Origin of the sequence: Acinetobacter sp. A47 (assembly GCF_000805455.1) — a bacterium.
GTDB lineage: Bacteria > Pseudomonadota > Gammaproteobacteria > Pseudomonadales > Moraxellaceae > Acinetobacter.
On sequence record NZ_JSUS01000044.1, the window covers coordinates 57,672 to 115,342 of the forward strand.

The 57,671-nt window shown below is 48.1% G+C and carries 43 protein-coding genes, 3 tRNA genes and 1 pseudogene (2 of these 47 cut by a window edge); 22 read left to right on the forward strand and 25 right to left on the reverse strand.

Going from position 1 to position 57,671, the window contains the following annotated elements; genetic code table 11:
• The 9 genes from tpiA to OC23_RS10680 all read left to right on the forward strand — a co-directional run.
• Window positions 1-318: the final stretch of a triose-phosphate isomerase gene (tpiA, locus tag OC23_RS10640; RefSeq protein ID WP_038344741.1), read on the forward strand. 474 nt of this gene lie to the left of the window's left edge; the window shows 318 of its 792 coding nt (coding positions 475-792); its start codon lies off the left edge, out of view; its stop codon occupies window positions 316-318.
• A 12-nt stretch (window positions 319-330) separates the two neighbouring features.
• Window positions 331-660 (forward strand): preprotein translocase subunit SecG, encoded by a 330-nt coding sequence (gene secG, locus OC23_RS10645; RefSeq protein ID WP_038344743.1) that lies wholly within the window; start codon window positions 331-333, stop codon window positions 658-660.
• 56 nt (window positions 661-716) lie between these two features.
• Window positions 717-801 (forward strand) — tRNA-Leu (locus OC23_RS10650).
• 44 nt (window positions 802-845) lie between these two features.
• A tRNA-Met gene (locus OC23_RS10655) sits at window positions 846-922 on the forward strand.
• A 90-nt stretch (window positions 923-1,012) separates the two neighbouring features.
• Window positions 1,013-1,089, forward strand: a tRNA-Met gene (locus OC23_RS10660).
• Between the two features lie 199 nt (window positions 1,090-1,288).
• The gene (gene rimP / locus OC23_RS10665; protein WP_038344746.1) at window positions 1,289-1,813 is read left to right on the forward strand and encodes a ribosome maturation factor RimP; all 525 of its coding nucleotides are present in this window, start codon (window positions 1,289-1,291) and stop codon (window positions 1,811-1,813) included.
• Between the two features lie 37 nt (window positions 1,814-1,850).
• Complete coding sequence (nusA, locus tag OC23_RS10670; protein ID WP_038344748.1) at window positions 1,851-3,335, forward strand: transcription termination factor NusA; 1,485 nt, start codon at window positions 1,851-1,853, stop codon at window positions 3,333-3,335.
• A gap of 10 nt (window positions 3,336-3,345) precedes the next feature.
• Window positions 3,346-6,060 carry a translation initiation factor IF-2 gene (gene infB / locus OC23_RS10675; protein ID WP_038344750.1) on the forward strand — a complete coding sequence of 905 codons (2,715 nt, stop codon included), beginning with the start codon at window positions 3,346-3,348 and terminating at the stop codon, window positions 6,058-6,060.
• Window positions 6,060-6,461 (forward strand): ribosome-binding factor A, encoded by a 402-nt coding sequence (locus OC23_RS10680; RefSeq protein WP_038344752.1) that lies wholly within the window; start codon window positions 6,060-6,062, stop codon window positions 6,459-6,461. Before infB ends, OC23_RS10680 begins: the two co-directional genes overlap by 1 nt.
• 55 nt (window positions 6,462-6,516) lie before the next feature.
• Here OC23_RS10680 and OC23_RS10685 read toward each other — a convergent pair whose 3' ends face one another.
• The 13 genes from OC23_RS10685 to OC23_RS10745 all read right to left on the reverse strand — a co-directional run bounded on the left by OC23_RS10685 (window position 6,517) and on the right by OC23_RS10745 (window position 21,331).
• Window positions 6,517-6,891, reverse strand: coding sequence for a Na+/H+ antiporter subunit G (locus tag OC23_RS10685; protein ID WP_038344754.1), 375 nt, complete (start codon window positions 6,889-6,891; stop codon window positions 6,517-6,519).
• Window positions 6,892-6,902: 11 nt separating this feature from the next.
• Window positions 6,903-7,178 carry a monovalent cation/H+ antiporter subunit F gene (locus OC23_RS10690; RefSeq protein ID WP_038344756.1) on the reverse strand — a complete coding sequence of 92 codons (276 nt, stop codon included), beginning with the start codon at window positions 7,176-7,178 and terminating at the stop codon, window positions 6,903-6,905.
• Window positions 7,175-7,702 carry a Na+/H+ antiporter subunit E gene (locus tag OC23_RS10695; RefSeq protein ID WP_038344758.1) on the reverse strand — a complete coding sequence of 176 codons (528 nt, stop codon included), beginning with the start codon at window positions 7,700-7,702 and terminating at the stop codon, window positions 7,175-7,177. The genes OC23_RS10690 and OC23_RS10695 overlap by 4 nt, the downstream gene beginning before the upstream one ends.
• Window positions 7,702-9,513, reverse strand: a complete 1,812-nt coding sequence (locus OC23_RS10700; protein WP_038344760.1) for a monovalent cation/H+ antiporter subunit D — start codon at window positions 9,511-9,513, stop codon at window positions 7,702-7,704. The genes OC23_RS10695 and OC23_RS10700 overlap by 1 nt, the downstream gene beginning before the upstream one ends.
• Window positions 9,513-9,881, reverse strand: coding sequence for a Na+/H+ antiporter subunit C (locus tag OC23_RS10705; protein ID WP_004774108.1), 369 nt, complete (start codon window positions 9,879-9,881; stop codon window positions 9,513-9,515). Before OC23_RS10705 ends, OC23_RS10700 begins: the two co-directional genes overlap by 1 nt.
• Window positions 9,874-12,726, reverse strand: a complete 2,853-nt coding sequence (locus OC23_RS10710; protein WP_038344763.1) for a monovalent cation/H+ antiporter subunit A — start codon at window positions 12,724-12,726, stop codon at window positions 9,874-9,876. Before OC23_RS10710 ends, OC23_RS10705 begins: the two co-directional genes overlap by 8 nt.
• 249 nt (window positions 12,727-12,975) lie before the next feature.
• On the reverse strand, window positions 12,976-14,358 hold the full coding sequence (locus tag OC23_RS10715) for an AAA family ATPase (RefSeq protein ID WP_038344765.1): 1,383 nt from the start codon (window positions 14,356-14,358) through the stop codon (window positions 12,976-12,978).
• Window positions 14,359-14,383: 25 nt separating this feature from the next.
• On the reverse strand, window positions 14,384-15,886 hold the full coding sequence (locus tag OC23_RS10720; protein WP_038344766.1) for a UvrD-helicase domain-containing protein: 1,503 nt from the start codon (window positions 15,884-15,886) through the stop codon (window positions 14,384-14,386).
• A gap of 9 nt (window positions 15,887-15,895) precedes the next feature.
• Window positions 15,896-16,663: a bifunctional phosphoribosyl-AMP cyclohydrolase/phosphoribosyl-ATP diphosphatase HisIE gene (hisIE, locus tag OC23_RS10725; RefSeq protein WP_038344768.1), complete on the reverse strand. Its 768-nt coding sequence runs from the start codon at window positions 16,661-16,663 to the stop codon at window positions 15,896-15,898.
• A 482-nt stretch (window positions 16,664-17,145) separates the two neighbouring features.
• Window positions 17,146-18,765, reverse strand: a complete 1,620-nt coding sequence (locus tag OC23_RS10730; RefSeq protein WP_038344770.1) for an ABC1 kinase family protein — start codon at window positions 18,763-18,765, stop codon at window positions 17,146-17,148.
• Window positions 18,766-18,783: 18 nt separating this feature from the next.
• Window positions 18,784-19,458: an SCP2 domain-containing protein gene (locus OC23_RS10735; RefSeq protein ID WP_038344771.1), complete on the reverse strand. Its 675-nt coding sequence runs from the start codon at window positions 19,456-19,458 to the stop codon at window positions 18,784-18,786.
• Window positions 19,459-19,468: 10 nt separating this feature from the next.
• The gene (ubiE, locus tag OC23_RS10740) at window positions 19,469-20,413 is read right to left on the reverse strand and encodes a bifunctional demethylmenaquinone methyltransferase/2-methoxy-6-polyprenyl-1,4-benzoquinol methylase UbiE (RefSeq protein ID WP_038344773.1); all 945 of its coding nucleotides are present in this window, start codon (window positions 20,411-20,413) and stop codon (window positions 19,469-19,471) included.
• 210 nt (window positions 20,414-20,623) lie between these two features.
• Entirely contained in the window at window positions 20,624-21,331 is a 708-nt protein-coding gene (locus OC23_RS10745) for an FFLEELY motif protein (RefSeq protein ID WP_038344775.1), read from the reverse strand.
• 205 nt (window positions 21,332-21,536) lie between these two features.
• Between OC23_RS10745 and OC23_RS10750 the strand changes: the two genes are divergently transcribed.
• On the forward strand, window positions 21,537-22,955 hold the full coding sequence (locus OC23_RS10750) for a phosphate--AMP phosphotransferase (RefSeq protein WP_038344777.1): 1,419 nt from the start codon (window positions 21,537-21,539) through the stop codon (window positions 22,953-22,955).
• Window positions 22,956-22,977: 22 nt separating this feature from the next.
• Here OC23_RS10750 and OC23_RS10755 read toward each other — a convergent pair whose 3' ends face one another.
• A complete protein-coding gene (locus tag OC23_RS10755) occupies window positions 22,978-24,270 on the reverse strand; it encodes an MFS transporter (RefSeq protein ID WP_038344779.1) in 1,293 nt (430 codons plus the stop codon).
• Between the two features lie 253 nt (window positions 24,271-24,523).
• Window positions 24,524-25,030, reverse strand: a complete 507-nt coding sequence (locus OC23_RS10760) for a hypothetical protein (RefSeq protein ID WP_038344780.1) — start codon at window positions 25,028-25,030, stop codon at window positions 24,524-24,526.
• A gap of 190 nt (window positions 25,031-25,220) precedes the next feature.
• Between OC23_RS10760 and OC23_RS10765 the strand changes: the two genes are divergently transcribed.
• The 3 genes from OC23_RS10765 to recD all read left to right on the forward strand — a co-directional run bounded on the left by OC23_RS10765 (window position 25,221) and on the right by recD (window position 34,433).
• Window positions 25,221-28,868 carry an exodeoxyribonuclease V subunit gamma gene (locus OC23_RS10765; protein WP_038344781.1) on the forward strand — a complete coding sequence of 1,216 codons (3,648 nt, stop codon included), beginning with the start codon at window positions 25,221-25,223 and terminating at the stop codon, window positions 28,866-28,868.
• 3 nt (window positions 28,869-28,871) lie between these two features.
• The gene (locus OC23_RS10770; protein ID WP_038344783.1) at window positions 28,872-32,585 is read left to right on the forward strand and encodes a UvrD-helicase domain-containing protein; all 3,714 of its coding nucleotides are present in this window, start codon (window positions 28,872-28,874) and stop codon (window positions 32,583-32,585) included.
• Window positions 32,586-32,732: 147 nt separating this feature from the next.
• Window positions 32,733-34,433, forward strand: coding sequence for an exodeoxyribonuclease V subunit alpha (gene recD, locus OC23_RS10775; protein WP_413772404.1), 1,701 nt, complete (start codon window positions 32,733-32,735; stop codon window positions 34,431-34,433).
• A gap of 698 nt (window positions 34,434-35,131) precedes the next feature.
• Here recD and OC23_RS10780 read toward each other — a convergent pair.
• Window positions 35,132-36,430, reverse strand: coding sequence for an EstA family serine hydrolase (locus OC23_RS10780; RefSeq protein ID WP_038344785.1), 1,299 nt, complete (start codon window positions 36,428-36,430; stop codon window positions 35,132-35,134).
• A 239-nt stretch (window positions 36,431-36,669) separates the two neighbouring features.
• On the opposite strand from OC23_RS10780, the gene rpsO reads away from it, so the two are divergent.
• The 4 genes and pseudogenes from rpsO to OC23_RS10800 all read left to right on the forward strand — a co-directional run bounded on the left by rpsO (window position 36,670) and on the right by OC23_RS10800 (window position 42,217).
• Window positions 36,670-36,939 carry a 30S ribosomal protein S15 gene (rpsO, locus tag OC23_RS10785; RefSeq protein WP_004637724.1) on the forward strand — a complete coding sequence of 90 codons (270 nt, stop codon included), beginning with the start codon at window positions 36,670-36,672 and terminating at the stop codon, window positions 36,937-36,939.
• 256 nt (window positions 36,940-37,195) lie between these two features.
• Window positions 37,196-39,283 (forward strand): polyribonucleotide nucleotidyltransferase, encoded by a 2,088-nt coding sequence (pnp, locus tag OC23_RS10790; RefSeq protein ID WP_171194784.1) that lies wholly within the window; start codon window positions 37,196-37,198, stop codon window positions 39,281-39,283.
• A 258-nt stretch (window positions 39,284-39,541) separates the two neighbouring features.
• Window positions 39,542-40,861 (forward strand): dicarboxylate/amino acid:cation symporter, encoded by a 1,320-nt coding sequence (locus OC23_RS10795; RefSeq protein WP_038344788.1) that lies wholly within the window; start codon window positions 39,542-39,544, stop codon window positions 40,859-40,861.
• Window positions 40,862-40,994: 133 nt separating this feature from the next.
• Window positions 40,995-42,217: pseudogene (locus OC23_RS10800) on the forward strand (magnesium transporter CorA family protein).
• Window positions 42,218-42,588: 371 nt separating this feature from the next.
• Here OC23_RS10800 and OC23_RS10805 read toward each other — a convergent pair.
• The 6 genes from OC23_RS10805 to OC23_RS10830 form a co-directional block, all read right to left on the reverse strand.
• Window positions 42,589-42,915: a chaperone modulator CbpM gene (locus OC23_RS10805; protein ID WP_038344790.1), complete on the reverse strand. Its 327-nt coding sequence runs from the start codon at window positions 42,913-42,915 to the stop codon at window positions 42,589-42,591.
• Entirely contained in the window at window positions 42,912-43,871 is a 960-nt protein-coding gene (locus tag OC23_RS10810) for a DnaJ C-terminal domain-containing protein (RefSeq protein ID WP_038344791.1), read from the reverse strand. The genes OC23_RS10805 and OC23_RS10810 overlap by 4 nt, the downstream gene beginning before the upstream one ends.
• 143 nt (window positions 43,872-44,014) lie before the next feature.
• Window positions 44,015-44,626, reverse strand: a complete 612-nt coding sequence (locus OC23_RS10815) for a LysE family translocator (RefSeq protein ID WP_038344793.1) — start codon at window positions 44,624-44,626, stop codon at window positions 44,015-44,017.
• A gap of 118 nt (window positions 44,627-44,744) precedes the next feature.
• The gene (hslO, locus tag OC23_RS10820; RefSeq protein WP_038344795.1) at window positions 44,745-45,620 is read right to left on the reverse strand and encodes an Hsp33 family molecular chaperone HslO; all 876 of its coding nucleotides are present in this window, start codon (window positions 45,618-45,620) and stop codon (window positions 44,745-44,747) included.
• A gap of 117 nt (window positions 45,621-45,737) precedes the next feature.
• Window positions 45,738-47,555: a cation:proton antiporter gene (locus OC23_RS10825; protein WP_038344797.1), complete on the reverse strand. Its 1,818-nt coding sequence runs from the start codon at window positions 47,553-47,555 to the stop codon at window positions 45,738-45,740.
• Between the two features lie 187 nt (window positions 47,556-47,742).
• The gene (locus OC23_RS10830; protein ID WP_038344799.1) at window positions 47,743-49,968 is read right to left on the reverse strand and encodes a primosomal protein N'; all 2,226 of its coding nucleotides are present in this window, start codon (window positions 49,966-49,968) and stop codon (window positions 47,743-47,745) included.
• A 211-nt stretch (window positions 49,969-50,179) separates the two neighbouring features.
• Here OC23_RS10830 and gspF point away from each other — a divergent pair, with 211 nt between their 5' ends.
• The 3 genes from gspF (at window position 50,180) to OC23_RS10845 (ending at window position 52,558) form a co-directional block, all read left to right on the forward strand.
• Window positions 50,180-51,385 carry a type II secretion system inner membrane protein GspF gene (gene gspF / locus OC23_RS10835; RefSeq protein ID WP_038344801.1) on the forward strand — a complete coding sequence of 402 codons (1,206 nt, stop codon included), beginning with the start codon at window positions 50,180-50,182 and terminating at the stop codon, window positions 51,383-51,385.
• Window positions 51,385-51,954 (forward strand): type II secretion system major pseudopilin GspG, encoded by a 570-nt coding sequence (gene gspG / locus OC23_RS10840; protein ID WP_038344803.1) that lies wholly within the window; start codon window positions 51,385-51,387, stop codon window positions 51,952-51,954. Before gspF ends, gspG begins: the two co-directional genes overlap by 1 nt.
• Window positions 51,955-52,213: 259 nt before the next feature.
• Complete coding sequence (locus OC23_RS10845) at window positions 52,214-52,558, forward strand: hypothetical protein (RefSeq protein WP_038344804.1); 345 nt, start codon at window positions 52,214-52,216, stop codon at window positions 52,556-52,558.
• Between the two features lie 222 nt (window positions 52,559-52,780).
• Here the strand turns inward: OC23_RS10845 and lnt are convergent, their stop codons facing one another.
• Both lnt and OC23_RS10855 read right to left on the reverse strand, forming a co-directional pair.
• The gene (gene lnt / locus OC23_RS10850; RefSeq protein ID WP_038344806.1) at window positions 52,781-54,340 is read right to left on the reverse strand and encodes an apolipoprotein N-acyltransferase; all 1,560 of its coding nucleotides are present in this window, start codon (window positions 54,338-54,340) and stop codon (window positions 52,781-52,783) included.
• The gene (locus tag OC23_RS10855; protein ID WP_038344808.1) at window positions 54,337-55,176 is read right to left on the reverse strand and encodes an HlyC/CorC family transporter; all 840 of its coding nucleotides are present in this window, start codon (window positions 55,174-55,176) and stop codon (window positions 54,337-54,339) included. Before OC23_RS10855 ends, lnt begins: the two co-directional genes overlap by 4 nt.
• A gap of 175 nt (window positions 55,177-55,351) precedes the next feature.
• Between OC23_RS10855 and tusA the strand changes: the two genes are divergently transcribed.
• Window positions 55,352-55,609, forward strand: a complete 258-nt coding sequence (gene tusA / locus OC23_RS10860) for a sulfurtransferase TusA (RefSeq protein ID WP_038344810.1) — start codon at window positions 55,352-55,354, stop codon at window positions 55,607-55,609.
• A 154-nt stretch (window positions 55,610-55,763) separates the two neighbouring features.
• On the opposite strand, the gene OC23_RS10865 is transcribed toward tusA, so the two are convergent.
• Window positions 55,764-57,476: an electron transfer flavoprotein-ubiquinone oxidoreductase gene (locus OC23_RS10865; protein WP_038344812.1), complete on the reverse strand. Its 1,713-nt coding sequence runs from the start codon at window positions 57,474-57,476 to the stop codon at window positions 55,764-55,766.
• A 187-nt stretch (window positions 57,477-57,663) separates the two neighbouring features.
• Between OC23_RS10865 and OC23_RS10870 the strand changes: the two genes are divergently transcribed.
• Window positions 57,664-57,671: the start of a DUF1285 domain-containing protein gene (locus tag OC23_RS10870; protein WP_038344814.1), read on the forward strand. The gene runs 616 nt beyond the window's last position; the window shows 8 of its 624 coding nt (coding positions 1-8); the start codon lies at window positions 57,664-57,666; its stop codon lies beyond the right edge, outside the window.

The window sequence follows — 57,671 nt, forward strand, 5'->3', positions numbered from 1 at the left end:
TGTGATATTGCGACGGTAGTAAAAGCTGAACAATGGCAAAATATTGTGATAGCGTATGAGCCGATCTGGGCCATCGGAACAGGTAAGACTGCGTCACCTGCAGATGCCCAGGCCATGCATGCAAAAATCCGTGAAGGCTTAAAGCAGATTACAGCGTTGGGTGCAGATATGGCCATCTTGTATGGCGGTAGCGTCAAAGCCGAAAATGCAGTGGAACTGGCAGCATGCCCAGATATTAATGGCGCTCTGGTTGGTGGTGCATCTTTAAATGCACAATCTTTTTACCAGATTGCAAAAGCATTTGCGCAAAGCAAATAACGAGGAATCAAGATGTATAGTTTTATACTCGTTGTACACATCATCCTGGCAATTCTGATTATTGCACTGGTGCTCGTACAGCAAGGTAAAGGTGCAGAAGCTGGGGCATCCTTTGGTGGTGGCGGTGCTGCAACCGTATTCGGTGCTTCAGGTGCCGGCAACTTTTTAACTCGTCTGACTGCGATTTTTACTGCGCTGTTTTTTGTTACCAGCCTGACACTGGCTGTGTTTGCCAAGAAACAGACCACAGAAGCGTATAGTTTGAAATCTGTTCAAACCACGACATCTGCGCCGGCAACATCGCCTGAAACTTCATCAAATGCACCGAAAACGACTGAATAAGTCGATTTAGGACTTTCCTTTTTGCATTGAAAGGAATAGAATGCGTCCCACAAACTGCGGTGGTGGTGGAATTGGTAGACACGCTACCTTGAGGTGGTAGTGCTTTCGGGCGTGGGGGTTCAAGTCCCCCCTTCCGCACCAAACTTAATAACCAGTAAGTTCGGTGTATGCAGTGTTTGTGTTGATGCGGGATGGAGCAGTCTGGTAGCTCGTCGGGCTCATAACCCGAAGGTCGTTGGTTCAAATCCAGCTCCCGCTACCATTTGATTAAGGTGCAACTTAATCAGGCAAATATGAAAAAAAAACTTAAATTGACTTTTTTTTATATTTGTATATAATTTTTGCACGTTGATGCGGGATGGAGCAGTCTGGTAGCTCGTCGGGCTCATAACCCGAAGGTCGTTGGTTCAAATCCAGCTCCCGCTACCAAGTTTCTAAAAAGAGGCTCACAATAAGGTGGGCCTTTTTGCACAGTGGGCTATGCTTTTCTGTGTAACATAGGGGCGATTTACGCCCTTTTTTATTGGTTGTTTAGCTATCGTGTAGTTGTTCGACATCAATTGGTCAAATAGTCGTGCTTCACTATACGGTTAAGATTGATTGGCTCGTATAAGAGCGACGAGAGTACATGAAATTATCAAATAAATCTCAAGCATTGCATGATCTGATCGCACCAGCTGTCGCTGCGTGTGGTGTAGATTTGTGGGGGATTGAATTCCTGCCACAAGGGAAGCGTTCTTTACTTCGCATTTACATTGATAAGGCGGTAGACGAGAATGCTGAACCTGTCCTCAATGAAGATGGTGAAGTAGAACTCGGGCGTGGTATTGGCGTTCAGGATTGTGTTCTGGTGACACAACAGGTGGGTGCGATGCTTGATGTCCATGATCCAATTTCAGGTGAATATGCCCTGGAAGTGTCATCACCGGGATGGGATCGTCCATTTTTCCAGCTGAACCAATTACCTGCCTATATCGGGCAACAGGTGGCTTTACGATTAATTGCTGCTGTCGAGAACCGTCGCAAGTTTCAGGCGAAACTCCTTTCGGTAGACTTGGAAAACGAACTGATCCAGGTTGAAGTTGAAGGTAAACATGTGCTTGAAATTGATAGTAATAATATTGATAAAGCAAATTTAATCTATCAAGACTAATATTAACTTAATTTTATAAGAAATCGGTAGGTGACTTATGGGCCGCGAAATTCTTACCGTTGCAGAAACGGTTAGTAATGAAAAAGGTGTTAGTCGTGAAGCGATCTTCCAAGCATTAGAGCAAGCACTTGTTGCGGCAACGAAGAAAAAGTTTTACGAAGGCACACATTCTGAAGAAGCTCAACTCCGTGTTGAGATTGATCGTAAAACCGGTGATTACCGCACTTTCCGTCAGTGGACTGTGGTTGCGGATGAAGATCACGAAATGCCGGCATGCCAGGACGCAATTTCTGATGTAGATCCATCGAAATGGTCAATTGGTGATGTACGTGAACTTGAAGTTGAATCTATCGAGTTCGGCCGTATTGCTGCGCAAATTGCGAAGCAGGTGATCGTGCAAAAGATTCGTGAAGCAGAGCGCGCACTTGTTGCAGATGCTTATGAATCTAAAGTGGGCGAGTTGATTTACGGTGAAGTGAAAAAGCAAACCAAAGACGGCTTTATCATTGATCTGGGTGACAACGCTGAAGCTTACCTGGCACGTGAAGAAACCATTCACAAAGAAATCTTACGCCCTAAACAGCGTATCAATGCAATTTTGTACAGTGTCAACCGTGAAGGCCGTGGTGCACAGCTGTTGTTGTCTCGTGCACGTCCTGAAATGCTGATTGCATTGATGAAAAAGGAAATTCCTGAAATTTCTGAAGAAATCATTGAAATCAAGGCAGCAGCGCGCCAACCGGGCGTTCGTGCTAAAATTGCAGTGAAAACCAATGACCATCGTATTGACCCGGTAGGTGCTTGTATTGGTATGCGTGGTACGCGTATCCAGGCAGTACAGCAAGAGTTGAACGGTGAGCGTATTGATGTTGTGGTGTGGTCTGACGATCCGGCACAATATATCGCAAGTGCCTTAGAGCCGGCTGATGTATCGGGTATTGTACTGGATGAAGACGCGCGTAGTGCGGACATCATCTTTGCAACCAATGACCAGTTGGCGCGTGCGATTGGTTCGCAGGGGCAAAATGTACGTCTGGCATCGGAATTGACGGGTTATAAACTCGACATGATGTTAGAAGAAGAGTATCGTGCTCGTCAGCAAAATGAAGCACAGCAATATCTGGACATGTTTATTACACGTCTTGATATTGAAGAAGACCTGGCGATGGCACTGGTTGAAATGGGCTTCACTTCATTAGAAGAGATTGCTTATGTTCCGGCTGAAACATTTGACGAAATCGAGCTTGAGGCTGATTTGGTTGAATTGCTTCAAAGCCGTGCAAAAGAAGCTGCTTTGACGGATGCATTGAAACAGCAAGAAAATATTCAAGAGCCAAGTGCAGAACTTCTCGGTATGGAAGGTATGACGACCGAGATTGCATATGCATTGGCGGCGCGTGGTGTGGTTACTGTTGATGATTTGGCAGACCAGGCAACTGACGATATTTCTGATATCGAAGGTTTAGGTCATGACAAAGCGGGTCAGTTAATCATGAAAGCACGTGAATCATGGTTTAACTAGGAGATAATAGATGACGGACAAGTCGATTCAAGAGTTAGCACTCAGTGTAGAACGTCCTGTAGAGAAACTCCTGGAGCAGGTTCGCGAAGCAGGTTTGCCACAGCGTAAAGCAGATGACATTATTACCACTGAACAGCAAGATACTTTGGTCAATTACTTGAAAAAAGTACACGGTCAGGAAAGTGGTAACACAGGAAAGATTGCGTTGAAACGTAAAACAACGAGTACTGCTAAAGTAACAAGTACTTCAGGTAAGGCAAAAAGCATTAATGTTGAAGTTCGCAAGAAACAGGTTTTTGCAAAGCCAAACCCTGAACTGCTTGCTGCTGAAGCAAAAGCACGTGTAGAAGCTGATGCAAAAGTACGTGCCGAGCAAAAGGCACGTGATGAAGCAGAGCAGAAAGCACGTCATAGCGCTGAACAGAAAGCCAATGCAACTTTAGAGGCAATGCGTGCTGCGCATACATCTGAAAGTGCAAATCAGGCACCGGCCAAAACAGCGGTTGTGGTGAAAAAGCGTAATAGCGACAAGGTGATTAAAGCGCCTGTTGTGAAGCCGACAGAAACACCAGAGCAGAAAAAAGCACGCGAAGAGCAAGCGGCTCAGTTAAAAGCGACTGAAGAAGCTGTGCGTCGTAAGGCCGCTGAAGAAGCGCAACAGCGCACGCTTGAGCAAATGCGTAAAATGGCATCGAAATATTCAAATGATGATGCGACTGCCACGATTCGTGTAATTGATGATTCACCTTTGGCAGCCGGCCTTGTTGGTCAGGCTTATGAAGATTCCTTTAACAAGGAAGACCGTGAAATCAAGCGTGGTGGATCAACCGCGAACCAGCGTTCTGGCAAGAAAGGTGGTCGTGGTGGTGATGCACAGGCAGAGCAAAGCTTTAGCAAGACTCACCACAAACGTGGCCTGAAAACCAGCCAGGCGAACAAGCACGGTTTTGAAAAGCCTGTGAAGAAACAGGTTTATGATGTCGAGATCGGCGAGAAAATCATTGTTACCGATCTTGCTCAGAAAATGGCAGTCAAGGTTCGTGAAGTCATCAAGACCCTGATGAAAATGGGTGAGCTTGTGACCCAGAACCAGGCCATTGACCAGGATACCGCGGTACTTGTAGTGGAAGAATTGGGCCACAACCCAGTCTTGGTTTCTGATACACAGGCCGAAGACAACTTGCTGGTTGCAGCTGAAGAAGCACGTGGTGAGCAAACGACTCGTCCACCGGTTGTGACGATCATGGGTCACGTTGACCATGGTAAAACCTCATTGCTGGACCGTATCCGTCGCTCTAAAGTGGCAGCAGGTGAAGCGGGTGGTATTACCCAGCATATCGGTGCTTACCATGTTGAAACCGACAAAGGCATTATTACTTTCCTGGATACACCGGGACACGCAGCGTTTACCTCTATGCGTGCACGTGGTGCAAAAGCAACAGATATCGTGGTTCTTGTAGTTGCGGCCGATGATGGTGTCATGCCACAAACCGCGGAAGCCATTGACCATGCGCGTGCTGCTGGTACGCCAATCATTGTTGCCATCAACAAAATGGATAAAGAGTCTGCCGATCCGGATCGCGTATTGAATGAACTGACCACCAAAGGTATCGTGCCTGAAGAGTGGGGCGGTGACGTGCCAATCGCGAAAGTATCTGCACATTCTGGTCAAGGCATTGACGGTTTACTTGACCTGATCCTGATCCAGTCTGAATTGATGGAGCTTAAAGCTTCTGCTGAAGGTGCAGCACAAGGTGTGGTAATTGAAGCACGTGTTGATAAAGGCCGTGGTGCAGTTACCTCGATTCTTGTACAAAACGGTACATTGAACATTGGTGACCTGGTATTGGCTGGTTCATCGTATGGTCGTGTCCGTGCAATGTCTGATGAAAACGGTCAGCGTATCACCTCTGCAGGTCCATCAATTCCTGTGGAAATCCTGGGTTTACCAGAAGCGCCAATGGCGGGTGACGAAGTACTTGTGGTCAACGACGAGAAGAAGGCACGTGAAGTTGCTGATGCGCGTGCAGACCGTGAACGTCAAAAACGTCTTGAGCGTGCAAGTTCAATGCGTCTTGAAAACATCATGGCGTCAATGGGCAAGAAAGATGTTCCAACCGTTAACGTGGTACTCAAAACTGACGTACGTGGTACTTTAGAAGCACTACATGTTGCACTTGACGAGCTTTCAACTGATGAAGTTAAAGTCCGTGTGATTGGTTCTGGCGTCGGTGCGATCACCGAGTCTGACGTGACCCTGGCTGAATCTTCAGAAGCGGTACTGTTAGGCTTTAACGTACGTGCCGACAATACTGCACGTCAGAAAGCAGATCAGGATGGTATCGACATCCGTTACTACAGCATCATCTACCAGCTGATTGATGATGTGAAAGCTGCGATGAGCGGTAAGCTTGCGCCTGAACACCGTGAGACTATTCTGGGTGTTGCAGAAGTACGTGAAGTGTTCCACTCAAGCAAGTTTGGTGCAGCAGCGGGTTGTATGGTACTCGAAGGTACATTACACCGTAACAAGCCGATTCGCGTATTGCGTGATGACGTCGTGATCTTCCAGGGCGAGCTTGAGTCTCTGCGTCGTTATAAAGATGTGGTTGAGGAAGTGCGTGCCGGTATGGAATGTGGTCTTGCAGTCAAAGGTTATAAAGACATCAAGCCACAAGACAAGATCGAAGTGTACGATGTTCAATTGATTAAACGGAGTCTTTAATGGCGGGTAGCCAACGCTTAAAGCGCATGGCGGATTCGGTACAGCGTGAGTTGTCCGAGCTGATCCGTCAGGAGCTTAAAGATCCACGTCTGGGTGGTCTAGTGACCATCTCGGCCGTGAAAGTCAGTGCAGATATGGGTTATGCCGAAGTTTATGTGACCGTGATGGGGCGTGAACTGGGCGATGACCAGAGTGAAGCTGCAAACAAGGAAACTCTGGATGTCTTGAATAAGGCCTCTGGTTTCTTGCGTCACGAATTGAGCCGTCGCATTAAGACACGTGTGACGCCTCGCTTACGTTTTCACTATGACAAAACCAATGCCTACGGCAACTATATGTTTGGTCTGATTGAAAAAGCGGTGCAGGATTTGCCTGAACGTGAGCAAGACGAACAAAAGTAAACAGATATAAAAAAGCCACCTTCGGGTGGCTTTTTTTGTGTCCGGAATAAAAGCGTTAATCTTTCTTCTGGGGATGGCGGCGATAACGCTGCCATGGAAGTGGGCGATTTAACGCTTCAGGCACATCACCACTGGTGGAGCGTAATCGTAGATGAATTGCGGCCTGTGCCATCAGATTGGCCGATACCGGTGCAGTAATAAAGGCAAACAGGGTAATAAGCAATTCGGCAAAACCAAAACGGCCCTGTGTGGCTGAAAAGATCATTGCCGCGATCAGGAAGCTCCCAAGCCCCAAGGTACTGGATTTGGTTGGGGCATGTAGGCGCATGAACAGGTCGGGCAGGCGGATCATGCCGATCGAACCCACCAGCATAAAGAATGCGCCCACCACTACAAAAAATGAAATGATAATCTCAAAAATCAGTTGCATGCAGGAGCTCCTTAATCAATCACATGACCGGTTGTGAAGTAACGGGCAAGTGCGGCGGTCGATACAAAGCCAAGCATGGCCACCAGTAGTGCCCCCTCGAACAGGTTAGTGCTGACCCAGTAGATTCCTAAAACCACGATCAGGCAGGTGGCATTCAGAAACAGGGTGTCCAGTGCCAGCAAACGGTCAATCACAGAGGGCCCCACGATCAGGCGAATCAGGCACATAAACATCGAGATGGTAATCGCAATTAAACCCACCCCTAGTGCATAAGGCAAAATAGTCATTTGGTGACTCCTTCTGCAATCTTTACGTCAAAGATTTCGATTAAAGGCATTTCATAGCGCTGTTTGATATCCTGAATATCAAGCTCGGTATTATCGGTACTGAGCGCATGCACCAGAATATCGCCACGTTCCTGATCAATCCCGGCAGAAACCGTTCCCGGTGTCGTGGTAATGATCATGGCCAGCAGGGTGTTGACCTGTTCGTGTTCGGTTTCCAGCGGAACCCGGTACCATTTCGGATGCAGTTGATCCATGGGACCCAGCACCATCCGGGCCACACGAAAGTTAGACACAATAATATCCCACAACACCACAAAAAACAGTCGAATGGCCGGTATCCAGTGAATATGCGGAGTTCTTGCGATAAACGGGCTGACCAGACGTGCAATCCCGATTGCAAGAATCACGGCAATCAAGAGATCGGTTGCATCCAGACTGTGAGCCAGCATCAGCCAGCTCAGGAAAATCAGCACCGACACAAAGGGATGCGGGAACCAACGGTCAAGCAAAGACGGTTTTTGCATTATTGATCCTCCATTGGCTTTAACTGTGTAGCATTTGGAATGGTCGGCGCTTCTAAAATCTGTCCTGCAATTTGACGTTGCTTGTATTCAGAAATATGTTCGCCTTGTAAGGTAGGAGTAGAGATCACATCCGGAATCAGCAAGGCATTATGATCTTCGACTTCACCCCCGTATTTGGTTTCAGGCAAATAGCCGGGATCATAAGGCTGGACACTGACCGGACGACCTTGTGCATCATTTTTCAGGATCATCTCGTTATACAAGGCATGATTCTGGATCTGCTGTGCCGTTGCCATGGTGTAGTTCTGGATCGGCGCGGCAAAGACGACATAAGCCATCAGGCTGGCCAGCAGGATATAGATCGCCTTGTCATTGCGCTTGGGTGCCACTTCTGGCAAGGCCCGATAGTCAGCATAGGCTGCTTCTTTCTGGTCTTCTTCCGGCGGGGTGGCACGCCAGAACAGGATAAATCCAACACGTGTCAGTGCAATGATGCTCAACAGGCTGACCAGCAGGATGACCGCAATAATCCAGCCTTGATAAGGCGTTTCGGCAGTTGCCTGCAAGATAAACACCTTTCCGAAGAAACCGCTGAATGGCGGCAGACCTGCCAGCATCAGGGCAATAAAGAAATAGGTAAATGCTGCTGCTTTTTCCTGCTTGATCTTGGGAGCAACTTTCAGGTGGTCCTTGAATGCGCCACGTTGTGAGGTCATCCAGCCACAGAACAGATAGAAGGCCGCTGCAATCAGGGTACTATGCACCAGATAATAAAGTGCTGCTGCCCAGGCTGCCGTATTGAACATGGCAATGGCAATCAGCAAGGTACCGACTGATGACAGCACCATGAAACCAACAAAACGGCGCAGGCGTTCAGCACCGATCGCACCAAACACCCCGTATAGTGAGGTAATCAGGCCAATAATCAGTAAGCAGTTTTTAAAAATGCTTTGTGCCATGGCATCATCGAACACCGTCCCATTGACCCGTAAAATGGCATAAATGCCGACCTTGGTCATGATGGTAAACAGCGCTGCAACAGGTGTACTGGCAACGGCATAGGTTTTTGGTAGCCAGAAGCCGACAGGCAGCATGGCAGCCTTAATGCCGAACACGACAAACAGTAGCAATCCACCGGCAATCGCAAGCTTGTGCTGATCACCATCCAGGGTCGGGACGAGACGGCCTACATCGGCCATATTCAGGCTGCCCACGCTGCCATAGATCATGCCCAAACCAATCAGGAACAGGGCAGAAGCCAGCAGGTTAATGGTGACGTAATGGATGCCCAGCTGGAAACGGGGCTGGCCCTGTCCGTGCAACAGCAACACATAAGATGCCATCAGCAGGATTTCAAAGAACACGAACAGGTTAAACAAGTCACCGGTCAGGAAGGCCCCCGAGATTCCCATCAGCAGGAAATGAACCATGGTGTGGAAATAACGGCCACGGGTATCCCAGTTATCACTGGCAAACCAGATCACCGGTATTGCAAGCAGGTAGGTAAGTACCAGCATAAATGCAGATAGACGATCCAGAACCAGCACAATACCAAAAGGTGCAGACCATTCGCTGAGCTGGTACACGGTAATCTGTCCCGTACTGGCAATTGCCAGATAGCTCACCGCTGTGAGGAGTCCCAGGATGGCAGAGCCAAGACTGATGCCGCGACGCCAGGGCTGGCGCCAATCCTGCTTTAAAGAACCTGAACCCGGGTTGCCGAGCAAGATCAGTATAAAGCTGGTAAAGGCCGGAATCAGGATACTGATAATCGGAGCATGAGCGTGCCAGAAACTGTAAAAATCAAACATTATGGCTCATCCTCGCGTGGGTCATAAGTCAAGGTGGGTTCTTCTTTGGAATCGACATGATCGGTACCGGATTCATAGCGGCTGCGTAAGGCAAGTTGCACAATAAATGCGGTGGTTGCAAAGCCGATGACAATCGCGGTCAGAACCAGCGCTTGCGGTAACGGATCGGTGACTTTGGTGGCCTGGGTCAAGACTGCCGGGGCATTGATTTGCAAGCGGCCCATTGCGAAGAGGAACAGGTTGACCGCATAGCCGATCATGGCCAGGCCAAGTACCACCGGGAAGGTTCTGGCACGTAGAATCAAATAAATCCCTGTGGCGGTAAGCAGGCCAATCCCTGAAGCAAGTAAAAATTCAATACTAACCATTTTCTTTATCTCCACTTGGGATCGGGCCTGACATGCTGGAGTGACGTGAGTCACCCAAGACCGAGATCAATAACATGGTGGCACCTACCACGGTAATGTACACGCCTGTATCAAAGGCCACTGCCGAGGCAAGGTGCATTTTGCCGAATAAAGGCGCTTCCACATAAATATGTGCACTGGTCAGGAATGGGCGTGCCCAGAACCAGGCTGCAATCCCGGTCAGGCCGGCGATGGTTAAACCGCAACCAATCCAGAGTTCATACAGACGGCCAGATTTGGCTCTGATCATCTGCTCGGCCTGATCTTGTCCCAGCACGATGTACTGGATCACCAGTGCCATTGAGGTAATCAACCCGGCAATAAAGCCGCCACCCGGCAGGTTATGGCCGCGCATGAAAATATACACGCTGACCACGAGGGCGAGTGGCAAGATCCATGACGCCGTGATACGTAACATCAGCGGAGATGGGTTGAAACGGTAGGTGAGGCCCTGGGTCATGGTGGTGCCATGTGCACGCATACCGTCCATCAGGCATAAGGCACCGATGGCCGCGATCCCCAGTACGGTAATTTCCCCGAAGGTATCGAAACCACGGAAGTCGACCAGAATCACGTTGACGACATTGGAACCGCCGCCCAGCGGAATCGCCTGCTGCATGAAGAACCACGAGATGGAGTTGTGGTCACGGGTCAGCAATAGCCAGGTGATCCAGCCAATTCCCAGACCGCCCGCAATGGCAAGGCTGGCATCTCTCCAGCGACGGGAACGGCTGGACTCGTATGGAGTCAGTTGTGGCAGTAGCGACAGGCTCATTAACAGCAGAACCGTGGTGACCACATCTACGGTAATTTGTGTCAGGGCAAGGTCAGGCGCTGACATGGTCACAAATACCATGGTCACGACCAGTCCCACGGCACCACTGATCAGTACGGCCTTGATACGTTCGTGGTGGAACCAGAGCATCATCCAGCAAGCCGAGAATAAGGTCAGCCATAAGACAATTGCGACCCAGGGTGCATGCGTGAGCTCACGGGTTCCCGTGCTCAGTCCCTGATTGAACAGTGGCAGGGCCACCATGACCAGACTAAAGAGCACAATCCAGAGCAGATAACTTTGCAGGGAGCCATTTTCAGTGGTCTGCTTCAGGCGACGGCTACTGAGCAGCAAATGCTTCAGGAACAGATCAAACAGCACTCTGCCCTGAAATTTACCCAGATGCGGGTCGAGGTCAATCTTGCGGATACGACCGTCTTTGGCCAGGGCAAAATAGAACAGTGCACCACCAATCAGGGCGATAATACTCATCAGCAACGACGCATTGATCCCGTGCCAGATCGCCAGATGTACACCTTCAAATTCAGGTTGTGCCAGACTGGCACGTGTGACGCTATTGACCAGCGTCCCTGCAAGCAGGGCAGGGAGGATACCCACCAGAATACATAGCGTTGCAAGGATAATTGCAGGTAAACGCATGCCTAACGGTGGTTCATGCGCTTCTTTATTGGGAACCTGCTTGCCGAGCGGGCCGTCAAAGAACACCCCGTGAACTAAACGGATCGAATAACTCACTGCAAAAATACCGGCCAGCGTCGCAACAATCGCCGAGATCACCATGACTGGGCCAGATAGATTTGCCAGTAACTCGGTAAAGAACATCTCTTTCGAGATAAAGCCGTTGGTCAGTGGCACGCCTGCCATAGACGCAGCCGTGATCATGGTCAGGGTTGCCGTGAAAGGAAGCAGTTGCCAGACGCCGCTGAGCTTACGCAAGTCACGTGTACCGGTTTCATGGTCGATAATCCCTGCAATCATGAACAGTGCCGCTTTAAAGGTGGCATGGTTGATGATATGGAATATGGCAGCAGCCACAGCGAGTGGCGACCCGATACCGAGCAGACACACAATCAGGCCTAAATGGCTGATGGTCGAATAAGCCAACAGTCCTTTCAGGTCTTCTTTGAAAATTGCAAAACCTGCAGCCATACACAAGGTGAACAGGCCGACAAAGGTGACAATGTTATGGTACAGCGCAGCGCCGATAAAAACAGGTGCCAAACGGGCCAGCAGGAAAATCCCGGCCTTGACCATCGTGGCCGAATGCAGGTAAGCCGAAACCGGAGTTGGTGCGGCCATGGCATTGGGGAGCCAGAAATGAAACGGGAACTGGGCGCTTTTGGTAAATGCCCCGAGCAAGATCAACAGCAAGGCCGGTACAAAAAGCGCATGTTGCTGAATGGTATCTTTCATCAGTACCAGCTGGTCAATCTGATAGGTACCGGTGATCTGACCCAGCAAGACAAAGCCCCCCAGCATTGCCAGGCCGCCCATGCCGGTAATCGTGAGTGCCATGCGGGCACCACGCTGGGCCGCATCATACTGACTCCAGTAACCGACCAGCAGGAAGGAAGAAATACTGGTTAACTCCCAAAACACCAATAACAGGATCAGGTTGTTAGAGAGTGAAATCCCGAGCATGGCTGCCATAAACAGCATTAATAATTGATAGAGTTTACTGAGGGAGTTTTTCGGGCTGAGATAATAATAGGCATAAATATAAATCAGGGTACCGATACCGCTAATCAGCAGACCAAACAATAAACCTAATGCATCCAGACGAAAGCTCAGATTGATTCCAAGCTGTGGAAGCCAGTCCCAGCTTTGTTGCAGGACATTGCCCTGAAGAACCGTTTCTGCCTGGGTAAGAAGTAAAATAAAACAGCTAAGGCTGATGCCAATCGCTCCAAGTGCCGTCACGCCCCGTGAAATACGTTGCAATTGTGAGACAAGGGTGGTGCCGAGTATGAGCGGTAATAGGATAATAATCGGTAGCACACTGGTATCCATGTCGATGATTTAGGCCGAGACCTAAGGGTGAATTTTTTTCAAGATTTACAGGCACTCAAAGAGAATACCAAAACTCTAAATCTTGAAGCCCAATCAAGTTAACGGAGGCAGCAAGTTGTATTGCACAACTTGAAAATAAAAAATGCGATTTATTTTACTACAAAATACCAATAAAAATCTGATGTTATTACATGAAAATAACAACACTTCTGCTTTTAAATCACGCTGTTTGCCACTACGGGAAGCGGTTTAGAGCGGGCTTTCCTGAGGCGTATCATCGATCTTGAGCAAATGGAGCAAATCGCTCTTTTCCTGCTCGTTCAGGCCCTGAATCTGGTGAAATAAGTCATCCACCTTGTTCGATAAAGGATCGGCTTGCAGCATATTCTGCTGTTCACTACAGCTCGTTTTTTCTGTTTGTGTTAACTCCTGATACAGCGCTGACAATTGTTGCTGTGAGGTTTCCAGATCGACTTCATAAATTCCTTTCTGGTCCAGTTTCAGGCATTGATACTGCGCTGCATGCTCAAGCAAGGCATCACGGTTACCGGTAACAATCATCTGCAGGCGCGGGAAGGCATCATGCAGACGCTCAAGGATTTCGGCACACATATGCTGGTCCAGCTGATGATCAATCTGGTCAATCAGTAAAATCCCTTCACCTTCCAGACACGGGTTAAAGCAGTGCGGATTCAACAGGCACAGGCGCCGGCTCACATCGCCAACCAGTGCGATCCAGGCTTTCATCGAGGCCGAAAGCAGCTGAAAAGGAATGGTCTGTTCCTGATAGCGAACCATCAGCTGGAGTTTGGGAACATATTGAATATAAATATCATTCAACTCGGGAAAAACCGTCTGCAAGCTCTTTTTCAAGGCATACAGATTAGGGGCAGACAACTGTTTCGGGTGATTGACCAGTTCCTGTTGTAGCTCTTGCAAAATCTCGGACTGGTTTTGCTGATTGAAGTCATTACCCATCAGGCGTCTGACGATATGGGCAGAATGTGCATTCTCGACATCACTAATTTCACGTAACCATTCAAAAAAACGGGCAAAGGTGGTGTAGGGAACGGCGGTTAGATCGTAGGCTGCAATTTCCTGTAAGGTGCCGGGTGTATTTTTACTCTGTAAATTAATGTCCTGTACAAAGCGTTCGGCCGGATAATAGGCAATCAGTGGCAAACCGAGTAACGGGTCCTGTTGTCGGGTTTTCTGGTACAGGGTCACCATCTGGTCCAGTTGCTGTGTTTCCACCTGGCTAATGCCAACCCCTTGAGCATTAAAGGTTTTATAGAGCTTCCACATGCAGGTTTGCGTATCTTCGGGCTGCGCCGTACTGCTTTCGGCCAGGCTTCCGTTCAGTTCACTGCTGATACGGACATGCATCTGGATTTTGGCCTGCAGCCGGTTTAACAGGATATCCTGATCGGCAATGACCACACCCGCAGTACGAATATCTTTATAACGTGCAGAAAACCAGGTCAGGCTCTGGTAGATATTTTTTAAAATGGTACTTTTACCTGAGGCCTGATCACCCAGAATCAGGGTCACGGGATGATGTTCCGGATAGAAATCGAGTTTTAAGTCCCGAAACATGCCGATGTGTTTAAATAGAACCGATTCAAGTTGCATACGCTGACCTCAATGGTGAGCGCTTTTAACCTGTGGACTGACGAAGACTGGAGGGCGCTCGCTGTTTTAATTGTTGTAATAAGTCATATAAATGATGAATATTTAGACTTACTTTAGCACGCGTACAGGCCACGTAAAGTAGTCTCAGCTCCTCATCTGTAATTTTATGTTCCATGCCGTTGATCTTGAACTGGTAATCATCTTCGATATGGACACGGTTCCATTCCAGCCCCTTGGCTTTATGGGCCGTCGAAATAACGTAATCGGCCTGTTCAATCGGGGTGATTTTAGCCAGTGCCTTTTTCAGCGGCTCGGTACCGTGATCATCGACCAGCTTGACCAGCGGCTTGATATCGCTGCCATCATTGGTTTCACAATATTCATGGACATCATGCCAGGAGTTAAACCAGGCCAGTTCAGGCACGTCGGTAATCCGTTTGCCTTGCTTGAGTAAACTGGCGGCATCGACAAAGCGGCTGAGTTTCTGGTGATCGGCCTGCAGGCTGACTTTATCACCATGTACCAGACCAGATAGCAGCAGCTCCATGGCGCGGGCATTGGTCCGGCACAGGATGGCATCCCGCATCTTGGTGTGCGGCTTGTTCACCACACTGGATTTCTGGTGCGGATTGCCGAGCAGGGGAACAGTTTCGTTCAATGCGCCGAGTAAGCTGTTGGCCACATCAGCGATCGCGTCACCAAAACGGAACGAGGTAGTGAGCCGGCTTTCAGGCAAGGGCATCTGTTGCATGGCATTGATTGCGCCACGCCAGGCATAGATTTGCTGATGCGCATCACCGACATAAATCACCTGGGTACTTTTCTGGCGCAGCAAAATCCCGAGCATGAGCGGATCTGCATCTTGGGCCTCGTCAAACAGCACATAATCTGCCGGAATATTGGGCTCGGATAAGGCCCATAATTTCAGGTAAATATCATGCCCGATTCCTGCCTGATGGTTGGGATCAATCGACTCTAGCCAACGCCGTTCCACCGCAGGGTACAGGTGTTGCTGCAGGGCCTCGATGTCATCCAGATGTAACCAGCTGGGTGCCTGAATATGACGTGGGGCCGGATATTGGGAACTGGTGGAACAGAAGTAGCTAACGGCATTGGCCACCAGACTGGCCAGACGGCTGGGCATCAGGACATATTTTTCATAACGCCCGCCCATCAGGCGACGTAATGTAATCGGCTCAAGACGGTATTCTTTGGCAATAAAACTGGGACTGAGGCGCGGAAGACGTAACTTGTCGGTGACTCCACGTGGAACACTGCGAAATGCCAGCGAGTGGAAGGTACGACAGTTTACATTGCTGTGGAATTTATTCTGGGCTTCCGAGGCAATTGCCTTGTTAAAGGCCAGATACATGCCACGCCGCTCAGGCATGGCATCACTGATCATCTGCAAGGTCGTGGTTTTCCCTGTGCCAGCATAGGCAATCACTTTAAAGGACTGGCCCAGACGGGCATTGTCTATGGCAAGGGCTTGCTCATAGGTGGCTTTGGGTTTTTCTATATTTGACACAGGCTCTATTTACGCTTCTTTACCACGGTTGGCTTTTTCAACTAAACCGGACAGACCTTGGCGACGTGCCAGTTCATCCAGTACCACTTGCGGATCAAGGTCGAAATAACCCAGCATCACAATACTGTGGAACCACAGATCAGCAACTTCATAAACCAGATCGTGTTTATTTTCCAGTGAGGCATGCATTGCATAATCTTTGGCAGCGATAATGCTTTCGACACTTTCCTCACCGACTTTTTCTAAAATCTTATTGATGCCTTTTTTGTACAGGCTGGCTACATAAGAGTGATCTGCTTCGGCATTTTTGCGTTCTTGCATCAAACGCCCGAGATAAGCAAGAACATCCACCTGTTCATTTTGCACCTGATCATGTGTTTCAACTTTTGCCGATGCGCCATAAATCGCCGTCGGGTCTTTGAGTTGGGCGTCGACAATTTCCCAGCCTTGCGGGGTAAGTTTGCGATAGAAACAAGATTCACGGCCGGTGTGACAGGCAATGCCACCATGCTGTTCAATTTGTAGAATGATGACATCGGCATCGCAATCGAGACGAATTTCATGCACGGTTTGAAAGTGCCCTGATTCTTCGCCTTTGTGCCAGAGTTTTTGACGTGAGCGTGAGTAATACACCGCCTGTTTTTTTTCCGCAGTCAGTTGTAAAGCCTCACGATTCATCCACGCCACCATTAACACCCGTCCGGTTTGATGATGTTGTGCAATGGCAGGAACAAGACCATTGGAATCAAATTTAACTTCATCTAACCAGTTTGACATGAGTGAAAATCCATTGGGTGGAAAGCAGCTAGTGTAGCGTTTGTGGCTGGGGTTGGCTATGCTTGTTGGCTAAAAAATCGTAGAGATGGGGTTCTGGATTTTAACCGGAGCCTTGATCTGGATTATATCAGCACTCTGATAAACTCTGCCTGCGAGCAGCAGTTCTTCTAAATCGGTCCATAAGGATGACAGGCTACTGTATAGACTGATAGCTCGTGTCTGCATGCAGTGAAGTCTGGGGAGTAAAACCGGTACCGATGCTTTAGTGTTAAGCTCTTTATCTGCTGAATGCCGGTTGATTTTTCGATGGTCTGGTTACAGGAGCTTGCAGTGTCCAGCACAAGCCCTCACTTGAAACTCAGTACGGGTTGATCATGCTGGCAAGTCGTCTGGAAATTATAACAGGACCAGATGTGGTGCCATTGTTGCCAGAAGACTTGGTGAGTTATAAAAATCCCTTGCCGGGGCAAGGGATCAATGTGTTATTTGGCAATACGCCACAATGCAATCAGGCTGCTCAGCACGATCAGGATAACGGAGATAAACCATGGCGTGATAATGGCAATGCTCAGCAAGATCAGCAGGGTACTCCCAAAGATCCAGCTACGGCGTTGCTGCTGTTGCATCTGTAAACGCATTTGCTGGATTTCACGCAGCTGTTTGTCATGCCACGCCGACTGGTTTTTTAAACCGTTCAGACTGTCGATCAACAGGCTTGGAATATCTTGTGCACCCAGTAACAGGTCTGGAATTTGCTGACCCAGTTCTTTCATGTTTTTCACCGGGTTCATATTGGCCTTGACCCATTCGGTCAGAATCGGTTTGGCCAGTTTCCAGATGTCTAGTTGCGGATAAAGGTCTGTGCCCAAGCCTTCAACATGTACCAGTGTTTTCAGTAACAGCATGAGTTGCGGCGGAATTTCCAGATGGAAACGACGGGCAATATCCATGACCTGAATCAGGATTCCTGCAAAATCCAGCTGATCCATCGGTTTTGAGACCATTGGGCCAACGGTGCGGCGCATTTCGCGGGCTAGGGCATCCTGGTCTGTCCCCGGTGGAATCCAGCCGGCCTGATGTACGATCTGGATCAATTGCATAAAGTTGCTGTTCATGACAGCAAGCAACATACGTGCAACCGTCATCTGGTCATGCTTGGACAGTTCACCCATGATGGCACAGTCCAGTGCAATAAAACGTGGATTGCTCGGGTTAATGGTTTCGACAAAGACATTGCCCGGATGCATGTCGGCATGGAAGAAATTGTCGCGGAATACCTGGGTGAAGAAAATGGTCAGACCTTTTTCTGCCAGATCGGCACGATCCATACCTAAACGGTCAAAGGTCGCGATATCAGAGATCGGCACACCGGTAATCCGTTCTGCCACCATCACGTCCTTGCTGTCCATATAGACTTCAGGCACGTACATCATGCTTGAACCGGTAAAGTAGTGACGCATCCGGCGGGTGTTGTCGGCTTCCAGACTCAGGTCAAGCTCGTTCAAAATGATCTGGCGATAATCCTGAATGATCTCGGATAAATGCAAGGCCCGGGCGGCTTCCAAGCGGTTCTCCAGCCAGTCGCCAAGCCACGTCAGAATTTCAAAGTCCTGTAAAATCTGACTGCGAATATCCGGACGGGTCACTTTCACCACCACTTCGCGACCATCATGCAACGCCGCGGTATGCACCTGGGCAATTGAGGCGGCAGCAAGTGGCTGTTCATCAAAGCGGGAGAACAGGGTGGTCACATCGGCTTTGAGTGATTCCTGGATACGCTGTTTTGCCAGCTGGGTGTCATAAGGTTTGACCCGGTCTTGCAACAGCACCAGTTGCGATAATACTTCTGGTGGAATCAGGTCACGCCGTGTAGACAGCAATTGTCCCAGCTTAATCGCCAGCGGCCCCATTTCTTCAAGTGCTTCTTTCAGCTTGAGCGGATTTTTCTTCTCGCGGCTGGACCAGGCTGCCGGATGCATTCTAATGATGTTGAGTGCATGTCGTGCCTTGACCGGTAATTCTTCCGCAGGGAACAGGGTATCAAGGCGGTAGTGTGCTGCGATACGCCAGAGTTCGAATAACCGTGTAACATGCGGAATCATATAAAGTCTTACCTAGTCTTATGTGGATTGCTTTGATGGGGTGCATTGAGCAATAAGTTGCTGAAGCTTTGCCTCCAGGCGGTCAATTTCCTGATTGAGCTGACGGGTCTCCCGGTTCAGGTCATCTATTTGCCAGCGTGGGGCAAATAAGCCGCTGTCTTCTTTTAAGGCATCTTCAACAAAAAATAAATGGCTTTGCAGTGAGCGTTTTAACTGTTTCGGTGCAAGTTGTACTTTACCGAGCTCATGTGCCAGTTGTGGACCGATCCAGGGCGATAAATGTGCCGCCAGATCAGGCTCGGCCTGCTGCATGATTTTTTGAATGTCCTGCAAAAGATGATAATCCCCTTGCAGTGGAATATTGCCAATCTGGTCTGCGTCACTGAGCAGTAATTTTACCAGCTCAACTGTATTTGCAACATGTAAGGTTGCTGTTGCATCCGTGATGTTATGTTGAGGGTCAAAAGGACGCTGCTCGAATATGGATGGGGTTTGACTTTGCCCCGTCACGGTCGGTTCGAGACGAACTCTATTTTCATCAAAAAAAACGTCAACCGAGAGTTGCGGACTATCAATCACAACACGTAATAATTGACCTTGTAACCGATTGAGCTGAATACGGGTAATCGCATCCAGATCAATCACGTGATGAATGATACGTTCGACTGCACCGAGTGCTAAAATCGACCACATATCTTAAGCCTTACAGTTTGAATCCGCGATGAACCGCCACAATGCCACCAGTCAGGTTATGGTAGTCACAGCTCTGGAAGCCGGCATTTTCCATCATCCCTTTCAGGGTACGCTGGTCTGGATGCATACGAATCGATTCAGCCAGATATTTATAGCTTTCCGAGTCATTGGCCACCAGTTTGCCCATGATTGGCAAGGCGGTAAATGAATACAGGTCATACAGTTTTGAGAATGGCTCAAAGACCGGTTTGGAAAATTCAAGAATCAACAGGCGGCCGCCCGGCTTAAGCACGCGGTACATGGCCTGTAATGCAGCATCTTTGTCGGTCACGTTACGCAGGCCGAAACTGATGGTGACCAAATCAAAGCTGTTATCGGCAAACGGTTCTAAGGTTTCTGCATTGGCCAGCACGAAATCTACATTGGTGCAGCCAGCATCAATCAGGCGGTCACGACCGACATTGAGCATCGATTCGTTGATGTCCGATAACACCACATGACCCTGCGGCCCGACTTCACGGCTGAATACCTTGGCCAGATCCCCTGTACCACCGGCAATATCCAGCACATGTTGACCACGGCGTACACCTGACATGTTAATTGCAAAGCGTTTCCAGAGACGGTGGATACCAAAGGACATCAGGTCATTCATGATGTCATATTTGCTGGCAACCGAATGGAAAACCTCGGCAACCTTCTGTGCTTTTTCTTCACTGTTTACCGTTTGATAACCAAAGTGTGTGGTTGCACCGACATTGCCGGTATTGGCGCCACGCGGCAAGTTATATTTGGGAATTGAACCGGTCGGTGATGCAGACGCCGAATTTTGCTGTAAAGACTGCTGCTGACCTTGAGGCGCACCTTGAGGCAGTGGCGTGTTTAAGAAAGGGCTGACTTTGTCTGAACTCGGGTTTTGCTCAACTTCTGGGGTAGGCTGTTGGTTTTCGTTAGACATTGTTTTCTCCTAAACTTTCGCTCTAGCGGCACGAATCAGCAAGCATGATGACAGATTTTGTATCTTTTTACAGGGTTTCGCATGTAATTGATATGAATAATATACAGAAAGTCACTTTCTCAAAAGGGTTTTGGTTTTTCTTAAGATTTGAAAAGCCTCATTTTTCTATTTCAGCCTTGGCTGGCAGGCTGAAATAGAATCAGCCAGACCCTAGCTCCGGAACGGATCTGGATGCCCGCTGTGCACTTTTTCAATAATTTCACGTTCTGTGGCGGTAAAGCTCTTGATGAATGCTGCCGCAGATTTCATCGGTTTCATGGCGGCAAAGCCTTCCTGAATAAACTCGTACATGCCGTCAAACTGGTATTTATGCGCCAGCCCCTTACACATTTTAAAGGTCGCATACATCATGGTTGAGCGCATGTATTTATCTAGCGTAACGCCTAGCTCGTCAAGCAGACGTAACTGTTCATAACGTGCTTCTCCCTGATTGAGCTTGATCAGGGTCTGCCGCATGATTTCATCAGTAATGGGGGTATTGGCCGGATAGTCAGCCAACAGCTGTTTTGCCACCTGCTCGTCTAGCTGGGTTGCCAGTACCGCCAGATTGACGGATTTTGTTCCTGTTTTAATGCCGTTTTCAGGCACAAAATTCTCAACCTTATGGGCAAACTTGAGTAAACGCTCAATTTGCTGGGCCAAGGCATCAAAGTCAGGCCCACCGTAGAGCCGTTTCAAAAAATATTGAGCCATCAGGCGGTTTTCTGGACGCGCAAAAAACTCGGCATGCGTTTGGGCAATGCGCTCTTTCATCCATGTCTGCACTTCATGCAAACGTTGTTCTAGTTCAGGATGATCATGATATTCAAAGGCTTTATATTGCAGGAGTAAATCATCAAATGCGGCGAGTTTTGACATATGTAATCTTAATTAAAATAAAATCGTAAAATCATAGGCTGCATCATAACCAAGAACCATGACAGCATAAACTCTAAATGCTTAACAATTGGTCACTATAACAGGATCGCTAACGGACTCTACAGAAACTGTACACGGGTTTTTCTTTGCATAAATATGGTTTTGACTATACTGATTTTTAAGAATAAGCCGTTTAGAGCAGTATATGGGTAAGCAGCAACCGACATTTGAATTACGTGATGAAGATGAACTGTCTTTAGAACTGATCGAGGCGCAATATGCATTAAAACAAAGCCGAGACAAAAAAAATGCCAAAAGCGTTCTGGTGCTGGTCAGTGGCATTGAGCTGGCCGGCAAAGGGGAGGCGGTGAAGCAGCTACGTGAATGGCTCGATCCCCGCTACTTACGGGTAAAAGCGGACGCTCCACAGCTATTGAGCAATAGCCAGCCTTTCTGGCAGGCCTATACCCGCTTTATCCCGGCAGAAGGACAGATCGTGGTGATGTTTGGTAACTGGTACAGCGATTTGCTCACCACTGCGATGCATGTTTCCAGACCTTTGAATGAACATCTGTTTGATGCCTATATTGAACAAATGCGGGCCTTTGAACATGATTTGCAAAATAATCATGTCCATATCATCAAGGTCTGGTTTGATTTGTCCTGGAAATCCCTGCAAAAACGGCTGGACCAGATTGATGCGTCCGAGCAACGCTGGCATAAATTGCATGGTCTGGATTGGCGTAATAAAAAACAATACGATACCTTGCAGGGCCTGAGCCAGCGCTTTACCGATGACTGGTTTGTGATTGATGGTGAAGATCAAAAGTTGCGTGACCAAAGTTTTGCCCAGTATCTGTTGCAAACCTTGCAACAATTGCCAGAGCACCAGACCAAAGTGACCCAGAAATGGCAGCAGGCCGAGATTCCTGCGGCTTTGCTGGAGCCTGAGCAAGCCTGTCTGGAAAAAGATGACTATAAGGAAGAGTTGCGTAAACTGACCCGAAAAGTGGCAGACAAGCTGCGTTTTGATGAACGTAAGGTGGTGATCTGCTTTGAAGGCATGGATGCGGCCGGGAAGGGAGGCGCCATTAAGCGCATCGTCAAAAAACTCGATCCAAGAGAATATGAAATCCATACCATTGCCGCACCTGAACGTTATGAGTTACGCCGTCCTTATTTATGGCGTTTCTGGAACAGGCTCAATGATAGCGGCAAGATCACCATCTTTGACCGGACCTGGTATGGGCGGGTGCTGGTGGAACGGATTGAGGGGTTTGCTTCTACTGTGGAGTGGCAACGTGCCTATAGTGAAATAAACCGTTTTGAAGAAAATCTGGTCGATAGCCAGACCGTGATTGTCAAGATCTGGCTGGCAATCAGTAAAGACGAGCAGGCCCGCCGTTTCAAGGCACGTGAACAGACACCGCACAAACGCTTCAAGATTACTGAAGAAGACTGGCGTAACCGTGACAAATGGGACGATTACCTCACAGCGGCGGCAGATATGTTGGAACGGACCGATACCGATTATGCTCCGTGGTATGTGATCGCCACAGATGATAAATATTCGGCACGGATTCAGGTTTTAAAGGCGATCTTGCAACAGCTGAAGGCGGAATAAGCCGCCTTTCAGCTAACTTTAATTAATTGTTACTCGCCAATTGGGCGCTATAGCTACGATGCTGGCGGAATACGATCAGTGTCGCGATTAAACTGGTGATGGCGGCAAACATCAGCCAGAATGCTGGCATGCTTTTATTGCCTGAAGTCTCGACCAGATAGGTGGCGATCATGGGCGTAAGCCCACCAAAAATCGAGGTGGCAAAGCTATAAGCCACCGAGAAACCAGCAATGCGGACTGAGCTTGGCATCATCTCGGCCAGTGAAACCACCAGCGCACCATTGTAGAAGCTATATAACAGGGAGAACCACAATAACACCATGAGCATATGGGTCAGGCTAATGGTCTGGGTGAGCCAGCTGAGTAAAGGGTAGGCACTGATAAAAATAAGACAGGTGGTCATGATTAACAGTGGCTTACGGCCAAACTTATCGGAGAGATGACCGCCAACTGGTAACAGGATGAAGTTGCTAAGCCCGACCATGATGGTGGCAATCAGGCTTTCCGCCCGGGTCAAATGCAGCACTTCTTTGCCGTAGGTCGGGGTATAGACGGTAATGAAGTAGAACATGGTGGTCGTGGTCGCAACCATGCAGACACCTGCCAGTACAATTTTCCAGTTGGCGGCCAGGGTACTGAGAATTTGTCGGGTACTTGGATGTTCTTTACGAGAGGCAAAAGCTTCGGTTTCGGCCAGTGACTTACGCAGCCAGAAAATAAAGGGAATAATGGCACAGCCGACAAAGAAGGGAATGCGCCATGCCCATGCATCGACCTGGGCCTTGGTGAAAATCACACTGACGATATAGCCCAGCACGGCGGCAAAAATCACAGCGACTTGCTGACTGGCAGATTGCCAGCTGGTGATAAAACCACGGTTATGAGGCTCGGCAATTTCAGCCAGATAAACTGAAACCCCGCCAAGTTCTACCCCGGCCGAAAATCCCTGGGCAAGACGGCCTGCAAAAATCAGCACCGTGGCTGCGAAGCCAATACTGGCGTAGCTCGGAGTAAATGCAATAATCAAAGAACCAAAGGCCATAATGCTCAAGGTGACCATCAGACCTTTGCGGCGACCGATCCGGTCGACATAGGGGCCAAGTACCAGCGCACCGATGGGACGCATCAGAAAACTGACTGCAAACACCAGAAAGGTCTTCATCAGTGCGGCATAACTGCTATCGGAATGGAAGAAAGTCTCGCCGATGGCCTGTGCATAAAGACCGAACAGAAAGAAGTCGTATTGTTCAAGAAAATTCCCGCTGGTCACGTTGAAAATGGCACGGACACGAGATGGTGATTGGCTAGTTTGCACAACGACGCTCCATCATCTATTTATCGTCAAGATGTGGAGATTAAAAATACAATCTTTATGAAAGCTTAAAAAATTAAGTGAATATTAACGTAATTGTGGTGTTTTTTTATTGAACTGTTACTGGCGTGTAAGCACGGCGTGGGTCAGTTTGGGCACAATCCCGGCCATTGAAAGGCAGGGCACCACCCGCGAGTGCCAGTAGTCTTAGTTGTTCAAAAAAGCAGGTATATAGCCATACCTGCTTGAATCTGATTTAGGCAACAATGGTATTGCGGCTTTTTTGCTGAATCCGTTTGGCAAGATTATAGCAATCCTGTACATGGGCCTCGGTGATTTTACGCATCATGAAATAGCCCAGACTGGCAGCGACCAGTTGCCCACCCAGCGGAATAAACTTGGTCACCTGTTTGGTGGCAATCTTGGTAAAAAAGCCGTTAAAAGACTTTTTCATGGCGGTACGTGCCACCACAAACCCGGAAAATTCAAACCCGCGTTTACGCAGCTCATCCCAGTGAATTTTTTTGGTTGCCGGATCATAGACACTGATATGTTCCGGGGCCAGCCCAAAGCGGGCATTAATATGCGGAATAATCTGGGTCAGCATGCCCAGATCGACCACCACATCAAAGAACGGAATCGGTACAATGGCAGCTCCTGCTGACCAGTAAGCACGTTTTTTAGTGAGTTCCAAACATTCATCACGAATTTGTTCCAAGTTCAGGCTTGGGTCAATCGAATCAGGAATTTTTTCAATTTTCATAAAGTTATACCTAAAGTCTATCCCTTGATAGTACATTCAACCGTATTGAATGGTGAATTTCAAAACAATTTTTTTGTTGGATTGTGTATTTAACGTGACTTCATGAGATGAAGCTGAATGCTGTATAGTGAGCATTATGGACGGTTTCGTGCAACAAAATGATCATTTTTTGATGAGGTTATATTAATACATGGGTATTCATGTTATTCAAAGTCAACGCCTTGACGTGTTACTGCAAGGTGTGATGGCATCAATGACCCAGCCTGCCACCTCACCGTTTCAGGTCTTTAAAACCCAGCATTTTATTGTGCCAGGTCCAGCGCAACAACAGTGGCTTACCCAGAAAATTGCCGAACAGCAGGGCATGACTGCCAATTACCAGTTTCATCAGCGTATTCGCGGTTTTCAATGGTATGCCTACCAGCAGGTGCTTGAAAATAAGGAACAGGTACGCAAGGCCAATATTCCCCGGCTGATCATGAAATGGCGTATTCATCAGGCCTTGCAGCCCTTTATCCGGACAGATCAGATTAGCCTGTCGCCTGATCATCCCCTCTACTCGATTGTACAGCGTATTTATGACAGTGCCGACCAGTTAGCGCAGGGCACAGAAAAACAGTTAAAAAAACAAAGCATGCTGTATTGGGTCGCAGAACAGGTATCGCAACTTTTCAATAACTACATGATTTACCGGGGGCATTGTCAAAAAGGTTGCCAGCAGCAATGTCATTGTCCGAGTAACTGGCTTTCGGTCTGGGGACAGAACAAGGCACTGGATATCGAACAGCTGATGTCGAGAACCGATCAGCAGACGACTGCCTTCAGTCTGAACCAGACCCGGCAACTCGAAGCATGGCAGCGCTGGCTATGGCAAAACTATTTCCATGATGACTTTATCGAAATGCAACGTATTGATACTGACTTCTGGAACCTGCTGGACAATGTGCAGACCCGGGAAAAGGCGTTGGCACAGTTGCCGGATCAGGTGACGGTTTTTACCATACTTGACCTGCCGCCCAGCCAGCTGCAGTTTTTACGCCGTTTGGGCCAGTATCTGGATGTCGTGATTCTGCACTATAACCCGTCGCAGGAATACTGGGCAGATAGCGTCGATCCCTTATGGAAACAACGCTATGATCTCGGGGTGAAGGAACGTTTTATTGCCAGACATCCCAAGGCCACCGATGCAGAGATTGCCGCTTTTTTTGAAAGTTTCAGTCTGGGTTTTAATGCCTTGAACCGTGAATCGCGTCATCCCTTGCTGACGCGTTTAGGCAAGCAGGCACGCGATCACTTCTCGTTGTTGTCGCAACTTGCCACCGGTGAGGAAGGGAAATGGGTCGATGCCTTTGAAGATTATTTTCCGGAAACCTTGTTAGGCAAAATCCAGTCGGATATTTTTTATCTGGCTGAACCGCTGCCTGAACAATATGAACTGGCATCCGAAGATCAGTCGGTGCAGTTTCATGTCTGCCATTCCAGCTTGAGACAGCTCGAAGTATTAAAAGAGCAACTGTTACATTGGTTGTCACAAGCAGATCCAGTACCGCGCCGTCCCAGTGATATCCTGATCCTGACCCCGGATCTGGCCGAGCTTGAACCGCTCATCCGTAGCGTATTTCCTGCCGTAGCCAATGATCATGATGTGTTTTTACCGGTTAAAATTGCGGGTGTGGCGCAACTTGACGCACTGAATGCCTGGCGGGCAGTTCTGGGCCGCCTGCAACTGACGCAAACCCGCCTGACCCAGGACGACTTTGCCGACTGGCTGAACCTGTCGGCAACCCAGCAACGTTATGGACTGGATTATACGCAGGCACAACGTATCCTGACCCTATTAAATGAAGCCGGTTTTAAACGTGGTCTGGATGAAGAACATCTCAAGCAGAGCTTAAGTCGTGATGATCAGGATTACCGTTATAGTTTAAAGTTTGCCTTGGACCGTCTGGCCCTGGGCATTGCCGTGCCTGCACATGTGATGGTGCAGCAAACCCTGAGCTATGCCGGGGTGCAGCCTGATGATTTTGAACTGATCGGCATCCTGATCCAGATCTATCAGGATTTGTCGCTGCGACGGCACTGGTTGGCAGCGCATGAACAGGGGCAGCGTTTACCGGTAGAAACCTGGCTGAAACGCCTCAAAGCCGATGTTCAGGAGTTTGAGCAGGCCGGTATTGTGGCATTGAAAGCCGTGCGCGAGATTATCCAGAAGCAGGAGCGTATGCTGACGCTGGCGAGCTATTATGAAGAGATGGAAAGCCAGTTACGCCAGATTTCTTTGCCCTTGCCCTATATTATTGAAGAAATCCAGCGTACGCTGCAAAGCCAGTCTGCCCAGGTTGAACCGACCGGACAGATTACCTTTAGCCAGATTGGCCAGATCCGTCCGATACCCTATCGGCTGATTGTGATGCTGAATCTGGATACCGGAAAGTTTCCAAACCGCGATAGTCATATTCCTTTTGACTTGATGGATGCCTTACGGCAGCAACTGGGGGATCGTTCCCGTCTGGAAGATGATCAGGGCGCCTTTCTGGATGCCGTCTTGCTGGCACAGGAACAATTATGGCTGTTCTATAATGGTTTTGATATGAATGATGGGGAAGTGCGGGAACCCTCCAGTGTGTTACAGCATTTCCGTGACCATCTGGCATTGATTATAAAGCCAACCATAGCAAACGAAGACCAGAATAGCCCTGCGCTCCAGCAGCGCCTGAACGCGTTTAACGCCTTGCAACTGCCGTCCCAGCTTTATCCGCTATACCATATCCATCGCCTGCAACCTTTTGATCCACTTGGTTTTATGGCCGAGCAAGCACATGTCCGCTTTCAGGACCAGTGGTTTAAGGTGGCCACGCAAATCCAGCAGGACAAGGGCGACAGGTCAGCCTGGGTCAATACGATTTATCCACTTGAACATGATCAAATGTTATTTCTGGATGGCCAGCAATGGATTCAGGACGTCACTTTCCCGGCCCGCCTCTACCTCAAGACGCTGGGGGTTGAAAACCTGAGCGCCACAGAACTGGTGGACCAGGCCGAGCCTTTATTGCTTGATGGTCTGGGAAAATATGCTGTGCGGCATTTTCTCCAGCAGCAGGATGACCCGACCTCGGTACAATTATTACAAGATCGTTTACCGGTCGGCAAAGTCCAGCAAAGTGCCTGGCAGCAGAGCTGTCTGGAACAACAGCGGCTACTGGAACGGTTGCAGCAATATGCCGCAGCACCAACCGAAACGACCCAGCGCGTTTGGCGCGTATCCAAACATTTACAGATCGGCTGTACCACCCCGAAACACCCTGGACAGGACTGGGTCAGTCTGGATGCTTCCAGTGCGCGGGCAAAACGTCTTGCCAGAGTCTGGCTCGAATATCTGTTATGGCTGACCCTGCTCGATCATGACACCGCAGCGGAAAAACGCCGTATCGTGGTGTTTAGTGACCAGACCGTGATTTGTGAAGGCTTAAGTTCTCAGCAAGCGCAAACTTATTTGCAGGGCTGGCTGGAGCTGTGGCAGCATGCACAACAGCAACCTGTGGTATTGCCGTCAGCCCTGATCTTAAAGCCGCTGGAGAAAGGTAAACGGCATGAATGGATTGCCCAGGAGGCAAAACAGGTGTTGATGGAAGACAGCCTGAAGCAGCTATTAAAAGACTGGAATGATACGGGCGACTTTTCCGGCTTTGATATGACCCGCAATGAAGCCTGCAAATTGCATCGGGACTGGCAGTTTATTTTGCAGGAACAGGATGCCGCAGCATTATTACAATATGCTTGTGATCACTATTCCTATACCCTATATCAACCGGTTTTTGAATTTTTACGTGTGGAGTAAGACATGAACGCGCGCTATCCGGTGTCTTTTCAACCCATTCGTGACATTCAGTTTGAGGGCCTGCATCTGATTGAAGCTTCGGCCGGAACTGGCAAGACCTATACCTTGTCCAGTTTGATGGTACGGATTTTTTTAGAAAAATATCTGCCGAATCAGGTCATTGCCACCACTTTTACCCGTGCTGCCGCTGCCGAGCTGAAAAGTCGTATCCGTTTACGTCTGGTGGAGATGCAACACTATCTGGAACCGCTTCGGACGGTGCTGGAACAGGATATTCAGGCCTTGGCTGCACAAGAGTCAGACCCGCTTAAACAGCAGATTTTGCAGACGTTTGCACCGCGTATTGCCTATGCCTGCGAACGCTTGAAACTGGTGATTGACCAGCTCGATGAACTGTTTGTCGGGACGCTGGACAGCTTTAGCCAGAAGCTGCTCAGGGAGTTTGCCTTTGAAAGTGGCAAGATTGAAGCTGCGCAGATTACGGACGATGCGAAAAGCTATACCCGCCAGTTAATTCATGATGTATTGCGTGAATGGATTCAGGCACAACCGCAACAGGTGATTGATGCACTCTATACGGTAGGTGGTCTGAAAAGCGTAGACCATTTTGTGGCGATGGTGGAAAGCTCCCTGAATTTTAGCTCGGCCCAGTTCAAGCTGCCTGCCATGCCCGAGATCGAGCTGGCCCAACTACAGCAATGGCAGCAGCAGGCTCAACAGATCGAGCTGGAGAGGCTTGCAGATTACTTTCAGCTGGATGGCGTACATTATGCCCATATCAATGGCAGCTCTTTTCGTAATCATGCTTTCCACAAACTGTTCAGCATACATTGTCCGGCATTGTTAAATGCCTTGAAGCAAGCGACACCGATACAGGTATTTGATGCCTGTTTTGAGGCAGATCGTGATGCCTTGTTCAAATTTTTAGACAAGCTCGACAGCCAGAAAATTTTTAAGAAATGTCCCGCCGAAATCAGTGACGGATTTTATCAGCATCCCGTGACTGTGCAGTTACAGGCACTTGGTCAGGCGTTACAAAAAAATCAGCAACAATTTGAACAGTTACAGGTGTATTTAAAAGCCTACCTGTGTGTTGAGGTCAAAAAACGCTTGCCACAAGTGTTACAGCAAAAAGGCGAAACCACCTTTGCCCAGCAGATCAAGACCCTGTCTGAGGCCTTGAAGGGCGAGCAGGGGCAACGTTTTGCCGTTTTTGTTCAGGCACGTTATCCCTTGATTCTGGTCGATGAATTTCAGGATACCAATCAGGATCAGGATGACATGCTGGCCAGTATCTGGCGACATCCGCAGCGCTATCAGAAGGGTTGCATGATCATGGTCGGGGACCGTAAACAGGCAATTTACGGTTTCCGTGGCGGTGATATGCTGACCTTCCTCAATGCCCATCAGGATATCATGGCGAAGCAGGGCTGCATCTATAAGCTGATTCATAACCATCGCTCCGTAAAAGAACTGGTCGACGTGGTAGATAGCCTGTTCCAGCGGCAGACCGATTTTGGTGAACAGGTACTTTATGACCCGATTCAGGCGGGTACACGGCCTCATCCTGCACTGGTTGAAAATCACCAGATCAATCCTGCCCCCTTGCGCTGGTTGCAGCTCCAGGAGGGTAATGAACAGGCTACACAGGTCGCCTGGAAGGTTCAGGCGCTGCTCAATCAGGCCCATGCAGGGCAGTTATATCTGCAAGGTGAGGTGCGTAAAGCCATTTGCGAAGATGACATTGCGGTCTTGTCGCGTAGTCATCGCCAGCTGGATGAGGTGCAATATGCGCTGGAACGCATGGGAATCCGGGTCAATCGCCCCTCCAAACGCAGTGTGTTTGATTCAGCCATTGCACAAGATGTCGGGGCATTGCTGACGGCTATTCTGAATCCTTATGATGAAGCCAAATTAAAGCGTGCCTTACTGAGCCGTTTATTCGGTTTTGACTTATCCCGCCTGCTGGCGCTGGAGCAGAGCGCCGAAGGCTTGAGCCGCTATATCCAGCAACTGGATGAGATCCGGGAAATGTGGCTCAATCAGGGCTTTCTGGCGGCATGGCAACGTTGTCTCAACCAGTTTGGCATCTGGCAACAACTGGTGGCAACACAAAGCAAGGACAATGAACGGGCCGTGGTCAACCTGCGCCATCTGACCGAGCTGCTCAGTCAGCACAGCGAACATGTGCAAGGTATACACAACCTGTATCACTGGTACCTCAAACAGCTGCATTCGCCAAGTGACCGTGAATGGGAACTGGAACACAAGCTGTCCAGTGAAGCCGGGGTACAGCTGATGACCATTCACCAGTCCAAGGGGCTGGAATATAAAATCGTGTTTTTGCTCGGTGCCAATAAACCCTATTCGGAAGTGCAGAAAACCCTGAACTTTTCCACTGCCGAGACGCCGCATCCGGAAACCGGACAGATGCGTACCCAGCGTGTGGTTGCTGTCGCCGATAAAAATTTCTTGCAGCAGGCCGAACTGGATCAGCATCAGCAGCGAGCCCTGGCCGAGCAAAACCGCTTGTGGTATGTGGCCCTGACACGTGCCAGCCATCGGGTCTACGCGATATTTGAACCGGAAAAAGGCGATAAAAATAAGCTGTCCGGACTGGCTTTCTGGAAGAACCAGGGCGGAGCTTTCCAGCATCCTTGCTGTGCAGATGAGGCTTTGATGCTGGAACGGCCCTATGCCGCCTATCAGCAGCAAAGCCAGCCCAGATTTCCGGTCGCGGCTCGGCCTTTACCCGAGCAACGGTTTTACGCGCGTGGCAAGACCAGTTTCAGTTATCTGGCCCAGCATCTCAAGCACAAGGCCAGCCGTGTTGACAGGCTAGCCAATAACGAGCCGGATTTTGATCAGGCAGAAGATGAACTGGACCTTGCTGGTAGCCAGAGTGTGGTGACCTCGCAGCCGATTGCCTGGATCAAGCAGTACTTTCCTAAAGGTACGCTGGCTGGAAACTTTTTACATGAAATATTCGAGCAGATTGATTTTCAGCGTCCGGACACGTGGATTGAGGAAATTCGCCGCCGTTTTAAAAATACCTATCAAAGTTTATGGCTGGAACTGCTGGAACAATATCAACAGCAGTTTCCGGAGCAGGCCCAGCCAGAGCAGCAACTGTATCGCTGGATGGCTGAATGGTTGCAGGATGTACTGCAAACCCCGCTAAATCAGGGCTTTCAATTAAAGCAACTGGTTGCGGGGCATTATCTGTCCGAGTGTCCTTTCTATCTGGCCTTGTCAGACCGGGTACTGGCCATGCAGCGTGTGCAGCAGCTATTTGAAGAATACGGCATCCAGATGCCCGAACTGCTCGAGGCGCGGTCTGCCCGCTATCTGAATGGTTCTATCGATCTGGTTTACTTCGATGGCCAGCGCTACCATATTGCCGACTATAAAAGTAACTATCTGGGCAGTGACCAGTCCGATTACCAACATGAGCAGATTAAAGAAAGTATGTCGCTTTCCAGTTACTGGCTACAGGCTGCGTTATATCTGGTGGCATTGCATCGCTATCTCGGGGTGAAATTGCAGCATTACAGCATAGAACAGCATCTGGGCGGCGCCTCTTACTTATATGTGCGCGGCATGAACGGACAGGCCCAGCAGGGTTGTCTGTACTGGAAACCTGAAGACGAATTTATCTTGCGGTTAGATGCAATTCTTGGCTATCTGACTGAGGATAAAGCCGGAAAAATGGTGTAGATAAAATGTATGAACTTAAATTAAACAAAAGCTTAACTTGTGGATAAGACTGTTTATAACCTTGTGGACAAGCGTGTGGGTAAGTTTGAGGATAACTCTGTGGAAAAGCATGTGGATGAACAGCCAGAACAAAATAACTGGCTGACGATGTGGAGTCACTACCTGACACAGGCACCTTTTTCCCAATCTGCCCAGCCGCTCAATGCGGCACGGATATTACAGCAACTGGTCGAGGCTAGCCTGCAAGGTGACAGTTGCGTCGAGGTCAATGCACAACAGCTTGAAGCGCTTGGCGATCTGGCCGTTTCGGGTGAGCAAGCCGCTACCCGGGTGGCACCCTGTGTCCATGATCAGCAGGGCTTGGCATTATACCGATATTGGCAACTAGAGCAACGGCTGGCACATCAGATTTGCCGATTAAAACGGCAAACGATTCAAATCATTGAAGCTGGCAATGATCACGACTTGCTGAGTGACGAACACCAGCAGAACGCATTGAAAATGGTGCTGCAACAAGGCCTGAGTATTATTACCGGCGGGCCCGGCACAGGTAAAACCTATACGCTGGCACGTATTATTGCGGCCCTGAACCAGGTGATTCCCGATATTCGCATTGCCATGGCTGCACCCACCGGGAAAGCGGCCCAGCGTATGCAGGAAGCCTTGCAAAACTCGTTCAATGATCCAAAGCTGCTTGCATCCGGTCTGGTGAGTGATGAATTGCGCTCCCAAACCACCCAGACCCTGCACCGGTTATTGGGTATGGGCCATCGGCAGATTCCACGTTTTAACCAGAAGCAGCCTTTGCCCTATGATGTGATTGTGGTCGATGAAGCGTCGATGCTGGATCTCAATCTGGCGACTGCATTATTTGAAGCTGTTCCGGATGCCTGCCGGGTGATTTTATTGGGGGATGCCAATCAGCTGGCTTCGGTTGATGTGGGATCGGTTCTGGCAGATTTACAGCAGATGCCGGCACTGGCTGACAATCGGGTACAGTTGCAGACCAGCCGCCGTTTCTCGGGTGACGCCAAAATCGGGCAGCTGGCCAGATTCATTCAGGCCCAGCGGCAGGAAGATCAGGCTGCGGTATTGGACAGGCTGGAACAACAGATAGTTGCAGCGTCCGCATTGCAACCGGTGGTTTTATCTGCAGATATGCCTGACCGGATACAACTGGAATATCTGGCAGGGCAGCACGGAGAGGAGATCGAGCCGGTCTATCAAAAACTCATGTATGGTTTTCAGGCCTATGTCGAAGCCTTAAAAACCTACCTGCAGGCCGATGATGCGGCAGAACAGATCCCGCAGGTCATTCAGGCCTTTGATGATTATCGTATTCTGACAGCCATCCGGCATGGTCAGCTGGGCATTGAGCAGCTTAACCGTTATGCCGGGCAATGGCTAAATCTGCAACTCAGACAGATGGCGATAGGTGACTGGTATGTCGGGCGTCCGGTCATGATGACGTATAATGACTATCAACTGGGAATCTCCAATGGAGATATCGGGATCTGTTTCAAACATCGAACCCAGCCACAACAGTTTGAGGTGTTTTTTCCGAGCCTGAATAAATGGATTGCAGCGCGTCGCTTGCCTCGCAATATGCAGACGGCTTTTGCCTTGACGATACACAAGTCGCAGGGTTCTGAGTTTACCCATACCGCGATTGTACTGGATGCCGGGGCCGAGAAGCTGCTTAGCCAGGAATTGATCTATACCGCAGTGACGAGGGCCAAAAAAGTGGTCAGCATTCTGGCCGATCCGGGGGCGTTACAACAGGCACTTACGATACGGACAGTGCGCCGTAGCGGTTTAGTGCAAAAGGTTAATTTGGCTAGATTGTGAACTTTTTCTTCAAAATATGAACCTTTGTAAGTAAAAGCTTACAAAGATTCGAGATATTGTCGCTAGAGCAAATTCAGGCTTTTTGAGATTATATACCCACAAAGAGCCTAGCATGGAAAGCTAGGTAAATCGCATAAATATAACGATAACGTCGTGATGACAGCGAACTTACAGTGAAGTAAGTGATAAAAGAGGAAACTTACAGCCGCTAAGCCTTGTAGTTTTGGGAGAGACTACAGGGCTTTTTTATTTTTATTGCTTCCAGCCGATAGACATCCTGCCGATTTTCGATATCCTTGACTGCCTGTTAAAAACGTGAATATTCATGTTTTAATACAGCTAGGACACGTTTAAGCCGAGACATAAAAATCAGAAATGAAAATTCTGTTGTAGAACAATTTTTTGTTATTATTAAGTTAAATGTTATACAGACTTGTACGTTTTATCTTACACAGAGATAAGAAAAATGCTATTTTTCTCCACAATTGATTCTGACAGAATGGTCAGTATAGAAACAGCACATCGCAATAACGAGACCATAAAGAAAATGATGTGTATAAAAACATTCAGAGGGTATGAATGTGAAGGGAGAAGAAGAATGAATAATAAAAACAAAGCGAAATGATAATTATAAAACCTAAGCGCAAAGGCCCAAGTCGAACTTGGGCTTTTTTGTTTGTCTGGCCTGGCCGGGATTTTTAAACCAGATCTGCTTCGGTACGATCTGTGGCAAACAGGGAACGGCGCTGGTTTTTCGGAATTTTGGGACAGTTTGTGGAGATCTGGTAGAGCGTTTTTGCCAGAGCAGGCAGGTGGGTTCCTACAACCGATTTGCCGGTGGTGAGCAGTGAGACACTGATATCACGCTCGGGATCTGCCCAGCATAAAATGTTGGAAAAACCGATATGCCCGAAGGCTTGTCCTGTCATTGGCCCAAACAACCCGACCGGATTACTGCCCAGCATTGGGCCTAGGGCGTAGCGCATTGGTGCCAGCAGGGTTCGATCCAGACTAATGCCAGAGGTAGGCAGGGTTGAGCGGAATACGGTTTTTTCACTCATGATCTGCGTGCCCTGATATTCACCTCCACTGAGCAGCATTTCAAAAAAACGGCCAGCCTGCTCTGCACTGGTATAGATATTACCTGCAGGACAGATGGTATCCATAAAGCGGCTATCATTGGTGACATCCACTGCCAGTTGCAGTCCACCACCTAATACATGATTGAGATAATAGTCAGTGCCCAGACTCGGGTGAATCCCGGTGGCATAATTCAAGGCAACTTCATCACGATATTCAGGTTTTAAACCATAGTTGAAATAGTCCAGCCCCATCGGTTTTTCAATATGTTCAGCCAGAAACTCGCGCACGCTTTGACCTGTTACCCGTTGTACGATTTCACCCAGAATATAACCTGCCGTTACGGCATGATAGGCAAGGTGGGTGCCTGAGGGCGAGACAGGTTTGGCGGCATATAGCAACTTCAGGATTTCCTGCTGGTTAAACAGCAGCTCGGGAGTCACTTCATGATCAATGCGCGGGATGCCACCCCGATGTGAAAGCAAATGGAAAATGGTGGCGCGGCGTTTGCCATTGACCCCATATTCAGGAATATAGTAACTGATCGGATCGAGTAAATTCAGCTCGCCACGTTCATCCAGCATATGGATCAGCATGGCCGTGACCATTTTCGAGGCTGAAAATAAACACACCGGAGTCTCAGGGGTGGCAATTCTGGCATCCGGAGCTAAACCGTCTACCGAGTTACCCTGTGCATAGCCAATACTGCGATTGAGCATGATCTGTCCCTGACGGCGTAAACAGAGGGTAATCAGTGGATAATTGCCTGTCTTGTACAGGTTTTCCACACTGTTCCAGATGTTTTGTACCTGCCTGTCGGTCATGCCGCCCAATTCAGCCGGTACTTCATGCCGAGTACGAATCACCTGGTTTAAGTCATCGGGCACATAGCAGGTATTGGTTGATAAAATTTTCACGAATCCCTCGCAATTTTTGGTTTTCTTGCGGCCAGGTCTTAAAGACAAAGCAGAGCAGGCTTAGTGTGCCTATTTTATACAATGCTGTCAGCTGCCGAATTGCCGGCAAAGATAAAACAATTTTGCAATATAGCGACAGATCACTTAAAATAGGCGCCTTGCTGTAGTGATGCACGGCAGTCGGTTGGTTTCAACTGATCAATATCATTTTATTTTTGTAAGCATCTCGGAGAAATCGAATGGCTTTAACTAACGCAGATCGCGCAGAGATCATTGCTAAATTTGCTCGTGCTGAAAACGACACTGGTTCACCTGAAGTACAAGTTGCTTTATTGACTGCTCAAATCAATGATTTGCAAGGTCACTTTAAAGAACACAAACACGACCATCATAGCCGTCGCGGTTTGATCCGTATGGTTAACCAACGTCGTAAATTACTTGACTACTTAAATGGTAAAGATCACGGCCGTTATGTTGCTTTGATCGGCGCATTAGGTTTACGTCGTTAATTCGATTTTACTTTGTTTTCGCTATTTCGCATGTCGCAATGCCTTATCGCTGAAAAGAGAGTTTCACCTGATTTCCGTTAGGTGAGTTAAGAAGGGGCGCTTGTTCGCTCCTTCTTTGTGTTTAAATTTATTTAAAATTTTTGGTCTAGTGCGATGGCTTCTAAGCTTTGTCATTTATCCACACCTGAGTGGTGGTCTGAATGCCAAACCTTAGGGGTCTCACTAGAATAAAACTAGGAAAATATAATACATGTCAATGTTTAATATCATTCGTAAAGAATTCCAATTTGGTCAGCATCAGGTTGTTCTGGAAACGGGTCGTGTGGCACGTCAAGCCAATACCGTATTAGTAACCATGGGCGGCGTAACCGTTCTGGTGGCCGTTGTTGCCCAGCCTAAAGCCAAAGCGGGTCAAGACTTTTTCCCGTTAACTGTAAACTATCAAGAAAAACAATATGCTGCTGGTCGTATCCCGGGTGGTTACGGTAAGCGTGAAGGTCGTGCTTCTGAAGCTGAAACTTTAATTTCACGTCTGATCGACCGTCCAATCCGTCCATTGTTCCCGGAAGGCTATTTCAACGAAATCCAAGTCACGGCAACCGTTGTTTCTTCTGACAAAACCATGGAAGCAGATATTGCTGCAATGCTTGGTACCTCTGCTGCATTGTCAATTGCCGGTACACCTTTCCGTGGCCCGATCGGTGGTGCGCGCGTTGGTTTGATCAACGGTGAATATGTACTTAACCCGAACTTTGAGCAACTGGCACAGTCTGATCTTGACCTGGTTGTGGCAGGTACTGAAACTGCGGTATTGATGGTTGAATCTGAAGCGAAAGAGTTGTCAGAAGACCAAATGCTCGGCGCCGTTCTGTTCGGTCATGACGAAATGCAGATTGCCATTCAGGCGATTAAAGAATTTGCAGCAGCAGCAGGTGCGGTTGAATCGACCTGGGTTGCACCAAGCAAAAATGAAGTATTGCTTGAGCAATTAAAAGCTGCTTTTGAAGCGAAGATTTCAGAAGCCTATACCATTGCAGTAAAACAGGACCGTTATGCAGCATTAGATGCACTTCATGCTGAAGCGCTTGCCCAGTTCGTTCCTGAAAATGACGAAACAGGCCTTGCTGAAGAAGTAAACGAATTATTTGAAGACTTAAAATACCGTACAGTGCGTGACAATATCCTGTCAGGCAAACCGCGTATTGATGGTCGTGATACCAAGACTGTACGTGCCATTGATGTACAGGTCGGTGTTCTGGACCGTGCTCACGGTTCTGCGTTATTCACACGTGGTGAAACCCAGGCCCTGGTGACTACAACTTTGGGGAATACACGTGATGCCTTGATGGTTGATACCCTTGCGGGTACCAAAACTGACAACTTCATGTTGCACTATAACTTCCCTGCATACTCTGTGGGCGAAACAGGCCGTGAATCTGGTCCTAAGCGTCGTGAAATCGGTCATGGCCGTCTGGCCCGTCGTGGTGTACAGGCAGTACTTCCTGCGGCTGACCGCTTCCCGTACGTAATCCGTATCGTTTCGGATATTACGGAGTCTAACGGTTCTTCTTCAATGGCGTCTGTGTGCGGTGCTTCATTGTCATTGATGGATGCTGGTGTGCCATTAAAAGCACCTGTTGCAGGTATTGCAATGGGTCTGGTGAAAGAAGGCGAGCGCTTTGCAGTCCTTTCCGACATCTTGGGTGATGAAGACCATTTAGGTGATATGGACTTTAAAGTTGCCGGTTCTGCAAACGGTATTACTGCACTTCAAATGGATATCAAGATCGAAGGGATCACTGAAGAGATCATGGAAGTGGCATTGAATCAGGCTTATGCAGGTCGTATGCATATCCTCAATGAAATGAACAAGGTCATTTCACGTGCCCGTGCAGAAATCAGTGCCAATGCACCAACATTCGAAGTGATTAGCATCAATCCGGACAAGATTCGTGATGTCATTGGTAAAGGTGGTGCAACCATCCGTCAAATCACTGAGGAAACCAAGGCTGCGATTGATATCGAAGACAATGGGACCGTGCGTGTATTTGGTGAAACCAAAGCTGCTGCGAAAGCTGCGATTGCAAAAATCCAGGCGATTACCGCTGAAGTTGAGCCAGGCAAGATCTATGAGGGTAAAGTGATCCGTATCGTTGAATTCGGTGCTTTCGTAAACATCATGCCGGGTACAGATGGCCTGTTGCACATTTCGCAAATCTCAAATGAGCGTATTGCAAACGTGACTGACGTATTGAAAGAAGGTCAGGACGTCAAAGTACAGGTTGCGGATGTTGATAACCGTGGCCGTATCAAGTTGACAATGAAAGATATCGAGCAAGCATAATCCTGCCCGGCCTTTCAGCTAAAAAAGCGCATTGTACACACAATGCGCTTTTTTATTAACTGAATGAATGTGCTCAAGATAAGAAATTAAAACTATAAATATAAACTTCCTTTATATTAGACATTAGTCTAATGTTTCCAATGTGAGTCCTACAACTAACGTAGAATTCCCAAAATTTCCGTGCCTGCCGTATTTATGTGGTTTTAGATAGACAGTCGGAAGTCGATTTTTTCATCTCAATATGAAGGAATATTGCACATGCTTGTCGATCATGTCGCCGCAGGTCAAGATGACCCACAACCTCCCAAAAAACCAAAGTTTTACCAGATTCTCTATGTACAAGTGATCTTTGCAATTGTTGCAGGGATCTTGCTCGGTCATTTTTTCCCTGATTTTGGCGAAAGCTTGAGGCCTTTAGGTGAAGCCTTTATCAAGATGGTGAAAATGATCATCGCTCCCGTGATTTTCCTGACCGTTGTAACAGGGATCGCGGGAATGAAAAATATCGGAAGTGTCGGGCGTGTCACCGCCAAGGCGATGATTTACTTCCTAACCTTTTCTACACTGGCTTTAGTCATTGGTTTGATTGTTGGTAATTTTATTGCGCCTGGTCACGGTTTAAATATTGATCCAAGCACCTTGCACAGCACAAAAGTCGATGAATATGCAGCAAAAGCCCATGAATCTTCAATTACCGGCTTTTTGATGAATATCATTCCGGATACCTTGGTGAGCCCATTTGTATCAGGCCAGATTCTTCAGGTGCTTTTTGTTGCGGTATTATTTGGTCTGGCCCTGGCAAAATCAGGTGATCTGGGCCGGCCGATCACGGACTTTCTGCAACAGCTGACCAACCCGGTCTTTACCCTGGTGGGAATGTTGATGAAATTCGCACCAATCGGTGCATTTGGTGCAATGGCCTTTACCATCGGGGCGTATGGTATCAGTTCAATTGGCAACCTGATGTTGTTGATTGCGACCTTCTATATTACGGCTTTGCTGTTCGTGATTATTATTCTGGGTGCAGTGGCCCGTTATAACGGTTTTTCAATTATTGACCTGATTCGTTATATCAAAGATGAGCTCTGGCTGGTATTGGGTACCAGTTCATCGGAAGCGGCCCTGCCATCCCTGATGGCGAAAATGGAAAAGGCCGGCTGTGAGAAGTCTGTGGTCGGCTTGGTGATTCCAACAGGGTATTCGTTTAACCTCGATGGGACCAATATTTATATGACCCTGGCGGCATTGTTTATTGCCCAGGCATGTAATATCGAGTTGACACTTACACAGCAACTTAGCATTTTGCTGGTTGCCATGATCAGTTCCAAAGGTGCAGCCGGCATTACCGGTGCGGGTTTTATTACCCTGGCTGCCACACTTTCGGTTGTACCGGCAATTCCGGTTGCCGGTATGGCGCTGATTCTGGGAATCGACCGCTTTATGTCCGAGTGCCGTGCATTAACCAACCTGGTCGGGAATGCCTGTGCCACCATCGTGGTCGCGAAGTGGGACAAGGCTTTAGATAAAGAACAGCTTGATCTGGCCCTAAAGCATGGCATCGTGAACAAAGACGCATAATCATCTAGCTAATAAAAAAGCCTCTACGTGAGGCTTTTTTTATTGTTTCGGGGGAGGGACGGGTGAATAGCAATAGCTTTTTATGCGGCTTCATGGCAGCATTTCTGTAGCTCCCTAAACTCGTCTTGCCCCTATGCAGCTATATTATTTTTATCGTCATCACAGTGAAAATACTATTTTTATCAGCACAGAACAACAAACAGAACATACGCTGGAATTTTTGTGGATCGACAGTTTAAGGCAGGATCTGGTCAACCATAGCGAGAGCTGGCAGGCAGACATCTATCAGCATACCGGCTTGCTGCTGAATGAATTTCATATGCGTGACTTGCTCAATATTGAACACCCTTGCGCGTTTGATACAGTTGAAGAATATGACCTGCTGGTGTTCCGCAAGCTGATCAGTCCGGATGACCAGATTCTGGAAAGCGAGAATGTGCTGGAAGCACATGAAAGCGTATTTGGGCTGGCCACCACACCGATGAGTTTTATCCTGTCGCCACAGGTTCTGGTCAGTGTCCGTGAGCAGGGCAACAAGGCCATAGAAAGCTATTACAACGGTTACAGACCATTATGGAACGTGCCATTGCCGAGCAGAACAAACCGCGTAAGTTACCTGCGACCCCGGCAGATTTGTGCTTACGTTTACTCAATAGCATGATTGATGGCTATCTGAACTTACGTACCCCTTTAACCCGTCGCGTTGAATACTGGCAGCAGCAACTGCTACAGGGCAACCGCCGTTTTAAGCAATGGCATCAGTTATTCCATGAAGACATGGCATTCCAGCAAATCGAAAATTTATGTGAGGAACAGATCGAGACCTTGCAGGAATTCAGGGATGAGCTGGTTGATAATTATCATCATGTTGTGGGTGAACATAAGCACAAGGCACAGGATATCTTGCTGGTACGTCTAAATGACTTGATGAGCCATGTGGAACGTGTACAGAAACATACCTTGCGGCTGCGTAATGCGATTCAGTCTGCCATCGACCTGCACTTTTCTGCGATTGCCAACCAGACCAATGAAAATATGCGTATTCTGGCGATTATTACTGCAGTATTTGCACCACTGACCTTGCTGACCGGAATTTATGGGATGAACTTCGAGTTTATCCCCGGGCTAAAGTCACCTGTCGGGTTCTGGATCATGCTCGGGGTAATGCTGATCAGCACCGTATTGCTGCTGTATTATTTTTATCGACAGCATCTGGTTGGGCGGGGAGAGCGCAGTGTGATTGACCTGCTGGCCCAGCAGCACAAGCAACGAAGTCTAAATTTATTGTGGTTTCTGGACTATGAGCCGATCAAGCAGACCTTGAAAGAAGTCGAGAAAATCACCAAGTTGAAATAACAGATTTCGTTCAGATATTTTCTTGTTAAAAAGTAATTTTATAGCGGCGTCATGCCGAGTTTTTATCCATGCTCAGGATTAATTAGTTCGTGTTGCACTTGACCAGAGCTTTCATCGCTTGGGTTTGTTCAGGTTTGCCTTACTTTGGTTTGGCCCTGAAAAGCGTTTAAAGCTTTAGAGCAAAGGCATTGTCATCCACATGAGGAGTGACGAAAGCTCCGCAAGGCCTACTTTTGATACCATACTCACAGCATGGCTGTTAGTCTTGCGCATTCAGACAATGCTGTGCTTTGTTTATCTTCGCTCAGGTTGTGGATGACCCCCTCGAGTATCAGGTTTTATCGGGTTGTTCGTTCAACTGAGACGATTGATTAATGAAAATGTTTGAGCTGCTTACGTAGTTGCTGCACTTCATCAATTAAATCCAGCATCACGGCCACTGCAGACAGGCTGGCATCAAAGTCACGTTGCAGCCGGTAGGCACGACGGGCACGCGCGACATCTTCACCAATAAACTGGTAATGTTGAGGGTCAGCCTGAACCTGCAAAATGTCATAATCAATCAGTTTGAGCACCCAGTCGGTACTTTGACCGCAGACTTCTGCAAAGTGTTCGAGATCAAGTGCCAATTGTTCATCAATGATTTCAACCTGGCAGTGACCGTCATATTGAATTTCTTTATATTGAATCGTTGTCATGATCTTGCTCCTGATGAGGCACGTGGACTGAATGTAGCAAAGGCATCGGCAAATTGTTGATATGCCTGCTGTTCAGATTCAGTGTGGACTGGCGGTAAAACAATATTGATGATCAGGTATAAGTGTCCTGGTGTCTTGTTTGGAATACCTTTGTCTTTTAAGCGAAGTTGCTGTCCATTCTTGGCATTTTTAGGCAGATTGACTTTTAGTGTTCCGGCGGGCGTACTGACTTCAATACTTTGACCTAGCGCTGCTTCCCACGGTGTTACATCAATGCTCTGGTAAACATCGGCTCCTTCAACCCGGAGCCGGTCAGTATTGTGGTATTGAATTTCAATATACAGGTCACCATTTGCCCCGCCATTAATGCCACTCTGGCCCTGACCATTGAGACGGATTTGCTGGCCTTCTTTCATGCCCTTCGGAATTTTGACTTGCAGGGTTTTACGTTGAACTTCGGGTTCGCCATAGACGTTATAGGTCGGAATTTGCAAGGTAATTTGCTGGGTTGCCCCCTGATAGGCAATATCAAGGTCTACCTCAATACTGGCGTGCTGGTCTTCACCGCGATAGCTGCGTTGTTGACGTTGCGAACGTTGTTGTCCGCCGCCAAAGCCTGAACCAAAGCGGCCAAACAAGTCTTCAAAGCCACTAAAATCTGCCCCTTCAGCTGAACTCTGGCGATAGAACTGGGTGCCATCGAAACCGTTCCCCGTGCCTTGTCCAAAACCAGAAAGACCTTGGGGGTGATCGAGCATCTGGTCATATTCGGCTTTTTTGCTGCTATCGCTCAAGGTGTCATAGGCGACATTGATCGCCTGCATTTTTGCTTCGGCATCTGCTTCTTTGCTAATGTCAGGATGGTATTTGCGGGCCAGTTTACGATAAGCTTTCTTGATGTCATCTGCTGAGGCATCCCGGGAAACACCTAGCTCTTCATAATAGTTTTTTGCCATGATCTTTAAATATAATAATGTTGTGTTTCTTTCATTATGAAACGAATCCAAGAGATTTCAATGGATTCGATTGTATAAGAGTTGTTCTGTTTGCAGGGGGACACCGATACTGAATGGCTTGTACCGGGTATTTAAACAAGGCTCTAGCGCAAGGTATCGACCAGACCATATACTGCAATCAACACCAGCAACCCTCCGCATAAGCCTAGAATTTTAGGATAAATGCTGCTTTGCGAGAGGCGACTGAAAAACAGGTAGACCAAAGACAAGGTCAGGAAATCCAGAACAATCCAGGTCACGGTCAACAGGCTTAGGCTGAAATTGATATGGGGGGAAATGCTGATAAACTGCGGAAAAAATGCCGAGAAAAAAATGATGTCTTTGGGGTTGGAGATGCCGACCAGAAAGCCTTTGTTAAAACCGCCACTTTGTGCAGATAGGGTTTGAATGGCAGTCGGGTGAGGAGCCTGAAGGACTTCCTTGATAATGCTATACCCAAGGTAGGCAATGTACAGGCAACCCAATATACGGATGGCTTTCAGGTAATTTTCATCAACGGTGAGAAAGCCCTTGAGGATCAGTACCGAAATAAAAATCAGGATAAGTGACGCAAAGTTGGTACCAAAGATGGTCTGTAGTGCTTTTTGATAACCACCTTTGAGTCCGGCGCTGGCCACCAGGATCATGACCGGGCCTGGCATTGCAATCAGAACCACAACACTCACAATAAACAGTAAATATTTGAAGTAATTCATAGGGTAATCGTAAGGTCTAAATTATTGGACGGTTTAGATATTGTTTTATCGGGTAGACCTTAATACAAAATAAAAAAAGACGGAAGCCCGTCTTTCTTTATTATCACATGGTGCCAGATTAACTTAAATGTTCACCAAACAGGCCCAATGCTTCTTCGGCAGTAAACTCATAGCGTGTATTACAGAACTGGCAGTCCATCTGGATCGGGTTTTGTGCTTCCAGGGTTTCATGTACCGCATCTACTCCGATCTGGATCAGGGCATTGGCACAGCGTTCTTTAGAACAGGTGCAACCAAACTTTAACTGTTCCGCTTCTGGCAAACGTACTTCTTCTTCGTTATATAAACGATAAAGAATTTCATTGGCTGACAGGTCGGTCAGTTCTTCCGGCTTCAGGGTTTCGGTGAGCATGGTCAGACGTGGCCACAAATCCTCATCAACCATTTTCTGTTCATCTTCATCATTACGTGGAAGTAACTGGATCAACAGACCACCTGAACGCTTGCTGTTGGTTGCCAAAACGATCTGGGTCGGGATTTGTGCCGATAAATCGTAATACTGTTTCAGGCAGCCTGCCAGTGTTGGCTGATCAAGCGGTACAATCCCCTGATAGCGTTCGCCGTGCTCAGGTTCAATGTTGATGAACAGAACCGGATTGGTTAAAGCGGCAAGAACGGTACGGCTATCTTTACCTTCTGCAAATCTTGGATCATCTTCATAGTCGGCCAGGGCGCGGACTTCACCTAAATGGTTGCATTCTGCCATGGCCCATTTGAAGGTACCGCTCGCCTGAATCTGTAAGCTAATACGGCCACGAATTTTCAGTGTGCTGGCAAGCAAGGCGGTGGCACTTAACATTTCACCCAAGAGGCTTTGTACCGCAGGCATATATTCGCGTTGCGCCAAAATGGTTTGTAATGCTTCTTCCAGATGCACCACTTCACCGCGAACGGGACAGTCTTCGATAAAAAAGCGTTGGCGTAAATCAGACATATTTTTCTCCAGTATCCCGTCAAGGGAAAACAAAGCAACGCTTTGCTTTGAAAAGCACTCAGGGCTTTGTAAAAAGGTGCATGTATGCAGTCAATAATGGTGTCAGTTTGCCAAAACTCAAGACATGTCATTGAGCGAATTTGCATCACTTTGTATGTTTTGATCATTGCTCAGTCGATCTGGGGGCAAAGTTTTTGTATTTTCAAACAGGTACTCCAGTTCTGCAATGGCACTCGAATAGTAGCCACTACTATCCTGCTGGTCATGTACCCAGTGTTGCTGGATCAGCAACAGTTCGTCCTGTTGCTTAAAGCGCTCGATCTGTGTTTGTGCATCTACGCTGGACAGTCCTGTTTCAATTAAAGCCTGTTGTGCCATAAGCAGCGAAGATGCATAGGTTTCACGCCAGATGGCCTGAATACCCAGATCATTAAGCAAATGGGCATGATGCCGGTCACGTGCCCGTGCAAACAGGGTCAGGTCGGGATGATTCAGACGCAGGTAGCGTGCCAGATTCATGCTGTCTTCAACATCATCAATGGCGAGGATCAGTAATTTACAATATTCGATCCCGGCAGCACGCAGGTTTTCAGGCTGGCTGACATCGGCATCAATAAAACGGTGTCCATATTGTTCAATGAAGACAGCTTCCGGCTGGTTGCTGTCAATGGCACTAAAACGTTTGCCTTGGGCATGTAAAGCCCGTGCAAGCACTTGCCCAAAACGCCCAAAACCGACGATCAGGATGGGATGCCGGGGCACATCTTCAGGCGCGACCACTGGTTTTTTCTGTAAGCGCGGCAAAATTTCTGTATCCAGCAGCCAGTATAGTAGCGGCGTCAAGAGTATCGAACCGAACACTATCAGTAAGACCGGTTGCAAAACGGGCTGCGGCAGCAGGCTTTCATGCGCTGCCAGTTTGAGCAGGATAAACGAAAATTCTCCGCTTTGTGCCAGGGTGACGGCCATTAAACTGCTGACTCTGGCGTGGCGAACGTGATAATAATGAATCGCTGCAATAATACCAGCCTTGATCAGGATCAGCCCAAGGATTGAGCCTGCAATTAACCCGGGGGAGTGAATCAGGGGTTGTAACGACAGGCCTAAACCCAGTGCCAGAAAAAACAGCCCGCTGGCAGCGTCCTTAAACGGAGTAATAATACGTTCTACTTCGGCTTTGAATTCGGTTTCTGCCAGTAGTAGACCTGCTAAAAATGCCCCGATCAAGATATGGATATGCAGAATATCCATGATCAGGATGACCGATAAAATAACCAGTAAACTCAGGGCCGCAATCAGATGCAGGCTGTTTTTATGTACCAGAAAACGGAAGGCCGGGCGTACCAGATAGCGACTGGCCAGAAACAGGCCGGAAATGGTGGCCATGATCGCGGCAAAATAAGCAATCCCATGGCTGGTGGTGGCGGTATCTTCCAGCAACGGAAAGAGTACAATCAGTATCAGGCTAACAAAGGTCTGAAATTGCAGTGTTGCTAGCGAGGCTTGCCCCACACTGTTATGCAACTGTTGTTTGTTCTGTAAAAGTTGCCGCACCGGGGTAACAGCAGAGAGGGCCAGGGCAAAGCCGACAATGATACTGGCCAGCAACTGGTTAAATATTAAAAAACAAGTCGCTACCAGTGTCAGGCTGATCAGCGCAAGGGCCAGGCCACTATCTTTAAGGAGGTTGCGACGTTCTTGCCAGAGTTGCAAGGGCCGAAAAGCAAGCCCCAGAAAAAGCATGAAGCTGATCATGCCGAGTTCGAGCAAGCTCTGGATCAGTTGCTGATCTTCAACCAGCCCGGTAACGCTGGAGCCGAGCACCAGTCCTGCAACGAGATAGCCCGGCACTGTTGTGCCCAGGTAGCGTTTTGCCAATGGAACAAAAATTAAAGATGCAGCCAGTAAAAAAATAATCGGTAGCAATAAGGACATCGAATGCCTCAGTTTGTTCTATTCTGTTGCGGGACTGTTGATATTCCGGTCAGGACAGGTCTTGTCTCAAACAAGGCCTGCTGTTGCAATGGCTGAAATGACAACACTCCCGATCTAACTCAAAGGATTAAAGCTAAAAAAAGGATGCTCATGTGTCGTACCCTGTACCACCCTGGCCTAAAGTACCTTAACTAAATTCTTGCGGATCAACATCAATGGAAAGTCGCAGTTGATGCTGTCGTGGTAAATGTACCACTTGTTGCCACCATTGACGCAAATAAAAATGCAGTTTTGCGCGCTCAGTAGACAAAATCACCATATGGGCGCGATAGCGGCCTGCTTTACGTTCCATCGGTGCCGGAATGGGGCCCCAAATGTCGACTAGATCGCCCGCCATTGTTCTGAGTTGTTGTGCAATATCGGCCAGAAATTGCTGGCTGTAGTCACGGTCTTTAGATTCGACCCGGACCAGAACGGCATAACGGTAAGGTGGAAGCAGGGCAACCTTCCGGTCAGCCAGCATCTGTCTGGCTACAGTCCGATAGTCATGTTCAATCAGGGTGGTCAGCATCGGGTGATCGGGACGTAAGCTTTGCAAATAGACACTGCCTTTATGCTCGCCTCGTCCGGCACGGCCTGCCACCTGTACAATCAGCTGGGCTGTACGCTCGGGTGCCCGCGGGTCAACACTGAGCAGACCGGCATCAATATCCAGAATCGCCACCAGTGTCACATGCGGGAAGTGATGGCCTTTGGCCAGCATTTGTGTGCCCAGTAATATGCTTGGCTTGTTTTGCTGAATGCGGTCATAAATCTTCTGCCAGCTTCCGACCCTGCTGGTGCTGTCACGATCGACCCGGATGACTTCATGCTGCGGAAACAGCTCCTGCAAATGTTCCTCAAGTTTGGCCGTACCTGCGCCAATGGTTTTTAAGCTATTTTGCTGACATGCCGGGCAGTGATCCGGCAGGCGGTTGATGGTGCCGCAATGATGGCAATGCAAATAATGGTAGGGCTGGGAGTGCAGGGTAAAGTGTGCATCACAATGTGGGCAATTGGCTTGCCAGCCACAGCTTTCACACATCAGGATTGGCGCATAACCGCGACGGTTTAAAAAGATTAGCACCTGTTCCTTACGTTCTAGCGTTTGCTTTATCTGTTCAATCAGGGGCTGGCTGAGGCCATGCTGCTTTTTTGCAATTTTTAGATCAATCACATGCATTTTCGGCAACACTGCCACGCCTGCACGCTGGTTCAGTTCCAGCAGTGCCAGTTTTCCAGATTCAACCAGATGATAACTGTCGATACTTGGTGTGGCAGAACCAAGCACCACGGGACAGTTGTGCAGATGCCCGCGGTATAGGGCCACATCACGGGTGTGATAGCGGAAACCTTCCTGCTGCTTGTAAGACAGGTCATGTTCCTCATCCAGAATGATGAGCCCCAGATTTGGCAATGGGGTGTAGATTGCAGAGCGTGTCCCGATAATGATGGAGGCCTTGCCGGTTTGTGCCTGTTGCCATGCCTGTAAGCGTTTTGATTCATTCAGGCCCGAATGCAGTAAGGCAATATCACAATGAAAGCGTGACTTGAAACGGGAAACCGTCTGGGGGGTAAGGCCAATTTCAGGGACCAGTACCAGTACCTGTTTGCCTTGCTTTAATACCTCATGCATCACTTGCAGATATACTTCGGTTTTTCCGCTTCCGGTCAGGCCATCCAGTAGAAAGGCCTGATAGCGATGCTGGGCCTTGAGAATGTGCTGAATGGCCTTTTTCTGGTCTTCATTCGGGGTGAGGGGCACTTGTGCCAGTTGTACCGGTGTCGGGGTGAAATCATGTGGTTCCAGACAACATTCAGCCAGCCCCTTTTTTTCCAGTGCTTTCAGGGTCGAGGTTTCGACACCACTCAGGTTGAGTACATTCTCGGTGGTACCATGCGGATGCAGCTTGAGTACCTGATAGGCATCAAACTGTTTTTGCGAGCGTTTTAACAGGGCAGCGGGGTCATCATGCGGTGTGATTTTCCACAGATGAAACAGGATATCCAGAGCACGCCCTTGTCTGAGTAAGCCAGGCAAGGCACTTTGCATCACCTCACCAATGGGAAATTGATAATATTGGGCTGACCATGTCAACAAAGTTAAAACTTGCTGGTCTAAGATCGCTTCCTGATCGAGTAATTCCGTAATGGCTTTAAGCTTGAACTGACCGGTAAATACTTCGTCCGGATCAACTTTTTCAGTAATGATCCCGACCAGATTTTGCCGGCCGAACGACACGGCAACCCGGGCGCCCACCTGTGCCTGGGCATATTGCGCTGCACTGACCGTATAGTCAAAGGTGTCATACAGGTACACAGGTATGGCCACTCGAATACGGTAAACAATAGCGCTAGAATCTTGGGTCGGCATATCGGCTTCATTCTGGTCAGGGTTAATGGAACTAGGCCGTCTCCAGATGATGTAATCGCTTACAACAAGCTGAATAAGGCATGACGGCATCTTGTAGAATTATGCTAAAGTGCTGTGCATTATGTCGATGATTTTCTGGTGGAACGAACGGCTTCATTCCATACACGGATGCATTTAACAACGACTATTTTGGGACAATTAGAACAGAACCATGCCTGCTTATCAATTTACTGCTATCGATGCTTCCGGAAAGCAACATAAGGGCGTGCTGGAAGGGGATTCCGCACGTCAGATTCGCCAACAGTTACGCGATAAAGCCTGGACGCCGATTGCGGTTGATGCCGTTGAGCAAAAAGACAAACAGCAACAGCGCTCCTGGTTTAAAAAAGGCTTTAGTGCCTATGACCTGGCCTTGATGACGCGACAGTTATCCGTGCTGGTGGCTGCCGGAATTCCACTGGAAGAAGCCTTGCGTGCGGTCAGTAAGCAAAGTGAAAAAGGTCATGTACAAAACTTATTGATCGCGGTACGTTCCAGGGTACTGGAAGGCCACTCACTGGCCAAGGCCATGCAACAGTCCGGGCGTTTTCCGGAACTGTATATTGCAACCGTTGCCGCAGGCGAACGTTCAGGTCATCTCGACCTGATCCTTGACCAGTTGTCAGACTACACTGAAAACCGTTTTGCCATGCAAAAAAAGATTCAGGGTGCGATGATCTATCCGATTGTGCTGATGCTGATGTCATTCGCGATTGTGATGGGGCTAATGACCTATGTGGTGCCTGAAATCGTCAAGACCTTTGAACAGAGCAAACAGGCGTTGCCCTGGATTACGGTTGCCTTAATGAAAGCCAGTGCCTTTATCCGGCATACCTGGATTGGCATGCTCATTGTGGCTGTGGTGGCCATCATTTTATTTACCCGTTTTTTAAGAACCACGGCAGGACACTATGCATTTGACCGATTAACGCTCAGGTTGCCACTATTTGGTAAACTTTCCCGTGGTATAAATGCAGCACGCTTTGCCAGTACCCTGTCGATTCTGACCCGTTCCGGTGTACCTCTGGTCGAAGCGTTGCGTATTGGTGCAGAAGTCAGTAATAACTGGGTCATTCGTGATGCGATTGATGCTGCGATGGAGCGTGTAACAGAAGGCGGCAACCTGGCAACTCAGCTGGAACGTTGCGGTTATTTTCCCCCGATGATGGTGCAAATGATCCGTAGCGGTGAGGCCTCGGGTGAACTGGACCGGATGCTGGATCGGGCATCAACCATGCAGGACCGTGAGGTGACCACCTTTATTTCAACTTTACTGGCACTCCTTGAACCCTTGATGCTGATTTTTATGGCAGCAATTGTCTTGGTCATTGTGATTGCGGTAATGTTGCCAATTATTAATATGAACAATATGATCTGATGAGTGACATGAAAGAGATGAATAATTCAATGAATAAGCACAATGTTGGACACAGCCTGAATCCTTGCACTCAAAGCATCGCTTCTCGTCTTGCGGAATCGTGTGACTCAGAGCATAGCTCTTCGTCTTGCGCTCGGACAAAGTTCCACTTTGTTAACCCTCGCTCAGGATTTACGCTCATTGAGGTGATGGTTGTTATTGTGATTTTAGGTATTCTGGCTGCCTTGATCGTTCCGAATGTCATGGGACGAAGTGAAAAAGCAAAAGTAGATACAACGCAGATCACCTTAAAGACGGTAGAAGGGGCATTGAAGCAATATAAGCTGGATAACGGACGTTATCCATCCATGCAAGATGGCGGACTGGATGCCCTGGTGCATCAACCTGCTTCTGCAAAAAACTGGTTACCTGAGGGCTACTTACCAAAATATCCTAAAGACAGCTGGGATAATGATATTCAGTATGTGATTCCGGGTCGTGAAGGTCGTCCATTTGATTTATATTCGTTTGGTGCGGATGGTAAAGAAGGTGGTGAAGGCAGTGATGCGGATATTTATTATCAGCCATAATCTTCTATAAAATATCACTTCACTTTTAAATAATAATAATCAAAGTGAAGTGATAATATTTCTTGATTAGAATATTTTATATAAGTTTTTGAAAATATTATAAAAATAATATAATAAATATCTGAGAGTTATAATAAGAATTATTCCCATATTTAATAGTTACAAGAAAAAGAAAATATGCCGGAAAATACACTTTCTCTTTAGATTAAAGCTTTGCATAATAAATCCAGACCATTGAAATCAGGTATGGAGTAATCAGATGAAAGCATTTTTTCTGTTGGATGAACTGAATCAGTTTCATTGGGCAATGCTGAAATCTGTATTGCTCATTTTAAGCCTGCTGCCGATAAGTGAGGGGGCACTGGCCTTATGGCAGACCGCAGAAGGGAGCAGCCAGATCATGATCGGGTTCTTTGTACTTAGTCTGTTAAGTGCCTGGTTTGTAGTCTGCTTTTTAAGTGCCCTGAAAACGACGGTCTGGCATCATGCTGACCTGATTTCTAAATATGAACAGTTTTTATTTAAAGCATATCGTTATGTTCCGATGCTTTGTTTATCTACTCTGGTGGCCTATCTAAGCCTGCAATTCTCGGTTAGCCTGTAACGCATCTGGATCTGTAAAGCTGAAAACGTCGCCTTGAAGCGACGTTTTTTTATGTGCAGGATACAGGTTGTGCCTAGCTGCTTAGAAAGAAAATGGTCTGCCGTTGCCAAGAACAGCAGGGTGGGCAAGGCAAGCTGGATGAGCGTTTAAGCTGATATGCTGATCAGGGGGAAACTTTGTGACCCGGCGGCAAGATTGCCCCGGGCACAAGCTTTATAAGACTTATCGGCGAGCCTTGAAGCTGACATCCACCTTGCGTGGACGATAGATCCATCCGATTGCCAATAACAATAATGAAAAGATCAGGATTGGATAATCACTCAAGCGGTTATACAGGGTTTGCCCTTGCATGGCAGGCAGATCACCACGCAAAACGGCTTCCTGATCGAGTGGAGCCTGTTTTACGATATGGCCATTCTGGTCGATAAAGGCAGTGACACCAGTATTGGTGGCACGGATAAACCAGCGCCCATTTTCTTTGGCGCGCATTTGTACCATTTGCAAGTGTTGCCAAGGACCAGCGGTGCCAGTAAACCAGGCATCGTTAGACACCGTGATCAGAAAGTCACTGTTCGATGCATTACGGCGGGTCAGGTTTGGATAAGCCACTTCATAGCAAATGGCGGCTGCCAGTGCATGGCCTTTGACTGTTAACGGCTTCTGATTGGCCTCGCCACGAGAAAAACCACTCATGCTGACATCATTCTGCATGGCAGGAAGTACCCACTTCAGCATGCCGGATAATGGAATATATTCACCAAACGGCACGAGGCGCTGCTTTTTATACAAACCCTGCGCATCGCTGCCTGAAGCCATAATACTGTTGTAATACAGCGGCTCACCCAGCTGCTGTGACTTGGCCATATCCCAGTACGGGATACCGGTGACCCATGCGCTATCTGTTTTTTTGCCCTGTGCATTCATGGCGTCCAGAAATTCCGGAATATCGGTCTGGAACATCGGAATGGAGGATTCCGGCCAGACAATCAGGTCACGGCCCCATTCAGCGCGGGTCAGGTTGGCATAAATTTCTAAAGTCTTGATCTGGTATTCGGTCAGCCATTTCAGGTCTTGCGGGATATTGCCCTGAATTAAGGATACACTCAGTGGTTTTGCGGCTTTGGGCTGTACAAACTGAATAAATCCGGCCCCCCATGCTCCCAGAATCAGCAGGGCTGAAGGCACAGCCCAGAACCAGCGACGATTTAAAATCTCGACCAGCGCACAGGCCAGAACAATGGCCACGAAAGAAACCGCATACACTCCAAACAGTGGTGCATAACCATCTAATAGACGTTCAGTAAAGGCATAACCGGCAAATAACCACGGGAAACCGGTGAATACCCAGGTCTTGGCCCACTCAAATAGCACCCAGAGCGGTGCAAACGTGAGCGGCGTTTCGGGGAAAAAGCGGCGATATAGCCAGGTCTGAAAAGCCGTAAACAGGCCCATTGCAAGGGCCATAATGGCAATCATCAACACGCTTAAAAAGGCGTTGGTATCACCATAGGTATGGATCGAGGTATAAAGCCAGAATGCGCCGACAAACCATAAGCCGAAACCATAGGCCCAGCCGAGTGCAAAGGCCTGACGGGGAGTCCGCTGGCGTAATACGGCATAGAGCAGGGCAGGAGATAAAATTGCCAGCCACCAGAAATAATAAGGGGCGAGCGCCAAACTAAAGATTGCACCCGAAATGAGTGCAATCAACAGTGGAAAAATAAAAGGGAGCTGTTTTTGTGGTTGAGACGAATTTAACAGCTTCTCAAAATAGGTTCTCATTGACGGACAGCTCGAATCAGATGAATAGTGCGTGCATCTGCTTCAATAATGGTAAATTGCCAGTCGTCAAGTTCAATGGTTTGACCTTGTAAATCGCTGACTAAACCAATTTCTTGCAGCAGTAAACCGCCCATAGTTTCAACTTCATCGTCAGAAAAATCTGCATTTAAAATAGTGTTGAAATGTTCGATTGGTGTAAGTGCCTGCACAATCCAGGTATTGGCTGTGGTCGGGTCATTATCCGGAACGATATATAACGCCTCTTCATCGGCAATATCGTGTTCATCTTCAATTTCGCCGACAATCTCTTCCAGAATGTCTTCAAGGGTGACCAGACCGGAAGTTGAACCATATTCATCAATCACGATGGCAATATGGGTCTGTGTATTTTTAAGCATCCGCAATACCTGATCGGAACGGGCGCTTTCAGGCACGAATACAGGCTGGCGCATCAGGGCGCGAATGTCGACTTTGACATTGCGCTCGGTCAAGAATGGCAGCAGGTCTTTTGCGAGCAAGATCCCGACCACATTGTCACTTTGGTCTGCAGAGAAGACCGGAAAACGTGAATGTGCCGAATCGATCAGTACATGCAGGATATCAAGTAGCTGATCGTCTTCCTGCAAGCTGATGATGGCTGTGCGCGGGGTCATCACTTCTCGAATCTTTGTTGCAGGAAGATCGAGAACACCCTCAAGCATGGCAACAGTATCTGGCTCTAAAAAGCGGCGTGAGTCTTGAACTAACTTGAGTAATTCATCGCGGGTTTCTGGTGCGGTACCTAACCATTTTCTTAAGCCACGCATACCCCACGACGGACTGGATTCCTCGACCATGATCTTTCCTAAAGACTCTCTATATCAATTAGATGATTTTCATCATACCGAAGATAAAGCGGATATGCATCAATAAAACTATTTAAAAAACGTACAGTTTTTCAAAAAGCTGTAGATGATTTTTATATGAACAGTTTATGCTAAAATGTGAAAATTCGAATATTTGAGTTTTATGATGTCGGAACAACCAAAGCTTCCTGCTGTTCAAATCAATACGCGAGGTCTGCGTTGCCCTGAACCGGTGATGATGTTGCATCAAGCCATTCGCAAGGCCAAGTCGGGTGATATTGTTGAAGTCTTGGCAACAGACCCTTCAACCTCGTGGGATATTCCAAAGTTCTGTATGCATCTTGGGCATGAATTATTGCTCAAAGAAGAAAGTCAGGATGAAAATAGCCATACCGAATACCGTTATCTGGTACAGAAAGGTTAAGCTTTATTTCTGATTTTTACATGGCATAGTGCATAAAAAATCCGGGTCTAAACCCGGATTTTTTTGTTTTGAATTACATATTTGGATATGAGAAGCGACTAAAGCTTCGCAAGGTGAGACCCACCAAGACAGCGTCTTAGTGGGGCGCAAGGAATTACATATTCGGGTAGTTTGGACCACCGCCGCCTTCCGGCGTTACCCAGGTGATGTTCTGTGACGGATCTTTAATATCACAGGTCTTACAGTGAACACAGTTGGCTGCGTTGATCTGGAAGCGTTTAGAACCGTCATCATTTTCCATGATTTCGTAAACACCCGCCGGGCAGTAGCGTTGTGCTGGCTCATCCCATTTTGGCAGGTTTACATTCACCGGAATCGATGGATCAGTCAGCTTCAAGTGTGCTGGCTGGTTTTCTTCATGTACGGTATTGGAGACGAATACTGAAGATAAACGGTCAAAGGTCAGCTTGCCGTCCGGTTTTGGATAGTTTGGCTTGAAGGTCGAGGCATCTACGGTTTTCAGCGCAGCAAAGTCCTGTTTAAGATCGTGCAAGGTAAATGGCACTTTAAAGACGTTCTGGTCGATAAAGTTAAATGCACCACCAATCCACTGACCAAACTTGTGCATGGCAGGGCCGAAGTTACGCGAGTTATATAACTCTTCTTTTAACCAGGAATTGTTATATTTGTCGGTATAAGAGGTCAGCTCTTTGACGAAATGGTCTTCGCCTTCAAGCACACGTGCAACGGCAAGGTCACCGCCTTTGGCAACACCCGCAGCAATTGCTTCAAATACAGCCTCACCACACAACATGCCTGACTTCATGGCCGTATGCGAGCCCTTGATTTTTGAGAAGTTCAAGAAACCGGCATCATCACCGATCAGGCAGCCGCCCGGGAAGGTCAGTTTAGGCAGGGCATTAAAGCCGCCTTTAACCACAGCACGTGCGCCGTAAGAGATACGCTTGCCGCCTTCAAGGAATTGCTTGATGGTCGGATGGGTTTTCCAGCGTTGCATTTCCATGAATGGGTACATGTGCGGATTTTCATAAGATAAATCCACGATCATGCCCAGCGTCACCTGGTTGTTTTCAGCGTGGTATAACCACCAGCCGCCTGATGAACCGGTTTCAGACAATGGCCAGCCTGCACCGTGCATGACCAAGCCAGGCTTATGTTTGGCAGGGTCGATTTCCCAGAGTTCTTTGATCCCGATACCGTAATGCTGTGGATCAGCATCTTTATCCAGATTGTATTTGGCAATCAGGCGCTTACCGAGGTGACCACGGCAGCCTTCAGCAAACAGGGTATATTTGGCATGCAGTTCATAACCCGGGGTAAAGTTATGCGTTGGCTCACCATTTTTACCGATGCCCATATCGCCAGTCTGGATACCTTTTACCGTACCATCTTCATGGTACAGCACTTCAGAGGCAGCAAAGCCTGGGAAAATTGATACTTCGAGTTCTTCTGCCTTCTGGCCTAACCAGCGCACGACGTTACCGAGGGAAATGACATAGTTCCCTTCGTTGTGCATGGACTTTGGAACCATCCAGTACGGCATTTTTTGTGCCTTGGTATCCGACAGCAAGAAATAGGTTTCGTCGCCTGTTACAGGGACATTGAGAGGTGCGCCTTCTTCCTTCCAGTTTGGAAATAGTTCATTGATGGCACGTGGTTCAAGTACAGCACCTGAAAGGATATGCGCACCTACTTCGGAGCCTTTTTCAACAACACATACAGAAAGGTCAGGTAGGTTGTTTTCAATCGCTAATTGACGAATTTTAATCGCAGCAGATAAACCCGCAGGTCCTGCGCCTACGATCACTACGTCAAACTCCATCGCTTCACGTTCGATGTGTTCCATGTAGGACTCCTCATATTTTTAAGGGTGGCAACCGTAATATTGCGATTCGGCGCTGCCATGAGTGTTCTTAATTGCCAAACACAAATGCTACTATTGTGCTTGCAAACGTTTGGGATAGTATAGTTTTAAACCTTGATCTCGCCAATTGGCTGAGCGGTCATATTTTCTCGTCAGCAAGGCATAAACTATGATAAA

What these genes read in the sequence shown, in the direction of transcription:
- secG (WP_038344743.1), top strand. Translation starts at nt 331, where the DNA reads ATGTATAGTTTTATACTCGTTGTACACATCATCCTGGCAATTCTGATT.
- rimP (WP_038344746.1), top strand. Translation starts at nt 1,289, where the DNA reads ATGAAATTATCAAATAAATCTCAAGCATTGCATGATCTGATCGCACCA.
- nusA (WP_038344748.1), top strand. Translation starts at nt 1,851, where the DNA reads ATGGGCCGCGAAATTCTTACCGTTGCAGAAACGGTTAGTAATGAAAAA.
- infB (WP_038344750.1), top strand. Translation starts at nt 3,346, where the DNA reads ATGACGGACAAGTCGATTCAAGAGTTAGCACTCAGTGTAGAACGTCCT.
- OC23_RS10680 (WP_038344752.1), top strand. Translation starts at nt 6,060, where the DNA reads ATGGCGGGTAGCCAACGCTTAAAGCGCATGGCGGATTCGGTACAGCGT.
- OC23_RS10685 (WP_038344754.1), bottom strand. Translation starts at nt 6,891, where the DNA reads ATGCAACTGATTTTTGAGATTATCATTTCATTTTTTGTAGTGGTGGGC.
- OC23_RS10690 (WP_038344756.1), bottom strand. Translation starts at nt 7,178, where the DNA reads ATGACTATTTTGCCTTATGCACTAGGGGTGGGTTTAATTGCGATTACC.
- OC23_RS10695 (WP_038344758.1), bottom strand. Translation starts at nt 7,702, where the DNA reads ATGCAAAAACCGTCTTTGCTTGACCGTTGGTTCCCGCATCCCTTTGTG.
- OC23_RS10700 (WP_038344760.1), bottom strand. Translation starts at nt 9,513, where the DNA reads ATGTTTGATTTTTACAGTTTCTGGCACGCTCATGCTCCGATTATCAGT.
- OC23_RS10705 (WP_004774108.1), bottom strand. Translation starts at nt 9,881, where the DNA reads ATGGTTAGTATTGAATTTTTACTTGCTTCAGGGATTGGCCTGCTTACC.
- OC23_RS10710 (WP_038344763.1), bottom strand. Translation starts at nt 12,726, where the DNA reads ATGGATACCAGTGTGCTACCGATTATTATCCTATTACCGCTCATACTC.
- OC23_RS10715 (WP_038344765.1), bottom strand. Translation starts at nt 14,358, where the DNA reads ATGCAACTTGAATCGGTTCTATTTAAACACATCGGCATGTTTCGGGAC.
- hisIE (WP_038344768.1), bottom strand. Translation starts at nt 16,663, where the DNA reads ATGTCAAACTGGTTAGATGAAGTTAAATTTGATTCCAATGGTCTTGTT.
- OC23_RS10730 (WP_038344770.1), bottom strand. Translation starts at nt 18,765, where the DNA reads ATGATTCCGCATGTTACACGGTTATTCGAACTCTGGCGTATCGCAGCA.
- OC23_RS10735 (WP_038344771.1), bottom strand. Translation starts at nt 19,458, where the DNA reads ATGTGGTCGATTTTAGCACTCGGTGCAGTCGAACGTATCATTCATCAC.
- ubiE (WP_038344773.1), bottom strand. Translation starts at nt 20,413, where the DNA reads ATGTCTAACGAAAACCAACAGCCTACCCCAGAAGTTGAGCAAAACCCG.
- OC23_RS10745 (WP_038344775.1), bottom strand. Translation starts at nt 21,331, where the DNA reads ATGTCAAAACTCGCCGCATTTGATGATTTACTCCTGCAATATAAAGCC.
- OC23_RS10750 (WP_038344777.1), top strand. Translation starts at nt 21,537, where the DNA reads ATGGGTAAGCAGCAACCGACATTTGAATTACGTGATGAAGATGAACTG.
- OC23_RS10760 (WP_038344780.1), bottom strand. Translation starts at nt 25,030, where the DNA reads ATGAAAATTGAAAAAATTCCTGATTCGATTGACCCAAGCCTGAACTTG.
- OC23_RS10765 (WP_038344781.1), top strand. Translation starts at nt 25,221, where the DNA reads ATGGGTATTCATGTTATTCAAAGTCAACGCCTTGACGTGTTACTGCAA.
- OC23_RS10770 (WP_038344783.1), top strand. Translation starts at nt 28,872, where the DNA reads ATGAACGCGCGCTATCCGGTGTCTTTTCAACCCATTCGTGACATTCAG.
- recD (WP_413772404.1), top strand. Translation starts at nt 32,733, where the DNA reads ATGTGGAGTCACTACCTGACACAGGCACCTTTTTCCCAATCTGCCCAG.
- rpsO (WP_004637724.1), top strand. Translation starts at nt 36,670, where the DNA reads ATGGCTTTAACTAACGCAGATCGCGCAGAGATCATTGCTAAATTTGCT.
- pnp (WP_171194784.1), top strand. Translation starts at nt 37,196, where the DNA reads ATGTTTAATATCATTCGTAAAGAATTCCAATTTGGTCAGCATCAGGTT.
- OC23_RS10795 (WP_038344788.1), top strand. Translation starts at nt 39,542, where the DNA reads ATGCTTGTCGATCATGTCGCCGCAGGTCAAGATGACCCACAACCTCCC.
- OC23_RS10805 (WP_038344790.1), bottom strand. Translation starts at nt 42,915, where the DNA reads ATGACAACGATTCAATATAAAGAAATTCAATATGACGGTCACTGCCAG.
- OC23_RS10810 (WP_038344791.1), bottom strand. Translation starts at nt 43,871, where the DNA reads ATGGCAAAAAACTATTATGAAGAGCTAGGTGTTTCCCGGGATGCCTCA.
- OC23_RS10815 (WP_038344793.1), bottom strand. Translation starts at nt 44,626, where the DNA reads ATGAATTACTTCAAATATTTACTGTTTATTGTGAGTGTTGTGGTTCTG.
- hslO (WP_038344795.1), bottom strand. Translation starts at nt 45,620, where the DNA reads ATGTCTGATTTACGCCAACGCTTTTTTATCGAAGACTGTCCCGTTCGC.
- OC23_RS10825 (WP_038344797.1), bottom strand. Translation starts at nt 47,555, where the DNA reads ATGTCCTTATTGCTACCGATTATTTTTTTACTGGCTGCATCTTTAATT.
- OC23_RS10830 (WP_038344799.1), bottom strand. Translation starts at nt 49,968, where the DNA reads ATGCCGACCCAAGATTCTAGCGCTATTGTTTACCGTATTCGAGTGGCC.
- gspF (WP_038344801.1), top strand. Translation starts at nt 50,180, where the DNA reads ATGCCTGCTTATCAATTTACTGCTATCGATGCTTCCGGAAAGCAACAT.
- gspG (WP_038344803.1), top strand. Translation starts at nt 51,385, where the DNA reads ATGAGTGACATGAAAGAGATGAATAATTCAATGAATAAGCACAATGTT.
- OC23_RS10845 (WP_038344804.1), top strand. Translation starts at nt 52,214, where the DNA reads ATGAAAGCATTTTTTCTGTTGGATGAACTGAATCAGTTTCATTGGGCA.
- lnt (WP_038344806.1), bottom strand. Translation starts at nt 54,340, where the DNA reads ATGAGAACCTATTTTGAGAAGCTGTTAAATTCGTCTCAACCACAAAAA.
- OC23_RS10855 (WP_038344808.1), bottom strand. Translation starts at nt 55,176, where the DNA reads ATGGTCGAGGAATCCAGTCCGTCGTGGGGTATGCGTGGCTTAAGAAAA.
- tusA (WP_038344810.1), top strand. Translation starts at nt 55,352, where the DNA reads ATGTCGGAACAACCAAAGCTTCCTGCTGTTCAAATCAATACGCGAGGT.
- OC23_RS10865 (WP_038344812.1), bottom strand. Translation starts at nt 57,476, where the DNA reads ATGGAACACATCGAACGTGAAGCGATGGAGTTTGACGTAGTGATCGTA.